The sequence below is a fragment of the Microvirga sp. HS2 genome (assembly GCF_055792805.1).
Genome location: NZ_JBVVAJ010000003.1, coordinates 113,525 through 167,823, shown reverse-complemented (window position 1 = coordinate 167,823; position 54,299 = coordinate 113,525). Strand labels below are relative to the sequence as shown.

The following is a 54,299-nucleotide window of genomic DNA, read 5'->3' as shown; positions in this document are numbered from 1 at the left end:
CCGCTGCGCCCGTCAGGGGAGCGTGATCACGTCATTGGGGTTGGGGGGCGGTTCTGCGTCGAGCCGCCTCTGCTTGGCGGCGAGGATGGTTCCGTTCAGCTCGCCGCCGAACAGAAAGATCGCCCCCAGCGTGTAGAGGAAGATCAGCGCCACCATGGCGGTGGCGAGGCCGCCATAGGTGGAGGCATAGGCGCCCGGATAATAATCGAGATACCAGCTGAAGCCGAAGCCTCCGAGGAGCCATAGAATGAGCGTGACGCAGACGCCCGGCACCACGGAGCGGAAGGTGCGTCGCCCCGCCGGGACGAGCTTGTGGGCCATCGTCAGCCCGACCACGATGATGAGGGTTGCGATCCCCAGCCGGAGGAACCCGACCAGAGCGTCGAACGGTTCGAGGGCGGGCAGCCAGTGCAGGATCCCGCGCCAGATGAAGGGCCCGAGGACCACGAGAAGAGCCATGGCCATGAGCACGAAGGCTCCGCCGATGACGAAGGCGATGGATTCGAGCCGCGTCAGCCACCAGGCGCGCGTTTCACGCACGTTGTAGGCCCGGTTCAGGCCGACCCTGAGGCTCTCCACGCCGCTCGAGGCGAAGTAGAGGGTCAGCACGACGCCCAGGGTCAGCACGTCGCTGCGTCGCCCGGTCAGGATGTTGTGAACTTCCCCCGCGATGGGACCGGCGATTTCCCGCGGCCAGGCTTCGAGGATGAGGTCCGCCACCTCGTCGGCCAGAGTGCCCGTGCCGAAGACGCTGGCCAGGGCCGTGACCAGGATCAGGAAAGGGAAGAAGGACGTGAGCACCGACAGCGCGATATGGCTCGCGATCGCCCAGGCATCGTGCAGGACGAAGCGGTTCATTGTGATCGCGAGCAGCTCGAGATAAAGGCGCAGGCGTTTCAAAGGCGGGACTCCAGAGTGCTGGAGATGGTGTGGCGGAGGGCCGGCGAGGCAAGGCTCATCTCAGGCTTCATCTCAAGCTTCATCTCTTGGACCTGGCGCAGACTTTGCCCGAACCCTCTTAAACGGCAAAGCTGCCGTTCGTTCCGTCCTGACGATTTCGAAGCACCGGCTAAAGCACGGCTGTGCTCCGGCGCGTAGCTCCGCTAGAGCATCCGTTCAAAAGATGCGCCAGGACCTTTGTCGATGCTGACCCGCCTTGCTCCCCCTCTCTTCGTGCTCATCTGGGCCACCGGCTTCATCGTCGCGCGAATCGTGGCGCCGCATGCCGAGCCGCTGACCTTTCTGCTGGTGCGTTATCTTCTGGCGCTCCTGGTGCTCGGAGGAATCGTCCTGGCGGTGCGCGCGCCGTGGCCTCGCCACCGGCGGGAATGGGGGCAGGCCATGGTAGCGGGCGTTCTCCTGCACGGGTTCTATCTCGGCGGCGTGTTCTGGTCGGTCAAACACGGCTTGCCGGCGGGCATCACCGCGCTCGTCGCGGGGCTTCAGCCCCTGGTCACGGCTGCTCTGGCCGGGCCCCTTCTCGGAGAACGGGTGTCCGTCCGCAAATGGGCGGGCATCCTCACCGGGCTTGCCGGCGCCTCTCTCGTGGTCGCGCCCAAGATCGGCGATGGAGGCGTACCGCCTCTGGCGCTCGGCGTGTGCTTCTTCGGCATGCTGTCAATCACCCTCGGCACGATCTGGCAGAAGCGCACCGGAAATACCCTGGACCTGCGGGTGAACGCCTTGGTGCAATATGTAGGCGCGGCCCTCGTCACCCTGCCTCTGGTTCTGCTGCTGGAGGAGGGGCGCATCGATTTCACGCTTCCGCTCATGGGAGCGATGGCCTGGGCCGTGCTCGGGCTGTCGGTCGGAGCGATCGGGCTTCTGCTCTTCCTGATCCGGCAGGGGGCGGTCGTGGGCGTGGCGACGCTGCTTTATCTCGTTCCGCCCGTGGCCGCTCTCATGGCCTTCGCCCTGTTCGGCGAGACTCTGAGCGTCGTGCAGATGATCGGCATGGCCCTGGCGGCATTGGGCGTCGCCGTGGCGAGCCGCAGCTGAGCAGGGCGCAAAAAAGCCCCAGGTCCCGAGGCCTGGGGCTCGTGCGTCATGCCATTACTTCGTGATCTTCACGGAAACCGGGTCGCTCGCCGGAAAGGTCTCTTCCACGCCTTCATCGAGCTTCTTGTCGAGGGACTTCTTGGAGTTCTCTGGCAGCTTCTCGTCCTTCGAAGCAGTCTTGCCGGTCGATTTGTCCTGATTGTGGATCTTCTCGTTCATGCCGTTTCTCCAGGTGTCTTGAAGGAACCTTGTCGACGGGACAACGCGGCAGAACGGGCATCGATCCCGCCAAGCGAAGGAAAAGGCGACGCTTTCGCGCCGCCTTTGCATTTTAGCGTTGGCCCTGCTGCTGGTTGACGAAGTAGTCGAAGGGCAGCTCCGCGATGCGGAACCAGGTCAGTTCCTTTTCGCGGAAGGCATTCCAGTGATCGAAGACTTTCTTGAACTTCGCGTTGGAGGCCGCAATCTCGTTGTAGACCTTGAAGGCCTCCTTGTAGCTCTGCTCCATCACGTCTTTCGGGAACGCGCGCAGCTGCGCGCCCTGCGCGACCAGGCGACGGATCGCCTCGGCGTTCTGCGCATCGTACTTGGCCATGCACAGCGCATTCGCCTCGGCACAGGCCGCTTCGAGAATTGCCTTGTAGTTGGCGGGCAGCGAATTCCACTTGTCCATGTTCACATAGAGGGAAGGCTGCGCGCTGCCTTCCCAGAAGCCGGGATAATAATAGTACTTCGCCACTTTCACGAAGCCGAGCTTCTCGTCGTCGTAGGGGCCGGAGAATTCCACCGCGTCGAGGGTGCCGCGCTCGAGCGCCGGATAGATGTCGCCGCCCGCGAGAACCTGCGGCACGACGCCGAGCCTGGCCATGATCTGGCCGCCCATGCCTGCGATGCGCATTTTCAGGCCCTGCAGGTCGGCGATGGAATTGACTTCCTTCCGGAACCAGCCGCCCATCTGCGCGCCGGTCTGGCCCGCGGGGAAGGAGATGACGTTGTAGTCCTTCAGGAACTCCCGCACCAGTTCAAGGCCGCCGCCGTAATACATCCAGCCATTGTGCTGACGCACGTTCAGGCCCCACGGCACGGAGGTGTCGAACATGAAGGTCGGATCCTTGCCGATGTAATAGCTCGACAGGGTGTATCCGCATTCCACGGTGCCGTTCTGCGTGGCATCGAGCACCTGCAGGCCGCTCACGATCTCACCGGCTGCGAAGACCTGAATCTGGAATTTGTTGTCGGTCGCGGCGGCCACGCGCTTGGCGACCATTTCGCCGGCGCCGTAGAGAGTATCGAGGCTCTTGGGATAGCTCGACGCCATGCGCCAGCGGATTTCCGGCTGCGACTGCGCGATGGCGGGCGACGCGACGGCGCCTGCGGCGGCGGCGAGACCGGCGCCTTTGAGAACTTTTCTTCTATCCATGGGAGTTTCCTCGTAACGTCATTGCATGAAAGCCAATCGGGCTGAAATGATCCATAGAGTGCCAAGCTGCCGAATGTCACTCCATCTTCCGTCTGACGCGCCGCTTTAGAGAGGATGAAGATGCAACGACATCACCCCGGAGACGCGAGCCTCCGGGGTGATCATGAAATTCGTCACGAAAGGGTCAGCGCTCTTCCGAGCCGCCCTTGGCGAGGGGACGCTGATCCTGGCCTTCGTCCGCGCGGGCGGAGCGCTTCGGAGGCTTCTCGTCGCCTGTCGAGGATTGCGAACGGCCGCCGGACTGGCTCGCCGTCGGGTGTCCGCGCACGAGGGTGCCTTTCGGCACGTCCACCGCGTTACCCGGAGCAGGCACGCGCTTGCGCGAGGCTGCGTCGCCGCTCATGCCGGATGGGCCCGTCTCGCCTTCGGTTTGCGCGGAACGAGGGGCCGGGCTCTTGTTCGCGGTGGTCGTGACGCCTTCGGCGATCTCCTCGTTCGACATCGTGAAGCCGGCATCGTCGTCTTCGTGATCCGGCACCTCCTTGAACGAGCGGATGCCCGCATTGGAGCCGCTGGTCACGCGCCCATCGTCCACATGGTCGATGTCGAGATCGGGGTCCATCTTCTTCGATGCGCCCATCACGCCGGTCGCCTTGGCCGCCGCGCGCTTGGTGTTGCCGACATCGTTGCGCTGGGTCGGGCCTGCGATGAAATCGTCGCCGCCCTCTTCCTGAACCACCTCGTTGAGCACCTCGTCGACCGGGGGCTCTGGCGGGTTTCCGCGCTTGTCTCGCGCCATCGGATATTCCTCTTCTTGGTTCTCCATCGGGCCTGGAGGCGACCCGCGCCTCTTCAGGCAACGACCTGTCGGAAGAGCGGTTCCGGCCCCGCAGCGCAAACGGGCGGGGCCGGAAGCCCTTAGCGACCAAGCTCCTTTTGAATGGTTTCGAGCAGCGCGATGTGCTCCTTGATCTGCCCGCGCGCGAGCTTGGCGATGTTGGTCATCTCGCGATTGCCGGAGTTCTGCAGATAGCTCTCCTGCAGCTTCAGCAGCTTCTGGTGACCTTGAATCTGCATGCCGACATACTCGCGGTCCAAAGCTGCGCCGGGTTGAGCTTTCGACAACCGCTCCATGGCGGCCGAATCCTCCTGCGACAGTTCCGGCGCGGTGGCTGCGGAGCCCTGTGCGCCTGCGGTCGTCGATGCTGTCGCGGCCGGGTCGGCGAAGGAGTGCAGGACATCGGTGAGGGTGTTCTGCTCGCCGATCTCGAACTCGGCGAACTGCTTCACGCGCGGATCCTGCGCCTTCGACAGGGCGAAGTTCGACTGCTGGAGCGAGACTGTGCCCAACGCGAGCAACTGCTGAATGTACTGGCGGTCCGCCTGGGATTGCTGCTGTCCCTGGGCGGCTGGTGCGCTGCTGGCTTGGCCTTGGCGCATGGGGGTCTGCGTATCCTGGGGCGCGCCGCCGGATTGGGTGCGCTGCTGACGCTGCTCGGCGCCCTGTCCGAGCCCCTGGTTGGGCTGTGTTTCGGCGGGCTGGGGCGTCACGGGATAAGGGATCGCTTGGTTCTGCTGCTGGGCAAGGGCGGGGAGGGCGAATGCAACGGCGATGCCGGCAATCATGACGTGGCGGACGGACATGCGATTCTCCTGCGGGGGTCTGCCGGGGCGAACGCGCGCGGCCGACTTTTGTTCGAGAGCGCATCGGGCGAGGAACGAACTCTGCTCAAGCGCGTCCATTGTAAGAATTGATGTGAGCCATCGAGGACAGGAACGCAGGATGCAGGATCGGATAACGCGCGTGATCATGCTGGCGATCGCGGTGCTGCTCGCGATCCTCGTCGTCCAGCCCTATGTGGATTCCTATCTCTTCTCCGCGCGCACGCCGCGTCCGGTCGCGGCTCGTGGCGATCTGTCGGAGTTCGAGCGCTCGACGATCCGCGTCTTCGAGACCGTGGCGCCCTCCGTCGTGCAGGTGGTCAGCCTCTCGCGGCGCAGTCCCATGACGCAAGCGGAGCCGTCCGAATCGGGAACGGGTTTCATCTGGGACGCCGCCGGGCATGTGGTCACCAACGAGCATGTGGTGGCGAACGGCTCGGGCTTCGTCGTGCGTCTCGCCTCGGGCGAGGTGCTGCCCGCCGAAGTGGTCGGGCAGGCGCCCAACTACGATCTCGCGGTGCTGCGCCTCAATCGCCAGAGCGGCCTGCCGCCACCGGTGTCGGTGGGGAGCTCCGCCGACCTGAAAGTCGGGCAGACGGCCTATGCCATCGGCAATCCGTTCGGCCTCGATCAGTCGCTCACGACCGGCATCATCAGCGCGCTCAAGCGGCGGTTGCCCACCAGCGGCGGGCGCGAGGTCGCAGGCGTGATCCAGACCGACGCCGCCATCAATCCCGGCAATTCCGGCGGGCCGCTGCTCGATTCCGCAGGAAGGCTGATCGGCGTCAACACCGCCATCTACTCGCCTTCGGGCACGAATGCGGGCATCGGCTTCGCCATTCCCGTGGATGTGGTGAACCGGGTGGTTCCCGAACTCATCCGCGAAGGCCGGGTTCCCACGCCCGGAATCGGCATTCTCGCCGCCGACGAAACCGTCGCGGCTCAGCTCGGCGTGACGGGAGTCATCGTGGCCGGCGTCGCGCCGGGATCGCCCGCGGAGCAGGCCGGCCTGCGCGGCGTCGACCCTGCCGTCGGAACCATCGGCGATGTCATCGTCGGTGTCGGAGACGAGCCGGTGAGGCGCTTGTCCGACCTCACGGACAGCCTGGAACGCGCCGGCGTCGGACAGACGGTGGCGTTGAAAGTGGTGCGCAACAACAGCACGCGCACCGTCGAGGTTCCCGTCGTGGATATCGGCCAGGAGACGTCGCGGCCCCTCAGGCCTTGAAGGCCGGCTGCCGAGACGTTTATCTTGGGCCGACGCGGCAACCATCGCGCTTGTGTCCCGTTAGCCCTTGAACCTTCATCCAGCGGAGGAACGAATGAGTCTTGAAGGCGCCGACAACAGCATTCTGGTGCAAAGCTCGAATGTCGATCTTGGGGATGCGTTTCCCGATTTCGCGAGGAACAATATCCGCCAGGTGGCCGGAAAGTATTTCGGACGGCTGAGCAATGCTTCCGTGTATGTGAGCCGCGAGGGCATCACCTATCGGTGCACGGTGAACATCCAGATGGGCGCGCTGAAGATGATGACCGGCGAGGCCAAGAACAAGGAGGTCTACGCCGCGTTCCGCCAGGCTTTGCAGAAGGCGGCCAAGCAGCTTCGCCGATCCAAGCGCGAGCTTCGCGAGGACAAGGCAGAGCGCCTCGACAAGGATATGGTCCTGCGTGAAGGCAATCGAGCCCCCGCGCGCGACCAGAACGAAGGACTCCACGCGGCGGCGGAATAGACCTTTCCCTGTAAGCATAAAAAGGCCGGGTTTCCCCGGCCTCTTTCGTGTCGATGGAACGTGCGGCGACTTAGTTCAGCCGCACGCCTTCCGGCGGACGTTCCGCCGTCTTGGCCACGGTGGCGTCGCCGATGGTCAGGCCCATCGGGCCCGCATGCACGGGCACGGTCTCGCCGTCCTTGATCTCGCCGGCGAGAATGGCCTCGGCCAGCGGATCCTGCACGTTCTTCTGGATCACGCGCTTCAAGGGCCGCGCGCCGTAAGCCGGGTCGTACCCTTTCTCCGCGAGCCACTCGCGAGCGTCCGCGTCGAGCTGCAGGGTGATCTTGCGATCGGTCAGCAGCTTCTGCAGGCGTCCGAGCTGGATGTCGACGATAGCCCCCATCTCCGAGCGCTTCAGGCGATGGAAGAGGATGATCTCGTCCACGCGGTTGAGGAACTCGGGCCTGAAGTGCGAGCGCACCACGCCCATGACTTCGTCGCGCACCGCATCGGTATCCTGGCCCTCGGGCTGGTTCACCAGATATTCGGAGCCCAGGTTAGAGGTCATGATGATGAGCGTGTTGCGGAAGTCCACGGTCCGGCCCTGTCCGTCCGTGAGGCGTCCGTCGTCGAGCACCTGCAGGAGGACGTTGAACACGTCCGGATGCGCCTTCTCGATCTCGTCGAACAGCACCACCTGATAGGGCCTGCGGCGCACGGCTTCCGTCAGGGCGCCGCCCTCCTCGTAGCCCACATAGCCGGGAGGCGCGCCGATGAGGCGGGCGACCGAGTGCTTCTCCATGTATTCCGACATGTCGATGCGCACGAGCGCGGTCTCGTCGTCGAACAGGAAGGCCGCGAGAGCCTTCGTGAGTTCGGTCTTGCCGACGCCTGTGGGTCCGAGGAACATGAACGAGCCGATCGGCCGGTTCGGATCCTGCAGGCCCGCGCGGGCGCGACGCACGGCGGTCGAGACCGCCTCCACCGCTTCGCGCTGACCGACGACGCGTTTCGCCAGATCCTGCTCCATGTGCAGGAGCTTCTCGCGCTCGCCTTCGAGCATCTTGTCGACGGGCACGCCTGTCCAGCGGGAGACCACCTGCGCCACGTGGTCGGGCGTCACCGCCTCTTCCATCAAGCCGCCGCCATCCGCCCTGGCTTCGACCTCGGCGAGCTGCTTCTCGAGGCCCGGAATGACGCCGTAGGAGAGTTCGCCCGCCTTGGCCCAATCGCCGTTGCGCTGCGCGGCGGCCAATTGGTTGCGGGTTTCCTCAAGCTTCTTCTTCAGGTCGGCGGCCGTGCCGAGCTTGTCCTTCTCGGCCTTCCAGCGTGCCGTGATGGCAGCTGACTGCTCTTCCAGATCCGCAAGCTCCTTCGTCAGTCGCTCGAGGCGATCCTTCGAGGCGGCATCCGTCTCTTTCTTGAGAGCCTCCTGCTCGATCTTGAGACGCACGATCTCGCGGTCGATATTGTCGAGCTCTTCCGGTTTCGAATCGACCTGCATGCGCAGGCGCGACGAGGCTTCGTCGACGAGGTCGATCGCCTTGTCCGGCAGGAACCGATCGGTGATGTAGCGGTTCGAGAGCGTCGCCGCGGCGACAAGCGCCGAGTCGGTGATGCGCACGCCGTGATGCTGTTCGTACTTCTCCTTCAGGCCGCGCAGGATCGACACCGTATCCTCAACGGTGGGCTCGCTGACGAAGACCGGCTGGAACCGGCGGGCGAGGGCGGCGTCCTTCTCGACGTGCTTGCGGTACTCGTCGAGCGTGGTCGCGCCGACGCAATGCAGCTCGCCGCGCGCCAATGCGGGCTTCAAGAGGTTCGAAGCGTCCATTGCGCCGTCGGCTTTGCCGGCGCCGACGAGGGTGTGCATCTCGTCGATGAAGAGAATAATGCCGCCTTCGGCCGCGGTGACTTCCTGCAGCACCGCCTTCAGACGCTCCTCGAACTCACCGCGATATTTCGCGCCTGCGATGAGAGCGCCCATGTCGAGGGCAAGCAGCTGCTTGTCCTTCAGGGATTCGGGCACGTCACCGTTGACGATGCGCAAAGCCAGTCCTTCGACGATGGCGGTCTTGCCGACGCCGGGTTCGCCGATGAGCACCGGGTTGTTCTTGGTGCGGCGCGAGAGAACCTGAATCGTGCGGCGGATTTCCTCGTCGCGGCCGATCACCGGATCGAGTTTGCCGTCGCGGGCCGCTTCGGTGAGATCGCGCGCGTATTTCTTGAGAGCGTCATAGGCGTTTTCCGCCGTCGCGTTGTCGGCGGTGCGGCCCTTGCGCAAGGCATTGATCGCCGTATTGAGGCCCTGAGCGGTCACGCCGGCCTGGGCCAGGATCTTGCCGGCCTCGGTATCCTTCTCGACAGCTAATGCCAGCAGCATCCGCTCGACGGTGACGTAGGAATCGCCCGCCTTCTCGGCGGCTTTCTCGGCAGTGTCGAAGAAGCGCATCAGCTCGCGCGTCGCCTGCGGCTGCGCGGCGGAGCCGGAGACCTTCGGCTGTTTGGCGAGCCATTGCTCGACGGCACCATGCGCATCGCGCGAGCGTCCGCCGGCCCGGTCGATGAGACCGGCGCACAGGCCTTCGGGATCGTCGAGAAGCACTTTCAGCACATGGCCGGGGGAGAGCTGGGGATGCCCTTCCCGCATGGCCAGGTTCTGCGCGGCCTGCACGAAACCCCGGGCGCGTTCGGTGTATTTTTCGAAATTCATAATGTCATCCCTCCTCAGGCTTGCCCGCCCTCTTCAGAGGCACAGGCCTGCCCTGCGATGTCGGACCTTCGTCAGGAAGCATCCGCTGCGCTTAAGGTGGGGGCATTGATCCGGAACAACAAGAGGGGAACCCCCTCGGTGCCCTCGCATTGACCATGCAAGCAATTCCAATGGATTGAAGGAGGCTTCCATGACGCGCGACCCGCGCTCAGATGCCGAGAAGGCCCGCGCCGATCTGGCGCGCAATGCCGAGCTGGGGCTCGCCGTGCCGGAGAGCCCTTTGGAGCAACAGCCTTCCGTGACGCCCAAGACCTTCGGCGATACCACGGAGAACGGGCGAGTGCTCCGCGATGAAGAGGGCACCGTGGCCGCCGACGAGGGTCAGGACATCGGTGATTCCACCGGTACCATGAAGACCTCCCGGGATATTCCCGAGAACCGTCAGAACGTCGACACCCCGCCCACGCATCGTAGTGACCGCAGCGATGGCGTGCTCTCGCGCGCAAAGGAGTAAAACAATATGGGACTTTCCGATCTTCTCGCCCGATTCAGCCCGAAAAAGCGCAAGGCCGAGCAGGCCCGTCAGGAGCTCGTGGCCAATGCCGAGAAAGCGTTGCGCATGAAGCAGGAGGCTGGGCCCACGGCCAACATTCCTGAGCACCAGACCTCCCACGAGGGCATGCAGAAGGACCCCAACATGGTGGAGTTCGACCGCACCAGCGGGCGCGAAGCGGGTTTTACGCCCCAGCTGAAGCGCTCGAAGGTCGCCCGGTCCGGGGACGCCTCGTAACGCGCTTTGCTCTCCATCCCCGTGTCGCCTCAGGCCGCGTCTGACGCCCTGTAGGCCCGCAGGAAGATTTCGGCGGCATGGTCGGCGATTTCGCCGACCTTTGCTTCGTCAGGAGCAGGCTCCAGGTCGAGCAGAAGGCGGTGCCAGCGGATGCCGACCAGGAGCGACATGAAATCGTCGGCCAGGCGGTCGGGCGTCTCTCCTTTGATCTCTCCGGCTTCGATCCAGCGGGCCATCAGAGCCATGAGCCGGGTCCGGGTGCGGCTGGGGCCCGCTTCCGCGTAGAGGCGCGCTGCCTCCGGAATCCGGCCCGCTTCCGCGATGAGGAGGCGCTGGAAGGCGATCGATTCGCCGCTGCAGAAGCATGAGAGGATGGCCCGGGCACAGAAGCCCAGGGTGCCCCTCAGATCCGGGCCGGAGTCGACCGCCTCGTCGATGTCGAACTTCGTCGCTTCGACGCAGGCGCGAAACAGCCCTTCCTTGTTGCCGAAATGGGCGTAGACCGTCTGCTTCGAGACACCGGCCTCGGCGGCGACCTGGTCGACGCTTGCGGCATAGCCTTCCCGGACGAAGACTTTGAGAGCAGCGGTCAGAATACTCCCGCGCTTGCCCCAGCCGATCGGGTGGTTATCAACGATATCATGTTGCATGATCACACTGTACCGTCTAGTCTAGTTCCTGGCAACTGACGGACGAGAGGCAACATGCTGGCCAACACCTCTACCCACCGATCCTTCCTCCCGATCACAACATCCGTCTTCCTGGCCCTGATAGGATTCGGGATGATGGTTCCGGCGCTGCCCCTGCGCGTGGCGGATGTTTCCGCGAACGCTGTCGCCGCGGGCTTCCTTCTCTCGGGCTTCGGCATCGCCCGCCTTCTCGTCAACCTTCCGGCCGGCCTTATCAGCGATCGCATCGGCGTGGTCCCGACAGCGCGGATAGGGCTCGTTATTCTGGCTCTCGGGGCGCTTCTCGCGGGACTTCCGGGCGGCTACGCGCTTCTTCTGACGGGGCTTGCCCTGCAGGGAGTGGGGAGCGCGGCCTTCGCGACGGCGGCCATGGCGGCTCTTGCGGAGGTGGGCGGTCCCGAACGGCGCGGCGCGGCCATGTCGGCGTTCCAGAGCGCTTTCCTGCTTGCCATTTCTGGGGGGCCCGTGATCGGCGGCTGGCTCGTCGACCTGTTCGGCTCCCGCTCGCCATTTCTCGTGCAGGCGATCCTCGTGATGGCTGCCTTCGCAGGGGTCGCGTTCTTTCCCCGATCGACGGGCCGCGTCGGGACTGGCGGTAGGGCTTGGGGACTTCTCGCCCGGCCGTTGATCCTGGGATCCTGCGCCATGGGCTTTGCGGGTTTCTTCACGCGCAGCGCCGTCGGCTGGGCTCTGGTGCCCATGTCCGCCGCGCACGACTTCCAGCTGTCGCCGTCGCAGACCGGCATCCTCGTGGGCGTTGCGACGCTCACGAGCCTCCTGGTGACGCCGACGGTCGGGCGCGTGATTGACAAAGTCGGTTCGTCCTGGGTACTCGTGGCCTCGGCGCTTTTCACGGCAGCGGCACTCATCGCCTTTGTCCTTGTGCCTCAAAGCTGGATGCTATGGGTGATGACGGCGGCGATGATGATCGGCACAACCGGCATGATGTCGGCTGCAGGGGCTCTCGTTCTGACGGAGGCCAAGGGAGCCAGCACCGGTGCGGCCCTTGGTCTGTTTCGCACCGCCGGCGATGTCGGCATCGCCCTCGGGCCGGCAGGAGCTTCCGGATTGGCAGCCGCCTTGGGACAGCCTCCCGTGCATGGGTACAGCGTGACGGCGATATCCGTGGTGATGGCGCTTGCCATTCTCGGCGTTGGCCTCGTCACGCGTCGCCGGATGCCCGCGTGGGAGGCCACGAACAGTGAGACCGCTCGATGACGATCCGCATAGCCTCCCTTCAGCGTTATCCCGTGAAGGGCCTTTCTCCCGAGGCGCTCGAAACCGCGGCTCTCGCGAAGGGTGGCTATTTCCCGGGTGACCGGGTCTTTGCGATCGAGAACGGTCCTGCCGGGTTCGAGCCCGAGAACCCGCAGCATCAGCCCAAGATCAAGTTTCTCATGCTCATGCGCAACGAGAGCCTCGCGCGGTTGAAGACCCGCTATCTCGACAGCATCACGACGCTCTTCATCGAGGAGGGCGGGCGCGAGGTGGCGCGGGGCGATCTCTCCACGCGGGAAGGGCGGCTCGCCATCGAGGCGTTCTTCCGCCGCTATATGCCGAAGGAGCTGCGCGGCCCGCCGAAGGTGCTCACGGCCCCGGAGGGCTTCCGCTTCACCGATTCACGGCGCGGGTTTGTTTCCCTCATCAATCTCGCCAGCGTCCGGCAGTTCGAGAATGTGGTCGGCGCCCCGGTCGATCCCTTGCGTTTCCGTGGCAATGTCCACATCGACGGGCTGGAGCCCTGGGCCGAGTTCGATCTCTTGGGCCAGGTACTCACCACCGCATCCGGCGTGCGCATGAAGGTGACGAAGCGCATCGAGCGGTGCGCCGCCACCAATGTGGACCCCGACAGCGGAATCCGTGACCTTCAGATTCCGAAGGCCCTCATGGAGGCTTACGGACACTTCGATTGCGGCATCTATGCCGAGGTCCTGAACGGTGGGACCATCGCTGTCGGCGATGGCCTCGGGATGGAACAGACCGCCCTGGCTCTGTAGGCGAATCGCGCGGCCCGCTGGGTCCGCACGATGCTCCCGAACCGCGGCAATGTCTCGTCCGATGCTTGCGACGCAACAAAAAAGGGAGAGCAGAGCTCTCCCTTTTTCCATGGCATTGATGAGCACGCGACGCCTTATTCGGCGGCGGGGGTCTCCACGTCCGACGTGAAGTTTGCGGCTTCGTTGTCCGTGTTCTCCACGACATCGCGGCGGGTCCGGCGGGTGCGGCGGCGCGGACGCTCCTCGGCGGGCTCGCTGCCGAAGTCCAGCGTCGGAGCCGGATTCGGCTCTTCGGCGGCCACCGGCGCGGAGCGCACCGGATTCGTCAGGAAGGCCGGCAGGGTGGTGCCTGCATCGGAGGTATCGGCCTCCTCGCGGCGGCGCTCGCGCTGGAAGCGCTCGCGGCGCTCAGGACGTTCCCCGCGCTCGGGGCGTTCACTGCGCTCGAAGCGGGCGGGACGCTCGCTCTCGCCGCTGGAGGATTGTTCGTCGCGCTGGAAATCCTGACGGGGGGCACGGTCGCGCTGGAAGCGCTCGCGACGGTCCTGACGCTCTCCGCGATCCTGACGGTCACCACGCTCCTGACGCTCGCTGCGTTCAGGGCGATCGCCTCGATCGAAGCGGGCCGGACGATCGTTCTCGCCACGCATCTCGTAGGGCTGCGGCTGGGAGCCGAAATCCCCGTCTTCGCCGTTCCCGGCGCCGTTGCGCTCGAAGTTCGGACGCTCTCCCTGGGAGAAGCCCTCCTCGTCGCCGTCTTCGTCGAAACGCTGCTGATAGCCATACTGCTCGCGCAGCTGCTCCTGGGCGGCGGCGATGATGCGGAAGTAATGCTCGGCGTGCTGGAAGTAGTTTTCCGCAGCCACCGGGTCGCCGCTCGCCTGCGCGTCACGGGCGAGCTGGCTGTATTTCTCGGCGATATGCTGAGCCGTGCCACGGATCTTCACGTCCGGGCCGTTGGACTCATAGCTCTTGGTCAGGGGATTAGGACCCTTGTTCCCGTTGTTGCGGTTACGACCGCGCATACGCCTGTTCTGTCCTGGTCTCATTTTATGCTCTACGAGCCTCGCTGGTTCTTAAGCCCACGCGATATTGCAAGCCAATGTTCACCGAACGGGCTCAACGCCCACCGTTCGCGTGGCAAACCGTCTGTTGTTCAGCCAGAGCCGATCGGGCGCCTGACTATCCTTCAGTATCGGGTTCAGATGATCGCGCCCGGCTGTTCAAGTGCCCCTGCCTGCGCGATGGATATCGTTTGGTCTTCCGGCATGTCCCCTCAGGGCCTACCGTTTTCTTTCGACCGAGGACGATCTCTACGATCGAATCTAGCGGGTTCCTCCCGGTCCAACAAGCCATTTTTCAGCTTTTACCCCTTCCTGAGGCAAGAATGCCTCACCCTGCACGGTCACGTTCGTTTCATGGCAACGCATCGGGGGGTATCAGATAGATCGTGTGCCACCTTCAGAATTTCAAGGGCATAGGAGGCGGCCAGGCTCCGCAGGGCTTCTGCCTGGTCGAATCCGATTTCGACCACCAGGAGCCCGCCGGGGACCAGGAGGCGCCTGGCTTCTGCAAGGAGGATCCGGTAGGGAGCCAGACCATCCGGGCCGCCGTCGAGGGCGAGCAGAGGGTCGTGCTCGCGCACCTCCCGGTCCAGGGTCGGGATGACCGGGGAGGCGATGTAGGGCGGGTTGGAGACGATCAGGTCGAAGCGGCCGGCGATGGCGTCCGCCCAGTAGGAGAGGGCGAAAAGGCTGCGCTTGCCCACGCCGTTCCGCCAGGCATTGCCGCGGGCGGTCCGCAGGGCCCCGAGAGACAGATCGACGCCGAGGCCGGTGGCCTGAGGCAGCTCGTGCAGGAGCGCCACCAGAAGGCAGCCCGATCCGGTGCCGAAATCCGCCAGACGCAGCGGGGCCTGCCGGTCGGGAAGCAGAGCGAGCGCGGTCTCCACCACGGTTTCCGTATCCGGGCGCGGCACCAGGGTCTCGGGGGACAAGGCGAAGGGCAGTCCCCAGAATTCCCGCTCGCCGACGATTCGCGCCACAGGCTCGTGATCGAGGCGGCGGCGGATGGCGGCTTCGAGGCGCTCGGTCTCGTCCTCGGTCAACGGGATATCGGGCTTGGTGATCAGATCGGTCGGCGGAACCGCCAGCACGGACAGAAGCAGCAGCCGGGCGTCGAGGGCAGCCGTTTCAAAGCCTGCGTCCGATAGGGTCCGGCGCAGATTCTTCAGTGCCTGGGCGCGGGTGAGGCCGGTCACGCCGCGGAACCCCGCCGATACCGCTCGAGCCGCCCCTCCAGCGTGCCGGTATGCAGTTCGAACAGGTGATTGTCGTGGTCGTAGAAATAGAGCGAGCGGCCCTCGCCCTCGACGCGTGGGCGCGACTCGCGCAGCTCCAGGCCGAGGCTTTCGACGCGGGTGCGGTAGTCGTCGATATCCGAGGCCGGGATCTTGAAGGCGATGTGATTGTAGCTGCGCGAAGGCAGGCTTGCGCCCTCCATCACGGCGATCCATTGCCCGCCGACGATGAAGAATTTTTCGCGCGTGAGGGAGAAGGTCTCCTCGCCCGAGGAGTAGATTTCCCGCCCGTCGAGAACTTGGCTCATGATCGCGCTCATCCGCGCCAGATTGCTGGTGATGAGCGTGATATGGCTCAAGCCTTCGATCATGCGGCCTGATCCTGGGCGGCGAGCTGAGCGGCCTGATGCTCGGTGATGAGCGCGTCGATGAGCTCGTCGAGCGCATTGCCCGCCATCACCTCTTCGAGCTTGTAGAGCGTGAGGTTGATCCGATGATCCGTGACGCGCCCCTGCGGGAAATTGTAGGTGCGGATGCGCTCGGAACGGTCGCCGGAGCCGACCTGCGACTTGCGGTCGGCGGCACGCGCGGCGTCCTTCGCCGTACGCTCCGCGTCGTAGAGGCGGGAGCGCAGCAGCGCCATGGCGCGGGCGCGGTTCTTGTGCTGCGAACGCTCGTCCTGCACGAACACCACCGTGCCCGTCGGAAGATGCGTGATGCGGATGGCGGATTCGGTCTTGTTCACGTGCTGACCGCCCGCTCCCTGAGCGCGCATGGTCTCGATCTTCAGATCCGCATCGTTGACGACGATGTCGACGTCCTCGGCCTCCGGAAGAACCGCGACCGTCGCGGCGGAGGTGTGAATGCGCCCTTGCGTTTCCGTGTCGGGCACGCGCTGGACGCGGTGCACGCCGCTCTCGAATTTCAGGCGCGCGAACACGCCGCGTCCTTTGATTTCGGCGACCACTTCCTTGTAGCCGCCGGCGGTGCCTTCGCTCTCGGACACGATCTCGACCTTCCAGCCTTTCAGGTCCGCGTAGCGCGTGTACATGCGCAGGAGATCGCCCGCGAAGAGAGCGGCTTCGTCGCCGCCGGTGCCGGCGCGGATTTCGAGGATCGCGCTCTTCTCGTCCGCCTCGTCCTTGGGCAGCAGCATGATGCGCAGATCCTGCGCCGCCTTTTCCAGATCCTCGCGCGCCTGCGGCAGCTCCTCCTCGGCGAGCTTGCGCATTTCCGAATCGGTCGAGGGATCGTCGATCAGCGCCGCGAGGCCGTCCAGGTTGTCTTCCATGGCGCGGTAGGCGCGGATCGCGCCCACGACTCCGTCGAGCTCCGAAAGCTCGCGCGAGAGCGCGACGAAGGTTTCCGGATCGGGGCCGGCATTGAGCGTCGCCATGATGATGTCATGGCGGGCCAGGATGGCGTTCAGGCGGTCGGAGGGGGGAGCGATCGTCATCAGACGGGAATACCACGGGTTTCCGCGAAATGGGCAAGCTTCGGGCGCAGCGTATCGCCGCTCCCGGCGTGCTCCAGCTCTTCGTGAAGAAAGGTTTCGAGTTCGCCCACATCAAGGGCGAGGAGCATGGCCTTGACCGGCCCGATCGAGGCCGGAGACATGGACAGCGAGCGGTAGCCCAGGCCCAGCAAAGTCATGGCCTCAAGGGGGCGTCCGCCGATCTCTCCGCAGAGGGTCGCGAGGCAGTTGGAGGCTTTCGCCTGCTGCGCCACGAGCCGCAAGGCCCGCAGCATGGGCGTGCTCAACGGATCGAAGCGATCCGCCACGCGCCGGTTCTCGCGGTCGATGGCGAAGAGAAACTGCATCAGGTCGTTCGAGCCGATGGAGATGAAATCGGCTCGGTCGCAGATTTCCTTGAGCTGGAAGAGGAGGGAGGGCACCTCCAGCATCACGCCGAGCTTCAGGTCGGACGGCAGGGCATGGCCGTGGTGCGAAAGATAGCCCTTCTCGCGCTCCACGATGGCGCGGGCCCGCTCGAACTCGTCGCAGGTCGCCACCATGGGGAACATGATCTTCAAGGGGCGTCCGGCCGCCGCCTTCAGGAGGGCGCGAACCTGGGCCCGCAGCAGGCCCGGCCGGTCGAGGCCGATGCGGATCGCGCGCCAGCCCAGGGCCGGGTTCTCCTCCTCGAGCGCCTGCATGTAGGGCAGGATCTTGTCGCCGCCAATGTCGAGGGTCCGGAAGGTGACGGGCCGGTCGCCGGCTTCCGCGAACACGGCGCTGTAGAGCGCCTGCTGGTCGGAGGCCGAGGGCATTCTCTCGGCGATCATGAACTGCAATTCGGTGCGGAACAGGCCGACGCCCGCGGCACCCGTCTCCGTGAGGTGCGGCAGGTCGACCAGAAGGCCCGCATTGAGCTGCAGGGCGACCTCGACCCCGTCCCTGGTGACTGCGGGCACGTTGCGCAGCTTCTGATACTGCTCCTGGCGCTTGGCGCGAAGCCGCGCCTTCTCGGCATAAGCGGCCTCTACGTCGGCGCTGGGCCGGATCTGCACCTCGCCCGCGGCGCCGTCGACGATGATCGCATCGCCCGGCTCGGTGACCGAGGTGGCGTTCTGCACCTCGCCCACGGCGGGGATGCCGAGAGCCCGCGCCACGATGGCGATGTGACTCGTGGGGCCGCCCTCCTCGAGAACGAGGCCGCGCAGGCGCGAGCGGTCGTAATCCAAGAGAGCCGCCGGGCCCATGGAGCGGGCCACGATGATGGCGTTCTCGGGCAGGGTGTCGCGCTCGGCCACCATGTCGCGCCCGACGAGCCGGAAGAGCAGCCGGTTGGCGAGATCGTCGAGATCGTGCAGGCGCTCCCGCAGATAGGGGTCTGTCTGGCGCAGCATGCGCGCCCGGTTGTCGGACTGGACCCGCTCCACGGCCGCTTCCGCCGTGAGGCCGGACGCCACAGCCTCCCGCATGCGGCGCAGCCAGCCTTGGTCGTGCGCGAACATGCGGAAGGTTTCCAGAACCTCCCGGTGCTCGCCGTGATGGGCGACGTCCCCGCGCTCGATCAGCTCGTCGATCGAGGTGCGGACCTGGGCGATGGCGTTCTCCAGGCGCTGCAGCTCCGCCTCGACGTTCTCGGCGATCAGGTTCTTGATGACGACCCGGGGCTCGTACAGCACCACGTAGCCGAGGCCCACGCCGTCGGCGAGCGCGGTCCCCTTCTGGTAGACGGGGCGGCGCAGGGCAATCCCTGTCTCGACAGGGGCGAGGGCCTGCAGCTCGCCCGTCGCCAGCATCTCGGCCACCACCATGGCGGTGGTCTGAAGGGCCTCGACCTCTTCCTCCGTATAGACGCGGTAGGTGCGGTTCTGGACGACGAGGACGCCGAGGGTATTGCCGGCCCGGAGCAGGGGGACGCCCAGAAAGGCGTGGTAGATCTCTTCGCCGGTCTCGGGCTTGTAGGAGAAGGCGGGATGGCTCTGGGCGTCGGACAGGGCCAGAGGCTCCGCCGTGGAGGCGATGAGGCCGACGAGGCCTTCGCCCGAGCGCATGATTGTCTGGTGGACGGCTTCGCGGTTCAGGCCTTCCGTGGCGAATAGCTCAAGGACGCCATCGCCGCGCAGGACATAGACGGAGCACACCTCCGCCACCATGTTGGCGGCGATCTGGATGACGATTCTGTCAAGGCGGTCCTGCGCCCCCACCGGCTCCGCCATAATCTCGCGGAGGCGGCGCAGCAGAAGGCGCGGACCGCCGGGAGCACTTGGCATGAGCGTTTAGGTTCCCGTCCTTCGGAGCCGGTGAAGCGAACCGGCGGTGGTGCCTTAAGTGTTGCAGCCCGACCGACCAGCCGTCAATCGGGCCTCTCACCGATCAGGCCTTGTCCAAGCCGTATAGCGAGTGGAGCGTGCGCACGGCAAGCTCCGTGTAGGCCGAGTCGATCAGAACGGAGAACTTGATCTCCGAGGTGGTGATCGCCCGGATGTTGATGCCCTTGTCCGCCAAGGCTTTGAAGGCCCTGGCCGCCACGCCGGCGTGGCTGCGCATGCCGACCCCGATGGCCGAGACCTTGACCACGTCGGTCGCGCCCTGGAGGTCGCGGAACTCGATCTCGCTTTTGTGAGCGTTGAGCACGGCGCAGGCCCGCTCATACTCCGCCGAGGGGACCGTGAAGGTGATGTCCGTGGTGGTGGTGTCGTCCGAGACCACCTGAATGATCATATCCACGTTGATGTTGGCGTCCGCCAGGGGCACGAAGATCGAAGCGGCAATGCCCGGCTTGTCGGCCACATTCCGCAACGTAATCTGGGCTTCGTCGCGCGAATAGGCGATGCCCGTGACAACCTGCTGTTCCATGATGTCTTCCTCGTCGCAGATGAGGGTGCCGAGCTTGGGATCGGCGGGATCGTCGAAGCTGGAGCGGACGTAGGTGGGGACCCGGTGCATCATGGCGAGCTCGACCGAGCGCACCTGGAGCACCTTGGCCCCGAGCGAGGCCATCTCCAGCATTTCTTCATAAGATACTTTATCCAGGCGCTGTGCCTTGGGCACGATGCGAGGATCGGTGGTGTAGACGCCATCCACATCCGTGTAGATGTCGCACCGCTCGGCGCCGATGGCGGCGGCCAGCGCCACGGCGCTGGTATCCGAGCCGCCCCGGCCGAGGGTCGTGATGCGGCGGGTCTCCTGGTGAACGCCCTGGAAGCCGGATACGACGGCGACTTCGCCCTTCTTCTCGAAGCTCTCGATCATGCTCGAGCCGTCGATGTCGACGATTCGCGCCGTTCCGTGGGCGTTCGAGGTCATGATCGGGATCTGCCAGCCCTGCCAGGAGCGGGCCTTGATGCCCATTTCCTGCAAGGCGATGGCGAGCAGCCCCGAGGTCACCTGCTCGCCGGAGGCGACGACCACATCGTATTCCTTGGAATCGTAAAGGGCGTTGGCGTCCTTCACCCAGCCGACCAGCTCGTTGGTCTTGCCAGCCATGGCCGAGACCACGACGGCGACGTCGTATCCGGCCTCGACCTCGCGTTTGACATGCCGCGCCACGTTACGAATGCGCTCTACATTGGCGACGGATGTACCGCCGAACTTCATGACAAGACGGGGCATGCGAAGAAGGCCGTTAGGTTAAGGGGAAAAATTTTTGCCTTCGCGAGTTCCGAAAGGCGCGTATACATGACGGTAGGGCCGCGCGCTGTCAACGCGCGGAAATCATTTCTTCGAGCGAGGAAATCATTCTTATGACTCACGGCGCCTCCACGACCATCGACCCGGCCGAAGTCGCCCGTTTCGAGAAGATCGCCGAAACATGGTGGGACCCGAACGGCCCCATGAAGGTCCTGCACAGGTTCAACCCGGTGCGGCTGGCTTATATCCGGGACGAGGCCTGCCGCCGGTTCGGGCGCGACCCGCGTTCCGCCCGTTCGCTCGATGGGCTGACGATCCTCGACGTGGGCTGTGGCGGCGGGGTCCTGTCCGAGCCGCTCGCCCGTCTCGGGGCCACGGTCACGGGGCTCGACCCGGCGCCCACCAACATCTCGGTGGCCCGCCTCCATGCGGAGCGCGCCGGGGTGCCGGTCGATTTCCGCAATGAAACCGTCGAGGCGGTCGTGGCGCGGGGCGAGAGCTTCGACGTCGTTCTCGCCATGGAGGTGGTGGAGCACGTGGCGGATGTGCAGGCCTTCGTGACGGCCTGCACCCAGGCCGTGAAGCCCGGCGGCTGCCTCGTGATGGCGACGATCAACCGGACGCTGCGCTCCTTCGCCTCCGCCATCGTCGGGGCCGAGTACATCCTGCGCTGGCTGCCCAAGGGCACCCACGAATGGGACAGGTTCGTCACCCCCGACGAGCTGTCCGACGCCCTCAGGAACGCAGGCTTTTCCGTGAACGACCTCACCGGCGTCGGCTACAATCCCCTAAGAGACAGCTGGTCCCTCTCGCAGGATCTCTCCGTCAACTACATGCTGCTGGCCTCGCGCACCTGAAGCTTCTCGCGCGGGGCGAAGCTGAGGAGCGCGTAGCCTGCCAAGGCGGAGAGGGCGGAGCCCATGAGCACGCCGATCTTGGTGGCGTCTGTGAGCTCCGGCTGGCCCGGGAAGGCGAGAGCGCCGATGAACAGGCTCATGGTGAAGCCGATGCCGCAGAGCAGCGCCACGCCGTAGCATTGCAGCCGCGAGGCGCCGGCGGGCATATCGGCGAGCCCGAGATGCACGGCAGCGAAGGCGAAGGCATAGACGCCCACCTGCTTGCCGATGAAGAGGCCCATGGCGATGCCGAGCGGCAGGGGACTGAGCAGGACATCGAGGGAGAGGCCCGAGAGCGACACGCTGGCATTGGCGAGGCCGAAGATCGGAATGATCCCGTAGGCGACGGGGCCATGGAGCGCATGCTCCAGGCGATGCAGCGGCGAATCCTCCGCGCGCGTCTTCTTGGGATTGGGCTGAAGCGGAATGGTGAGCGCCAGGGCCACGCCCGCGAGCGTGGCGTGAATGCCCGATTTCAGGACGAAGAACCACAGCACCGCGCCCACGAGCAGATAGGGCAGGAGGCTCGTGACGTTGAAACGGTTGAATGCCACCAGAACCACGAGACAGAGCGCGGCCGCGCCCAGCATCGCGAGCGAGAGGTCGCTCGTGTAGAACAGGGCGATGATGATGATCGCGCCGAGATCGTCCAGGATCGCGAGCGCCGTCAGGAAGATCTTGAGCGACGTGGGCACGCGCGACCCGAGGACCGCCAGCACGCCGAGCGCGAAGGCGATGTCGGTGGCGGCCGGGATCGCCCAGCCGTGATGGAGCTGCGGCTCGTTGCGCGTGATGGCGAGATAGACGAGGGCGGGCACGATCATGCCGCCGAGCGCCGCGATGCCGGGCAGGATGCGTCGCGGCCAGGTGGAGAGCTGGCCGTCCAGCATCTCGCGCTTGATCTCGAGGCCCACCAGCAGGAAGAACACCGCCATCAGCGCATCGTTGATCCAGTGCAGGATGCTGAGGCCGAAGACGTAGGTCTTCAGGATCCCGAAATAGGCGTCCGACAGAGGCGAGTTGGCGAGAACGAGGGCGATCACCGTCACGCCCATGAGGATCATGCCGCCGGACGCTTCGCTGTCGAAGAACTTGCGCATCAGGGAGATGCGCCGCTTCGGGGTTACAGTGCCGCTCGGCCGATCCATGCCTTCATCCTCCTTGTCCAAACCCGGTCATACGGTGAAAGGTTCGGCATGGAAGGGCAAAGGACGCGGTGTCCCATCACAAAACCAGGAGCAACTCTGCTGCTCCAGCAGGAAGGGGCAGCTTCCGTCTAGAGCCGGTTCCACTGGCATGGAACCAGCTCTTTTCTTTGCTGTGCCGCATTTTTGACGGCGAACCGGATCCACTTCGCCGAAAAATGCTCTAAGCGTGAACAGCCCGAGGCGTCCGGCGGCGCTTGGTGGTGAGGATCGTCTCCAGCGTCACGGGCCGGTAGTCCCATGCATCGACCCCCACGTCGTATTGCCGGGTCTGGGGCTTCAGCTTGCCGTGCGAGTGGCCATGGAGATCGATCCAGCCGCGACCCATGTTCTTCCAGGTGCGGAAGGCATAGTGGCACATCACCACGAAGCGGCCGCCGACATTGAGTTCCGCATAGGCCTGCACGCTGGCCCAACCCGTGGCCGCGAGCGTTGAAGGGCCGTCGTTGTTGCCGGTGATCAGGTGCTTGCGCCCTTTGAGCCGGGCGAGGAGTTCGTCGATGCGTTCCGGGCGGGCGTGCAGGGCGAAATCGCCGAGGTGCCAGACCTCGTCGTCGGGCGTGACGGTCTCGTTCCAGTTGGCGACGAGCGCCTCGTCATGTTCGGGGATGGTCTTGAACGGCCGCTTGTCGATCCGCAGCACCCGCGGGTCGCCGAAATGAGTGTCGCTGGTGAAGAATATCGCCAAGGGCTGTCCCCTGCCACGCTTCAACGGAAAATGGAGCAGCGGGCGTGAAGGTCGAGAGCCGAATAGCTCCGGGCGGAACGGCGACGACGCGTGCCGCGTCGGAATTGACGGGACAATACGTCAATAAGTCTATTTACCTAACGTAAGAACATGTTATCGCCACGGTGCATCGGGGGAAGCCGAGACAATAAAAATCGCGAACAGCGAGGCTCGCCGGAGCTCAGATGCGGACGGCAGGACCATCCTGCCGCACTCAAACTCTAGGGGCCATCTTGAAAATCATCGCAACGCTCGCCGCAGCCGGCTTCATCGCCGCTCTCGCCTCGACCGCCGCTTCCGCCGCCGACCGGAAGGTCGACATCATCAACGAGACCGGCCTGACCATGTCGGAGTTCTATGCCTCGAGCACCGGCACGGACGACTGGGAAGAGGATATCCTCGGCGCGGACATCATGGAGCCCGGCGAGACCTTCGAGATCGATATCGACGACGGCACCGGCACCTGCCGCTTCGACTTCAAGGCGGTGTTCACCAATGGATCCTCGCACGTCCGCCGCGACATCAACGTGTGCAAGATCTCCAGCTTCACCTATACACGCTGACCGTCAGTTCCGGTCGTCCGGCACATGAGGGATCGGCAGCACGTCGATCCCTTCCTCCAGCAGCGCGCGCGCCTCTTCGAGATCGGCCTCGCCGTAGATCGAGCGTTCTTCCGCTTCGCCGAAATGCATCTTGCGGGCTTCCTCGACGAAATCCTTCCCTACGTTCTCCGCGTTCCTGATCACGTGTTCGCGCAGGGCACGCAGGGCGGCGCGGATCTCGCGCTCCTTCTCGGAGAGAACGGCCATGGGTTGCGCTTCGGGCTTCGAGTCGGGCGCCCTGTCGGTCCGCGCGACCGACGGCGCCATGATCTGCTTGTCCACCTTGGGCGAGTTGCAGAGCGGGCAGGTCACGAAGCCGCGCTTGCGCTGCGTCTCGAACGCCTCGCTTGAGGGAAACCAGCTTTCGAATTCGTGGGCCTGTTCACAGGCCAGGGCGTATTTGATCATGTCCTTGGAAGTTACAACACACGCAACATTGGGAAGTCAGGCGGAAGCCGCCCGACCGAGAGGGTGAGGGATCTGCGCGACCGCCACCGTGAAGCCGCGCGCGTTCTTCAAGGTCGGAATGCGCCCGCGCACCTCCGTGACGAGGGCAGGATCGATCTCCGCCAGGATCACGCCGGGCTCCGTGCCTGCTTCCGCCAGGACGCGTCCCCACGGATCGACGATGATCGAATGGCCGAAGGTCTCGCGCCCGTCCTCGTGCAGCCCGCCCTGAGCGGCGGAAATCATGAAGGAGCCGGTCTCGATGGCGCGGGCCCGGTGCAGCACGTGCCAATGAGCCTCGCCCGTCTGCCTGGTGAAGGCGGCCGGAGCGGACAGGAACGATGCGCCATTCTCGGCGAGCGCCTTGTAGAGCGCGGCGAAGCGCACGTCGTAGCAGATCGTCATGCCGAGACGGCCCCAGGGCGTTTCCGCCAGAACCGCCGTGTCTCCACCCGTATAGGTGGCGGATTCGCGCCAGCTCTCCCCGTTCGGCAGGTCCACGTCGTAGAGATGGATCTTGTCGTAAGCGGCGACGATCTCGCCCTCGCCGTCGATGAGGAAGCCGCGGTTGGCGACCTTGTCGCCTTCCTTCACGGCGATCGAGCCGATATGGACCATGACGCCCTTCTCGCGGGCTACGTCGCGAAGGGCCGCGAGCACCGGGTCCTGCGCCTGCGGGCCGATCTTCTCGAACAGTTCCGCCCGGTCGCGGCAGAGGAGGGAGGTCATCTCCGGCGTCTGGGCGAAATGCGCGCCTTTTTCGGCGGCCTCGCGCACGAGGGCCACGGCGGTGTCGCGGTTCTTCAGCACGTCCCGGCCGGAGCGCATCTGGATGCAGGCGGCGGTGAAGCGGGTGGCGGTCATCGGGGCCGTCCTCCGTCAGGCCTGCAGAAGGGGCTGGAGCTGCCCCCGGTCGTCGAGGGCATAGAGGTCGTCGCAGCCGCCCACGTGCTTCCCGTCGATGAAAATCTGCGGCACGGTGGTGCGCCCGCCGGCCTTCTGGATCATCTCTGCCCGCGCCTCGGGGGTCTTTTCGATGTCGATCTCGGTGAAGGCTGCGCCCTTCTCTTCGAGAAGCCTCTTCGCGGCCGAGCAATAGGGGCACCAGCCCTTGGTGTAGATCGTGATGGACGGCATCCATGTCTCCGTGCGTTGGGCCTAGATATAGGGACAATCAGGCCGGGATCACAACTCCTGGACAACTCTCGCGAAGGCCAGGATGTCCACCGAGGCCGCGCCGCCCCGCAAAAGCGCCCGTGCGGCGGCGTTCGCGGTGGAGCCGGTGGTGAGCACGTCGTCGATGAGGAGCGCCCGTTTGCCTGCCAGGTAGACCTTCGCCTCGGGCGGCACGCGGAAGGCCCCCTGCAGGTTCTCCTGCCTCTGCGCCTTGGTGAGGCCCACCTGCCGCCGGGTGCGTTTGACGCGGGCGAGAGCCGAGGGATCGCAAGGCACGCCGCTTTCGGAGGCGACGACCTTCGCCAGCGCCATGGCCTGGTTGAAGCGCCGCCGCCAGAGCCGCCAGCGATGGAGCGGCACGGGGACGATCACATCCGCTTCCGCCAGCAGCTCCGCGCCGGCCCGGACCATCATGCCGCCCAGGGCGCGGGCGAGCTCCAGCCGGTCATTGTATTTGAGCCGGTGCACGAGCAGGCTCGCGGTCCCGTCGTATTCCGCCACCGCCCGGGCGCGCCCGAACACCGGAGGGTCGGCCATGGCGGCGGGGGATAGGAGGGGCTGCCCGAGATCGACCTGGAAGGGGATGCCGAGCCGCTCGCAGAACGGGCGCTCGATGAAGCGAATGCCCGACCAGCAGGCGGCGCATAGTCCGTGCGGCTCGCCCGTGGCCCCTTGGCAGGCGATGCAGCCGGGCGGGTAGAGGAGGCCGATCGCCATGCGCCCGGCTTCCCGCACCATGAGCCGCAAGCGGGAGACAGAGCGGAGCTCTCGCGTCTCGATCAGGTCATCCATCGGCAGAGCTTAGCGGATGGGAGCGTGATTGTGTATCCTTTCGCTCGGCTGCGAAAAATTCCTTGGTTCTTGGTCGGGGAAGGGCCATATCGAGCGCCTCATGAGCACACCTCTCGTCTTCGACCGCTCCCTCGTCCGCCGGCGCCTGTCGCGCGCGCTGAAGGCGGGTTATGCCGATTTCCTCTTGGCCCGGACGGTCGAAGATCTGCAGGAGCGCCTTTCGACCGTGCTGCGCTCCTTCGCGCAGGCCATCGATGTCGGGACGCCGACGCCCGCCGCTTCCGAGGCCCTGCTTCGGACAGGGCAGGCCGAGACGGTCGTGCGCCTCTCGCCGACCCCTGAGCCCGGCAGCGTACTGGGCGACGAGGAGCGGCTGCCGTTCTCCGGCGAGCGCTTCGAGTTGGCGGTGTCGCTGCTTGCCCTCCACAGCGTCAACGATCTCCCGGGCGCGCTCGTCCAGATCCGGCGGGCGCTCAAGCCCGACGGCCTGTTCATGGGGGCCCTGCTCGGCGGCGCGACCCTGACGGAGCTGCGCCAGGCCCTGACCCAGGCCGAGGCCGAGATGGAAGGCGGCGTGAGCCCGCGCGTCGCGCCTTTCGCTGACCTGCGCGACATCGGGGGCCTGCTCCAGCGGGCGGGGTTCGCCCTGCCGGTCACCGACACGGACATCGTTCGCGTGCGCTACGCCAATGCCTTCGCCCTCATGCGGGATCTTCGCGCCATGGGGCTTACGAATGCGCTGAACGACCGCCGCCGCACGCCGCTGAAGCGCGCTACCCTGATGCGCGCGGCGGAAATCTATGCCGAGCGCTTCGCAGACCCGGACGGCCGCGTCCCGGCGACCTTCGAGATCGTCTGGCTCTCCGGCTGGGCGCCGCACGAGAGCCAGCAGAAGCCGCTCCGGCCCGGCTCCGCCAAGATGCGGCTCGCGGATGCGTTGGGCGTGAAGGAGGGAGAGCCCGGGCCGCAAGGGAACGAATGATCTTTCGTAGCGGGCCCTTTGGCTCCCATCGGGCTGCTCTATCTTGGTTCTGAGAGTGTCCAAGAGTTCCCTGGAGAGCCCTGCGCCATGAAAGAGCCCGGTCCGGATCATCCGATCACGATCACCCGAAACCCGCACCGCATCCGGGTCATGCTCGGCGGCTTCATCATCGCCGAAACGACGCAGGCTTTGACCCTTCAGGAAGCCACGCTCCCGCCGGTCTTCTACATTCCGAGGCAGGACGTGCACATGGACCTGCTCGATTCCACCGATCACACCTCCCATTGCCCCTACAAAGGCGACGCCTCGTATTTCACGGTGAGCGGCGGCGGCCTCGTGCGCGAGAACGCCGCCTGGAGCTACGAGGATCCCGCGCCTGCCGTCGCCGCCATCAAGGAGCATGTGGCTTTCTATCCCGAGAAGGTCGACGCCATCGAGGAATTCCGGGACTGACCGGAAGAGGGCTGGCGAACCGGGGTTCGGAGCGAGGCTTGCCGTCGACGCTTCGCCGCGTCACTCTTCGTGAAAACGGATGATCCCATGCCGCCCTTCACGTTCAATACCGCCCCGTCCCTGGTTTTCGGCTCCGGAACGATCGCGCGCATCGGCGAGATCGCGGCGCAGCATCTCGGCCCCCGGGTCGCCCTCGTCACCGATGCCGGGCTGGTGAAGGCGGGCCTGCTCGAAAAGGCTCTTCATTCCCTCGAGGAGGCGGGCATCGCGGTCGATGTGTTCGACGGGGTCGTTGCCGATCCTCCCGAGGCGGTCGTGCTCGCCGCTGCGGAGAGGGCGAGGGCTTTCGAGGCCCGGGCGGTGATCGGATTCGGCGGCGGCTCCTCCATTGACGTCGCCAAGCTCGTCGCCCTGCTCGCCGGAAGTGACGAGAGCCTCTCCGAAATCTATGGGGTCGGGATTGCGAAAGGACCGAGGCTTCCGCTCCTCGCCGTTCCCACCACGGCGGGCACCGGGTCGGAGGTGACGCCGATCGCCATCGTCACCACCGGTGCGCACGAGAAGAAGGGCGTGGTGTCCCCCCTCATCATTCCCGATATCGCGCTGCTCGATCCGGATCTCACCTTGAACCTGCCGCCGCACGTGACGGCGGCGACGGGCATCGACGCGATGGTCCACGCCATCGAGTCCTACACCTCCACCAGCGCCAACAACAATCCGGTCTCGAAGGCGCTGGCCCGAGAGGCACTGCGTCTCCTCGGACGCAACATCGAGCGCGCCGTTCATCATGGCCAGGATGGGGAGGCGCGGGCCGCGATGCTCCTCGGGTCCATGCTGGCCGGGCAGGCTTTCGCCAACTCGCCCGTGGCCGCCGTGCACGCGCTCGCCTATCCGATCGGCGGCCATTTCGGCGTGCCGCACGGCCTCTCCAACGCGCTCGTGCTGGCGCATGTGCTGCGCTTCAATGCGGGTGCCTGCGCGGGAGCCTATGAAGAACTCGCGCCGCACGCTTTCCCGGATCTCGGGGAGCGCGGCGACGCGGATTCCTTCGTCGAGGCGCTGGCCGGGCTTTGCGTGAAGGTCGGCCTCCAGCCGCGCCTGCGCGACGTCGGCATCCCTCGGGATGCCCTGCCGATGCTGGCGGAGGATGCGATGAAGCAGACGCGTCTGCTCGTGAACAATCCGCGTCCGCTGTCTCTCGACGATGCGCGCGCCATCTACGAAGCCGCCTGGTGACACGCGCCATGTCCGAACGTCCCGCGCGGTTCTCCCGCGCCGCCTTCCGGCTCTTTCGCCCCATCGCCACGCGCTGGATGGACAACGACGCCTACGGGCACGTGAACAACGTGCATTACTATTCCTTCTTCGACAGTGCGGTGAATGCCTGGCTCGTCGAGGAGGGATTGCTCGATATCGGGGCGAGCCCGGTGATCGGGCTCGTGGTGGAATCCGGCTGCACCTATTTTGAGAGCGTGGCCTTTCCCGAGCGGCTGGAGGCCGGCATCGCCGTCGCGCATCTCGGCCGTTCGTCGGTGCGCTATCGGATCGGCATCTTCAAGGAAGGGTCCGAGCTCGTGGCGGCGCAGGGCCATTTCGTCCATGTCTACGTGGAGCGGACGACACAGCGCCCCGTCGACATTCCCGCCAAGACGCGCGAGGCGCTCACGACCCTCACCTGAGCCGGCCCGTGAAGGACACGAGGGCTACGCCCGACAGAACCACCGCGCCCCCGCACAACTCGCGCAGCCCCACGCGCTCGTTCAGGAACAGAACGGCGAGCAGGATGGTCCAGACCGGCCCGAGATAGCCCACCATGGAGGCCCGGGTCGGCCCCGTGCGGCGGATCAGATACATGAACAGCAGGATCGGCAAAGCGGTCGACATGACGCCGAGCGCCAGAAGAGGCGCCAGGTGCGACGGTACGGGCGCGAAGGCCGAGGGGCCCGCGAGCAGCAGGGCCAGCAGGGTCGCTGCCGTGCCGGAGCCGATCTGCTGGCCGAGCGCCATGCGGGCCGGGTCCACATTCCGGACGGTGCGCACATAGACGTTCGCCGCCGCATAGCTGCAGGCGACCAGCACCATGGTGGCGATCCCGACGGGGCTGATGCCGCTGTCGGGCATGGCCGCCGGGCCGATGAGGATGCCCATCCCGACGAAGCCGATGAGAACGCCGAGAAGCCGCTGCGGGCCGAGCCGCTCCTCCGCGAACAGCAGGTGGGACGCGAGCGCGACGATCAGCGGGGAGGAGGCCTGGATCATCGCGGCGGGCGCGGTGTCGATCTGCGTCAGCGCATAGGCCACGAGAACATTCGGCAGCCAGCCGTTGAACGTGCCGAGGAAGGCCCAGACCCTAAATTCATGGCGCTGGGGCAGAATGGTCTTGCCCTGGGCCAGGAACCAGGCGGCCAGTGACGTCGCCCCGATCAGGCCGCGCATGGCGGCCATCACGAAAGGGCTCAAATTCCCGCTCAGCTTCACGAACAGGAGCGCGCTTCCCCACAGGAAGGAGCAGACGAGCAGATTGGAGAGAATGAAGGCCGGGGTCGGGGCTGGCGTCGATGGAGCCGCCTCGGCGGTCTGGGACGACATAGAGGGGCCTTACGATCCGAGAAGATCGAGAAGGAAGGGAATCAGCGGCTCGTCGGCGGGCGGCATCGGGTAGCTGCGCAGCTCCTGCGGCCTCACCCATTTCAGGGCCTGGCCCTCCAGCGGCTGCACGAGGCCTTCCCAGCGGCGGCAGATGTAGAGCGGCATCAGGAGGTGAAAGCTCTCGTAAGGATGGCTCGCGAAGGTGAGCGGCGCGAGGCACGGCTCCTTCACCGTGATGCCGAGTTCTTCCTTGAGCTCGCGGATCAGCGTCTCCTCCGGCCGCTCGCCGGGCTCCACCTTGCCGCCGGGAAACTCCCACAGCCCGGCGAGCTGCTTTCCCTCGGGGCGCTGAGCCAGGAGAATGCGGTTGTCCGTGTCGACCAGCGCGACGGCGACGACGAGGGTGAGTTTGAGCGGCTGCATGGCTCCTGGGCCTCAGCTCCGGTAATCGCCGTTGATTTCCACGTAGGCCTTGGTGAGGTCGCAGGTCCATGCGGTGGCCTCGCCGCGCCCGAGGCCGAGGTCGACGCGGATCGTGATCTCGTCGCCCTTCATATAGGCCGAGGTCTTCGCCTCGCTGTATTCGGGGTCGCGCGCGCCTTTCACGGCCACGCGGATGTCGCCGAACCAGATCGCGAGCTTGTCGCGCTCCGCCGGCTCGCCTGCCTTGCCCACGGCCATGACCACGCGGCCCCAATTGGCGTCCTCGCCGGCGACCGCCGTCTTCACGAGCGGGGAATTGGCGATTGCCATGGCGATGCGCTTGGCCGAGGTCGCGCCGGTCGCGCCGGTCACCTTCACGGTCACGAACTTGCGCGCTCCCTCGCCGTCGCGGGCGACCTGCTGGGCGAGATCGCAGAGCAGGCCTTCGAGCGCCGCGCGGAACTCCTTCAGGCGGCGGTCGCTCGGCAGCGAAATCGCGGGCGCGCCGCGGCTCGCGGCGGCGCCGGTCGCGAAGAACAGCAGGGTGTCGGAGGTGGAGGTGTCGCTGTCCACCGTCACGCAGTTGAAGCTCTTGTCGGCGCCTTTCTTGAGCAGGGCCTGGAGAACGGGGGCGGCGATCGGCGCGTCGGTGAAGATGAAGGAGAGCATGGTCGCCATGTCGGGCGCAATCATGCCCGCGCCCTTGGCGATGCCGTTGATGGTCACCTCGACGCCGCCGATGGTGGCCGTGCGGGTCGCCACCTTCGGGAATGTGTCCGTGGTCATGATGGCTTTGGCGGCATCGAGCCAGGCGGTGGGCTTCGCCTTCTTCTCGCAGGATTCGAGCACACCCTGGAACTTCGACGCGTCGAGCGGCTCGCCGATCACGCCCGTGGAGGCGATGAACACCTGCGAGGCGCGGCAGCCCGCGGCCTCGGCCGCGATCTCGGCGGTGAGCTTCACCGCCTCCGCGCCCTTTTTGCCGGTGAACGCATTGGCGTTGCCGGAATTCACCACGAGGGCGCGGGCCGTGCCCTTCGCCAGGTTCTTGCGGCACCAATCGACGGGGGCCGAGGGGCATTTGGAGCGCGTGAACACCCCCGCCACGGTCGTTTCCTTGGGCAGGGTCACGTAGAGCACGTCCGTCCGGTTCTTGTACCGGATGCCTGCCTCCGCCGTGGCCAGCCGGACTCCGTCGATGGCGGGCAGGCTGGGGAACGTCTTGGGCGCGAGCGGAGACACGGTCTTGGACATGCGGGCTCTCGGATGTGAGCGGGATGGAACACTGTTAGGAACCGCGACCTGTGGTTTTTTAAGGCTTTTTGTCAAGTCAAAGCTGCACGGGGCGGTCCGCGGGCGGCACGGAACGCGGCTGCTGTGTCCTCGTTGACCCGGTCTGCAACCGATGGAGGCTTTCATGACCGGCAAGCACCCGAAGACGAAGCCCGAGGAGAGACCGCGCAGCGATCTCGACGTCGATCCGGGGATCGGACGCTCCAAGGGCACCACCATCTCCGGCGAGGACCCGCGCGACCTGGACGGCGGCTCGACCTTCCAGGGCGACGTGGAGAACCAGACCAACCGCCAGGGCGGCGTCGACCCCAACCGCATGGGCCGGACGAACAAGTGACGGCCTCACACGGTCATCCTCGGCGATGGCGAAACGAGGAATAGAGCCAAAACAAAAAGGGCGGCCCTCAGGGCCGCCCTTCGAATGGATGAGCTTGAGCCTTACTGCTTCTTTTGCTCGACGAGGTTGCCCTTGTCGTCCAGGCGCTCGATCTTGGCGTCCTTGCGCAGGCCCGTGATGAGGTCCTGCTGCGCCTTCCGGCCAAGGAAGGCCTCGACCTGATCCTTGGTCTCCTCGAAGCTCGGCGCAGGCTTGGTGCGCTTCTCCTCGACCTTGATCACGTGCCAGCCGAACTGGCTCTTCACCGGCTCGGAGATCTGGCCGGGCTCGAGCTTGAAGGCGGCCTCGGCGAAGGGCTCGACCATCCGGTCCTTGGTGAAGAAGCCGAGATCGCCGCCATCGGTCTTGGAGCCGGGATCCTTGGAGAGCTCGGCGGCGACCTTGGCGAAATCCTCGCCGCCCTTCACCCGATCATAGGCCTTCTTGGCCTCTTCCTCGCTGTCCACGAGAATGTGGCGGGCGCGCACCTCCTGCTCGGGGGCCAGGCCCTTGATCGTCTCGTCGTAGAGCTTGCGGGCGGCCTCGGGGGACACGGCCTTCTTGGCGGTCTGGTCGAGGTACTCGTCCAGCAGGGTCTTGTCCCGGTTGTAGGCGAGCTTACGGGCGAAATCCGCGCCGCTGCCGACCTTAGCGGCCTCGGCGGCCTTGGCGCCGAGCTTCAGATCGATCAGGTAGCCCGTCAAAAGCTCGCGCTTCTGCTCGTCGGGCACGTTCGGCATCTGCAGGGCCGGATCCTCGGCGGCGATGGCGAGATCGCCTTCCGTGATCTCCATGCCGTTCACGCGGGCGACCACCTTGGAGGGGTCCACGGCGGGCACGGCGGCAGGCGAGGTGGCGGGGGACGTGGCAGGAGGCGAGGCCGGAGGCGTCTGGGCAAGGGCGGCGCCCGCCATCAGGGGCAGGGCGGCTCCGAGGGCAAGTAGGCTTTTACGTACCGAGAGTGAAGACATGTCGGATCCTCTGGTGGGCTGACTGAGCCCACGGACAGCAAGTTCAGATGGCTCAACCTGTTTACGTTTGCAAGCGATGGCATAATTATGCCACAGCATCCCGCAAGGCGGGCCCTTGCTCGGGGCCCGCGTGCGGAGTCGTGGGCTGCGCTGTTCAGGCACGGTCTTTAAGATGCGCATCCGCATAATTAGGTCTATAAGGCGGTCCCAGCGCCCCCTTATCTTCTGGAATTCTGAAGGCTCTCGATGTTCGGTTCATTCGCGAAGAAAATCTTTGGCTCGGTCAACGATCGCCGGCTGAAGTCCTACCGGCCCAAGGTCGCGGCCATCAACGCGATGGAGGCCGAGCTGCAGGGGCTCTCCGATAGCGAGCTGCGTGCCCGTACGGAAGAGTTCAAGGCCCAGCTCGCCGCAGGCCAAACCCTCGACGATCTCCTGGTCCCGGCCTTCGCCACGGTCCGCGAGGCGGCCAAGCGCACCCTCGGCCAGCGCCACTTCGACGTTCAGCTCATCGGCGGCATGGTGCTCCATGAGGGCTCGATCGCCGAAATGCGCACCGGTGAGGGCAAGACCCTGGTCGCGACCCTGCCGGTCTACCTGAACGCCCTTGCGGGCAAGGGCGTCCACGTGGTGACGGTGAACGACTACCTCGCCCGCCGCGACGCCGAATGGATGGGCCAGATCTACCGCTTCCTGGGCCTCTCCGTGGGAGTCATCGTCCACGGCCTCGACGACGCCGAGCGCGCTCAGGCCTATGCGGCCGACATCACCTACGGCACCAATAACGAGTACGGCTTCGACTACCTTCGCGACAACATGAAGTACGAGATGTCGCAGATGGTCCAGCGCGGGCACAACTTCGCCATCGTCGACGAGGTGGACTCGATCCTCATCGACGAGGCCCGCACGCCGCTCATCATCTCGGGCCCGCTCGACGACCGCTCCGAGCTCTACAACGCCATCGACAAGGTCATCCCGCGCCTCGACAAGAGCGACTACGAGCTCGACGAGAAGCAGCGCTCCGTGGCCCTGACCGAGGATGGCACCGAGAAGATCGAGGAACTGCTGCGCGCCGAGGGCCTGCTCAAGGAGGGCGACCTCTACGACGCCCAGAACGCCACCCTCGTCCACCACATGAACCAGGCGCTTCGCGCCCACACCCTCTTCCAGCGCGACAAGGACTACATCGTCCGCAACGACGAGGTGGTGATCATCGACGAGTTCACCGGCCGCATGATGCCGGGCCGCCGCTATTCGGAAGGCCTGCACCAGGCGCTCGAGGCCAAGGAGCACGTGCAGGTTCAGCCCGAGAACCAGACGCTCGCCTCCATCACCTTCCAGAACTATTTCCGCCTCTACGGCAAGCTCGGCGGCATGACCGGCACGGCCGCGACCGAAGCCGACGAGTTCCTGGAGATCTACAACCTCGAAGTGGTGGAGATCCCCACCAACCGTCCCGTCTCGCGTATCGACGACGACGACGAGGTCTACCGGACGGCGGAGGAGCGCTACAGGGCCGTGATCCGCGACATCGAGGCTGCCTCGGCCAAGGGCCAGCCGATCCTGGTGGGCACCACCTCCATCGAGAAGTCGGAATATCTCGCAGACTTCCTCGTCAAGGAAGGCTACAAGCTCATCGATTTCGAGAACCCGCAGGCGCTGGAGCCCCTCTACAAGGATGCGCGCGCCGGTCGCGGCACGAAGCACTTCGCCGTGCTGAACGCCCGCTTCCACGAGCAGGAGGCCTTCATCGTCGCCCAGGCCGGCGTGCCGGGCGCGATCACCATCGCCACCAACATGGCGGGCCGCGGCACCGACATCCAGCTCGGCGGTAACGCCAAGATGCGCATCGAGCGCGAGCTCGTCGGCATCGAGGGCGAGGAGCGCGCCGCCAAAGAGAAGGAGATTCTCGACGAAGTCGCCGCCTTCAAGGAGAAGGCGCTGGCCGCCGGAGGCCTCTACGTGCTCGGCACCGAGCGCCACGAGTCGCGGCGCATCGACAACCAGCTGCGCGGCCGCTCGGGCCGCCAGGGCGATCCGGGCCGCTCCAAGTTCTACCTGTCGCTCCAGGACGACCTGATGCGCATCTTCGGCTCCGACCGCATGGACGGCATGCTGCAGAAGCTGGGTCTCAAGGAAGGCGAGGCCATCATCCATCCGTGGATCAACAAGGCCATCGAGCGCGCGCAGGCGAAGGTCGAGGCGCGCAACTTCGACATCCGCAAGAACATCCTGAAATACGACAACGTCATGAACGACCAGCGCAAGGTCGTGTTCGAGCAGCGCAAGGAGTTCATGGCGGAAGAGAGCGTGCGCGAGACCATCGACGACATGCGCCATGGCGTGATCGAGGACGTCGTGTCCCGCGCGATCCCCGAGAACGCCTACGCGGAGCAGTGGGACATCGAGGGGCTTAAAACGAACGTCGCCAACTTCCTCAATCTCGATCTGCCCGTCGAGGAATGGGCGAAGGAGGAGGGCATCGCCGACGACGAGATCCGCGAGCGCATCACCAAGGCCGCCGACGAAGCCTACGCCCAGCGCGTGGAGGCGAACTCGGCCGAGGTGATGAACTACGTGGAGAAGCAGGTTCTGCTGCAGAGCCTCGACCATCTCTGGCGCGAGCACCTCGTCACCCTCGACCATCTGCGTCAGGTCATCGGCTGGCGCGGCCTCGCCCAGCGCGACCCGCTCAACGAGTACAAGTCGGAGGCCTTCGAGCTGTTCAACACCATGATCGCGCATCTGCGCGAGCAGGTGACCGGCCAGCTCATGCGCATCCAGGTGGTGTTCCAGCAGCCCGAGGCGCAGCCGCTGCCGGCCATGTTCCCGCAGCATCTCGATCCCGCCACCGGCGAGAACGAGTTCGACATGCCGCAAGGCGCGGCCTTCGGCGAAGGCGGAGCCCAGGGCTTCGCCGCGACCTCCATCAACCCGGCCACGGGTGCTCAGCGCGACCCGAACGACCCCTCCACCTGGGGGCGCGTGAGCCGCAACGAGCCGTGCCCCTGCGGGTCCGGCAAGAAGTTCAAGCATTGCCACGGCCAGTTTGTGGCTTAAGGCGCAAGAGCCGAGAAAGCCCGCCGGATCGGCGGGCTTTTTGTTTTTCGACTTGCGCTCTGAACGCGGGCTGAGCCCCTGACACCCTCCCCGTCATCCCCGGCCTTGAGCCGGGGATCCACGTCTTCAGTGCGCTGTGTTTCCAAGACGTGGATGGCCGGCTCAAGGCCGGCCATGACGAGAGAAGGCCATGACGGTGGAGGGAATACTCCCAGCCGCCGCTCGCCCATTGACCCCTCACCCCTGTTGCGTGTTACCTCGTCACCGGAGCCGGACGCATCCGGCTCTGGGGTCTGATAGCCCCACCACTAGCGGTCGGCATCGACCGCAAACGATGCCTCCTTGCCCCTATGGCCGGGAGGTGTTGGCGCATGTCCAAGGCGAAAGCCCAAAGGCCAATGCGGCCGTCTAGTGGCGGTCTATCAGCTCCCGGCCACCAGCATCGCTGGTGGCTCCTTTTCCCCAAGGGAGTTTGCCGATGGATCCGTCCTACAGCGTCGTGGCCGATTGGCTTTCCAAGTTCCACACCTGGCCCGAACTCATCCAGGCCCTGTGGCTCGTCGCCGTTCCCGTCACCCTGCTCGGCATGACGTGGCTCGTGCTGCGCGGCCTGCGCGATCTCGTCCGCCCCGCGCGGCCCGACGAGGGCCGCCTGGTCTACGGCGTGTACCAGGACGCGCAGGGCCGCTGGATGGTCTATCGCCGCAACCGCGCACCGCAGCCGATCGATCGAGAGACGGTGCCGCCGGAGCTGATCGGACACGGGCCGAGATTGTTCAGCAGGCCGGAGGAGTGAGCCCCTCCATCGTCATCCCCGGCCTTGGGCCGGGGATCCACGTCTTTGCGGTGCAGCGGTTCCGAAGACGTGGATGGCCGTCTGATCCCCGGATCAAGTCCGGGGACGGCCATGACGAGACGAGCGGCTTTGGTGCCGTCACCGCCGATAGAGATAATCGTCGGGCAGGCCGAGGCGACGGCAGGACTGGACGGCGGGGGAGGACGGCAGGACGAGCCGGTCGCTTGCCCGGGCCATGGTACGCACGAAGGTGCGCTCGAACGGGTTGAGCCCCCAGCGCTCCTCGAGGCCGAGCCGCTCGCGCACCCAGGGCGGCAGGATATCGATGGCGGCCTTGAGCAGCACCCTTTGCAGGGGGCGCGCGGGAGCGGGCAGGATCGGCGCCCGCCTCATGATCTCCAGAAACTCGAACACGATCGGCGAGGGGACGATCCGCGCCTTCATGGCCTGGAACAGGTCGTCGAGTTCCTGCTGTGAGGAGGGGGCTCCCACAGCCCCGTAAAGCCGCGCGATCGGAGCGGATTCCGTAAACAGCGAGCGCCGTTCGCCCGGGGTCAGGCGCCTCACATAGGCCTGGTAGGCCTGGGTGAATCCGAAGCCGGCCGTGGCCTGCACCCAGGCGAGCAGGGCCGGGTCGTTCGCGTGATACGGCTCGCCCTCGCGGGTGTGTCCGACGACGCGGTCATGGCGTCTGACGACGCCCGCGATCATCGCCTCCGCCTTGCTGCGGGGGCCGTAGACGGTGATCATCGCCGCAAGGCCCGTCCGCTGCAGCCGGGTGAGGGGATCGGTGCGAAAGCGGCTGTGCTGCCAGACGCCGTCGCGGACGCGCGGCTCGCCGAATTCGAGCAGGACCGCCGTCACGCCGCCGATGAACACGGTGACCGGATTCTTGAAGACGCGCCAGGAGACGGATTCCGCGGGGATCAGGGCGGGTTCCAGGGGCGGAGCGGAGAAATCGAAAGTCTGGACAGGCTGAAGGAGTGATCGGGCGAAGCTGTCGATCTGACGCTGCAGCGGCTTGGGGACGGCGATGAGACTCTGATCGTCGGACACGGCATAGCCTCCGATCTTCAATTCGCGTGGAAACGGGAAAGTTGCCGCCGCTATCCGAAGTCGCCGGAGCGCCAACAAAAAAGCCCGCCGAAAGGGCGGGCTTTCTGCATGGGACAACAGGGGCCGCTCAGTTCCTGACCTGAGCCACCTTGAGACCGGATGCCGCGTCCGCGCGCTTCTGCGGCTTGGCCGGAGCCTTGACGGACGGGACGATCGTGGCCGGTGCGGCCTGGACCGTGTCCGTGGCGGGCTGCGCCGAGGTGCTGAAGAGGTCGGCCACGTTGCCGAACATCTTCTTGTAGAAAGGTGTCTCCTCGGAGGCCTGCGCCGGGGCGGAAGCCGCCGGCTGGGCCGCCGCCACCACCTTGGGCTGCGCAGGCTCGGCGGGCACTTCCTTCATGGAGGCGAAGGCGAGCGCCGGAGCCGGGGTCTCGATCTTCTCGCGGCCGCTGTCGTCGAGGGCGATCTGCTGCGGTCCGGAAGCGATGCCTTCGGTCCGGCTCACGAAGCCGAGCTTGCTGTCGGTGACGCCGGACGCGTTGGCGAGCGCCGTGCGGAAGGATTCGTGGGTGTCGCCGTCGTGATAGACGAGCTTGACCGGCTTCATGCCCTTGGAGACGAGCGCGGCCACTTCCTGCTCGTCCTCGCGCTGCTTCTGCGCCACGGCCGAGGCCACCTCAGAGCCGGCGTTGAAGGCATAACGGTGGTTGGCGACCGCCACCTGCACCTCGTCCTTCGTCACGTCGAAGGTGTCGGAGCCTTCCTTCAGGTTCTTCCAGAAGGCGATGTTCGTGTCGAGGCGGTGCTTGGCCAGGTTCTCGGGCGTCATCCGGAACGGATAGGACTGGAACTGGAAGGCGCGCTGGCCGCTCGCGAAGGCCTCGCGGGCGATCGCGTAGATCTCGGCGATGTTCTGGTCCGTCATGGCGAAGCAGCCGCGCGAGGAGCACGAGCCGTGAACCATGATGTCCCCACCATTGCGGCCGAAGGAGCGGTCATACGCGTTCGGGTAGCCGGTGTCGAAGGACAGGTAATAGGCGGAATTCGGGTTCATCTGCGCCGGGGTGACCGTGTAGAAGCCTTCCGGCACCTGGCGGTCGCCTTCGCGGGTCTTGGGTCCGAGCTGGCCGGACCAGCGGCACACGGGATAGGTCTTGAGCAGCGCGTATTTCCCGTTGGAGCCGCGCTTCCAGACCTCCAGCTCCGATTCCTTCTTGTAGGCCCGGATCAGGATGGGATCGTTCTTGGACATGCCCTTCGTGGACATGAGCGCCATGGTGGCCGGCGGAATCGGAGCAAGATGGCGCGTGGAGCCTCGGGCGAGATTGTCGTCCTGGCAGGCAGCAAGCGCGAGCGCCAGGCTCGCGGCCAATGCGATACGCTTCAACATGGGGGACCCCGCATTTCTGATCTGTCGGCTCTTTGCCTGACAGTTCCCCTTAACCCTTAAATCGTTAGCCTTAACTGCTGCTTACTGCAAGCGGGGCTGTGATAAAGTCATAGTTAAGGGGAGGTAAACACACCCCCTTCGGAGGACGGTCCGGCGACACGGGGCATCCCGGCGGGCCACCCCTTCGGAGGGAGAAGAGCCCTCAAGGCAGCGCGAGGGCCGCACCCGGGCGGCCCTGACGATTCGCGGGATGTTAGAGCTTCCGCCCGATGTTGAGGAACTTCTCGGCCCGGTGATCCCGGATCTCCGCCGGTCCCATGTTGCCGAGGTCGTGGAGGGCTTCCTCGATGGCGGCTCCGGCAGCCTGGATGGCGGCTTCCGGGTCGCGATGGGCGCCGCCCACCGGCTCGGTGATGATCCCGTCGATGATGCCGAGACGCAGAAGATCCTGGGCGGTGATCTTCATGTTGGTGGCGGCGTCCTGGGCGCGGGCCGCGTCGCGCCAGAGGATCGAGGCCGCGCCTTCCGGCGAGATCACGCTGTAGATGGCATGCTCCATCATCAGCACCTTGTTGGCGGTGGCGATCGCGATCGCGCCGCCCGATCCGCCCTCGCCGATGATGATGGACACGTTCGGTACGCCCAGGCCCAGCTGCGTCTCGGTCGAGCGGGCGATGGCCTCCGCCTGACCGCGCTCCTCCGCCTCGATGCCCGGATAGGCGCCGGCGGTGTCTACGAAGGAAAGAACGGGCAGGCCGAAGCGGTCGGCCATTTCCATCAGGCGCGCGGCCTTGCGGTAGCCCTCGGGACGGGCCATGCCGAAATTGTGCCGGATGCGGGTTTCCGTGTTGTGGCCCTTCTCCTGGCCGAGCACGCAGACGGGCTGGCCCCGGAAGCGGCCGAACCCGGCCAGGATGGCCTCGTCCTCGGCGAACTTGCGGTCGCCGGAGAGCGGCGTGAACTCGGTGATCAGGCCGGCGCAGTAATCGATGAAGTGAGGCCGCTGCGGATGACGCGCAACCAGGGTCTTCTGCCAGGGCGTGAGCTTGGAATAGAGATCCTTCAGGGCGTCCGCGGCCTTGGTTTCCAGGCGGGACACGTCTTCCGTGATGGAGACGGCATCCCGGTTCTCACCGAGGGCACGGAGCTCTTCGACCTTCGCCTCGAGCTCGGCGACAGGCTTTTCGAAATCGAGATAACTGCGCATCAGACTCTATAGCACCGGGCCCAAAGTGGATTTGCACTTTTGGGACAAACCCGATGCTTTCTCCTTAAACAAGAGCATCGTCCGGGCGGAAAACCGGATCCGCTTTTCCGCACGATGCTCTCTGAAAAATGAAGGTTGGCGAGGCTGAAGAGCCTCGCCAGTGGGGGCGGACACTGGCGATTCAGGGCCTTCAAGTCAAGTTGAGCCCTGCCTTACTCCCCTAAAACCAGGCAAAATCAAGGAAGCTTGCCGATCCTCGACGCGGTTGCCGGTACGAAAACCGGGGCCGGGCGGCGGGAGCGCCGCACCGCCATGACGGTGCCGGGGCGGTAAAGCTGCTTGGTGGCTTCCACGATGTGAAGCCCCGCGAAGGGCAGGGAAAAGCCCGAGCCGATGCGCTCCCAGGCTTGGGCGGTGCCGAGCACGAGGCGGTTGGCGAGAGGCGGCACGTAGAGGGTCTCCGCCCAGCCTTCGGGCGAGAACCAGGTCTGCCGCATAAGGCTCTTGAGCTGCGAACGGCTGTAGGGCTGCCCGTAGCCGAAGGGCGTGGTGTCCATCCGGGCCCACAGGCCGCGCCGGTTGGGTGCCACCATGATGATGCGCCCGCCCGGGGTCAGGATGCGCCAGATTTCGTGGAGGAGTTCGCTCGGGCTCTCCACCGTCTCGAGGGCGTGCACCAGGAGTACCCGGTCGATGGAGGCCTCGGGCAGGGGCATCATCAGCGGGTCCACGAGAGCCGAGGCCGAAACCCCCGTGCCGGGCCAGTTCACCACCCCCTGGCTCGCGGGCATGAAGGCGATCGTCCGCTCGCTGTCGGCCCTGGCCGCCGAGAGATAGGGTGGGGCATAGCCGAGGCCGAGCACCCGCAGGCCCGTCAACGGCCCCCAGAAGCGGCCGATGGCCCGGCCGACATAGCGGCGCGTCACGGCCCCGAGAGGGCTCGCGTAGAAGCTGCGCAGGTCTGTGATGTCGATGCTCATGACCTCGTCGAAACGTGTTTCAGTCCGTCCGGACAACGCATGACGGCGGACCCGGTTTTCGCCGTCGCAATCCCTCGGCTCGCGCCGGACGATGCGGTTCTTCATCCCTCAAGCATCGGATGAACCCCGAAAGTGGATTCCACTTTTGGGCCCGAGGCTCTAGTTGACTCTTCCATGACTGTTCACGACGCATCAAGACAAGGTTCGGCGATGTCGGCCCAGATTCACGCCTTTCTCTGCCTGCAGGACAATATCGGTGTTCTGATCCACGATCCCAAGACGGGCTCCTGCGCCGCCATCGACGCGCCGGAGGAGGGGCCGATCCTGGCGGCTCTCGCCGAGAAGGGGTGGACGCTCACGGATATTCTCGTCACCCATCGGCACAGCGACCACGTCCAGGCCGTCGAGGCCCTGAAAAGCCGCACCGGCTGCCGGGTGGTGGCGCCCGCCAAGGCCCGGGAAGCGGTGCCGTCCGCCGACCTGTGGGTCTGCGAAGGCGACGGGGTGCTGGTGGGAACCCTCCAGGCGCGGGTCCTCGAAACGCCGGGCCATTGCGCGGATCACGTCTCCTACTGGTTCGACGAGGACGGCGCGCTGTTCGCGGGCGACACGCTCTTCACCCTCGGCTGCGGACGCATGTTCGAGGGCACCTATGCCGATTTCTGGCATACCCTGCAGCGCCTGGCGCGGCTGCCCGACGAGACCAGGGTTTATTGCGGCCACGATTACACGCTCTCGAACGCACGGTTCGCCCTTGCGGCCGATCCGGACAACGCGGCGCTCAAGGCGCGCGCGGCTCAAGCCGAGCAGGCCAAGGCCGAGGGACGCTTCCTGGTGCCGACCACGATCGGCGAGGAAAAGGCCACCAATCCTTTCCTGCGGGCGGGGGAGCCTGCCCTTGCGAAAACCGTTCACAAGGAAGGCGCTGCGCCCGTGGAGGTCTTTCAATCGTTAAGGGAATGGAAGAACAGGTTCTGATGCGCAGCGCATGCGAGGAGCGGCAGGTTTCATGAACGATCACAGCCTTATCATCGGATTGGAAAGCCGGCTCCTGAATGCGTGGCCGTCGTTCGACTATCAGGCTTATGACGGCTGGATCCTGCGCCTCGCCAACGGCTATTCGAAGCGGGCCAATTCCGCGACGCCGTTCCTGCCGGGCGCACCCCTCGACGAGGAGCTGATCGACCACATGATCGCCCGCTTCATCGAGGCGAATGTGCGCCCCACCTTCCGGCTCAACGGGCTGCAGGCCGGGGATGCGGACGAGCATCTCAGGATGCGCGGCTTCAAGGAGATCGAGCCCACCCACGTCCTCGTGGCGCCGGTCAGGCAAGGGGATTGCGAGCCCGATCCGGAGGTGGAGCTCCAGCCTCACGTCTCGAAGAACTGGGTGCGCGAGGCATCGGCTTCCTACGGCGGCGACAAGGCCGACGACGCGACCCTGATGCAGATCGTCTCCCGGATCCGGCAGAAGACGGCCTTCGCTACTTTAAGCCTCGACGAGAAGCCGGTGGCCTGGGGCCTCGGCGTCGTGGAGCGGGGCTATGTCGGGCTCTACGACATCGTCGTCGCGCCGGACCTGCGGGGGATCGGCCTCGGACGCCGGGTCGTCGCGAGCCTCATGGCCTGGGGCTGCAAGGAAGGCGCGCACAGCGCCTATCTCCAGGTGCGCGAGGAGAACGAAGTCGCCCGCTCCCTCTACGGGGCGCTCGGTTTCGGAACGGCCTACCGCTACACCCACCGGGTCATGCCGGGACGGTCCGTTTAGGCATGAGCGTCGCCACCAGCGCCCCCGCGACGATGAGGCCGCAGGAGAGCGCGAGCGTGAGTGTCGGTTCCGCATAGCCCGCGAAGACGAGCACGAGCGTCGAGAGCACGGGCGTCGCGTAGGATGCGACGCCGAGCAGCCGGATGTCGCCGCGCTTCATCCCGACGTCCCACACATAGAAGGCGGCGCCCACGGGCCCTAAGCCCAGGGCCAGAACGGCGAGCCATTGCGTCGCCGTGTCCGGCCAGACGGTGGTCTCGAACGCGACGTGGCAGATCCAGCTCAGCAGCGACGTCAGCAGGCAGAAGCCGGCCACCGCGTCCGTGGGGACCTGGCCGAAGCGGCGCGAGAGCACGGAATAGCCGGCCCAGACGAACGCCGCCACGAAGGAGCAGGCGTAGCCGGGCAGGAATTCCGTCCGCGCGTCGAAGGCGCCGCGCCCGCCGATGAGCACGATCATGCCGGCGAAGCCGAGCAGCGCGCCCACGATATGCGCGCGCCGCAGATGCTCGCCCGGCAGAAGCGACGAGAACAGCACGATGAGAAGCGGCCAGAGATAGTTGATCAGGCCCGCCTCTGCGGGCGGCGCCAGGCGCAAAGCCGCGAAATAGAGCGCATGATAGCCGAACAGACCGCCGATCCCGAGCGCCCAGACGACGGGCTTCTGCCGCAGCGCCTTCATTCCCTGCGGGCGGATGATCCAGCTCACCATGCCCAGGAGACCGCCGATGAGGAAGGTCATGGCGTTGAGCTGGAACGGAGGGACCGTGCCCGTGGCCGCCGTGAACAGGGCCAGCAGGGACCAGAGCAGGATGGCGATAAGGCCGATGGTGGTGGCGGTGCGAGTCGTCATGATCTGCGCCACCTAGCATGCCATCCGCGTGGACGCGAAGCGGCGAAGTGGCGTTTCCGGCCGGTCGGGCCAGGAATTTCCCTCCCACTTTCGAAGGGGAGGCGTGGGGGCGTTGCGACCAGATGAGAGGGGAGGAAGGTAGGCTCCGAATACCTCTCCCGGGCGGGAGAGGTCGGCGCGCGCCAGCGCGGCGGGTGAGGGGTATGCCTCATCCGGAGATGGCGCTCCCTCACCCCTGCCCCTCTCCCGCCCGGGAGAGGGGATGCTGCAGGGGCGCCTGCATTCCCTGCATCACCCCCACAAGAGTGGGAGGGACATGAATCAAGCCATGTACTGGCCGCCGTTGATGGTCAGGGTCGAGCCGGTCATGAAACCCGCATCGTCGCCCGCGAGGAAGAGCACGCCGCGCGCGATCTCCTCCGCCTCGCCGAGACGGCCGACGGGAATGAGCGGCAGGATCTTGGATTTCAGGACTTCCTCCGGCACGGCCTTCACCATCTCGGTGGCGATGTAGCCGGGCGCGATCACGTTGACGGTGATCCCCTTGTTTGCGTTCTCCAGCGCGAGCGCCTTGGAGAAGCCGATGACGCCCGCTTTCGCGGCGGCGTAGTTCGCCTGTCCCATCTGGCCCTTCTGGCCGTTGATCGACGAGATGATGATGATGCGTCCGAAGCTGCGCTCGCGCATGCCCTCGATCACGGGTCGCGTGCAGGCGAACATCGAATCGAGATTGGTGCGGATCACGGCCGACCACTGATCGTACGTCATTTTGTGGAACATGCCGTCGCGGGTGATCCCCGCATTGTTGACCAGGATTTCGACCGGGCCGAGCTCGGACTCGACCGCACGAATGCCCGTCTCGCAGGCAACCGGATCCGAGACGTCGAACTTGTAGACGGGGATGTCCGTCTCGGCCTTGAACCGGTTGGCCGCCTCGTCGTTTCCGCCGTAATTGGCGGCAACCCGATAGCCGGCCTGTTTCAAGGCCGTCGAGATCGCGGCTCCGATGCCGCGAGTGCCTCCGGTGACCAATGCAACGCGCGCCATGCCTTTTCCTTCCCTCAAGCCGTTCCGTTGCGGATTTCTGCTGAATCCGTTGAAGAGATGAAGTCGTTTCCTCCACCGACAGCTTAATACATGGAACGCGGCCTGGCACCGTGTAGGCCTGCTCTTTCGCCTAGCCCTTTCGATATCAATGAAAACGGCTTGCGCTTCCTCGAAAGCGCAAGCCGTTCCTGGATGATGGCGCAGCGTCAGTCAGACGCCGCAATGGGAATGCGTCTCAGCGCTCCAGGCACATGGCGACGCCCATGCCGCCGCCGATGCACAGGGTGGCGAGGCCTTTCTTCGCGTTGCGGCGGCCCATCTCGTGCAGTAGGGTCACCAGCACACGCGCGCCGGATGCGCCGATGGGATGGCCGATCGCGATGGCGCCGCCGTTCACGTTCACGATGGACGGATCCCAGCCCATGTCCTTGTTGACCGCGAGCGCCTGGGCCGCGAAGGCCTCGTTGGCTTCCACGAGCTCGAGGTCGGAGACCTTCCAGCCGGCCTTTTCGAGCGCCTTGCGGGAGGCGGGGATCGGTCCCGTACCCATGATCGCCGGATCGACGCCGGCGGTGGCCCAGGAGGCGATGCGGGCGATCGGCGTGAGGCCGCGCTTCTGCGCTTCCGATTCCGTCATGAGAACGACGGCGGCCGCGCCGTCATTGATGCCCGACGCGTTGCCGGCGGTGACCGTGCCGTCCTTCGAGAAGGCGGGCCTCAGCTTGGCGAGGGCCTCGAGGGTGGTGCCGGCGCGGATGTATTCGTCGTTCTCCACCACGATGTCGCCCTTGCGGGTCGCAATGGTGACGGGCGTGATCTCGTCCTTGAAGCGGCCTTCCTTCTGCGCGGCCTCGGCCTTGTTCTGGGAGGCGGTGGCGAACTGGTCCTGCTCTTCGCGGGTCAGCTGCCAGCGCTGCGCCACGTTCTCGGCGGTGTTGCCCATGTGGTAGCCGTTGAAGGCGTCCATGAGGCCGTCCTTGAGCATGGTGTCCACGAGCTTGAAGTCGCCCATCTTGGTGCCCGAACGCATATGCGCGGCATGCGGGGCGAGCGACATGGATTCCTGTCCGCCCGCCACGATGATGCTGGCGTCGCCGTTGGCGATCTGCTGCATGCCGATGGCCACCGTCCGCAGGCCCGAGCCGCAGAGCTGGTTGAGGCCCCAGGCGGTCTTTTCCTGCGGCACGCCCGCGGCCATGGCGGCCTGGCGGGCCGGGTTCTGGCCCTGGGCTGCGGTGAGAATCTGGCCGAGGATCACCTCGTCCACCTCGGCGCCGTCGACCTTCGCGCGCTCGAGAGCGGCCTTGATGGCGATGGCGCCCAGCTCATGGGCCGGGGTGTTGGCGAAGGCGCCGTTGAAGGAGCCGACCGGCGTGCGCGCGGCGCCGACGATGACGATGCTGTCCTGGGCCATTCCTCATCTCCTATGACTGGATGTGCAAAATAGATATGGCTGGTTCGATCAAAGCCCCAGCCCCTGCGATGTCAAGGACAGGATAAAGCAACTCAGGCATGCGGCTCTTAGACTTTTGGCGCTTTGATCGTGGGGCATAAGGCTTATAATCAAGGTAGGCCGCTGAACTCTTGGCGGGAACCCGGCCACCGGTCTGCAGGAGCGTATTGGGTCCACATGGCGACGGAAAAACAGCCGACTGTCATCAAGAAATATGCCAACCGCCGCCTCTATCACACCGGCACCTCGACTTATGTGACTCTGGAAGATCTGGCCGGCATGGTCCGCCAGGGCGAGGATTTCGTCGTCTACGACGCGAAGTCGGGCGAGGACATCACCCGCACGGTTCTGGCCCAGATCATCTTCGAGCAGGAGAACAAGGAAGGGCAGAACCTTCTGCCCGTTACCGTGCTGCGCCAGCTCATCCGCTTCTACGGCGACAGCATGCAGGCCCTGGTGCCCAGCTACCTCGAATTCTCCATGAACAACCTGTCCCAGGAGCAGCAGAAGCTCCGGGACCAGATGGCCCAGGCCTTCGGCGCGGGAGCCTTCCAGGCCATGGAGGAGCAGGTGCGCAAGAACATGAGCTTCTTCACCGAGGCCATGCGCATGTTCGCGCCCTTCCCGCAGGGGACATCGGGCGTCCCCGCCCCGAAGGCCGCATCCCCGCAGGCGGACGAGGCGAGCGACCTGGACGCCCTCAAGCGCCAGATGGCCGACATGCAGGCCAAGCTCGACAAGCTGGCGAACAAGTAATCCTCTTTTCTCTCTCCCGTCATGGCCGGGCTCGACCCGGCCATCCACGTCTTCGGGCGCTGCGGCTCTCAAGACGTGGATACCCGGCTCAAGGCCGGGCCTGACGGCGGAGGTTGTCAGGATACGGGATACGCGAGGAGCTCAGCCGCTCGCTCTCTTCAGCATGCCGCGAAGGCTCTGCGGCTGCGGAAGAATATCCGGCTCCCCGAACAGGGCCCCTTCCAGGTAATCGACGCCCCAGGCGGCGAGCAGCCGCGCGGTCGTCTCATCGTCGACCCATTCGGCGGCGACCGCGAGTCCCATGTTCTGGGCCCGATCCACGAGGGCGCGCACGAAAAGCCGGTCCTCGGTCGAGCGCTTGAGGGGCTGGATGAAGACGCCGTCTATCTTCAGCAGGTCGAAGGGCATGTGGCCCAGGGACGAGGGCGAGACATGCCCCAGGCCGAAGCCCGAGAGCGACAGGCCGATTCCGATCGCCTTCATGGCATGAAGACGCCCGAGAAGAGCCCCGTCCGGGCCGAGCGCGATCTCCGGAACCTCAATCACGAGGCGCGACTCGATTCCCGGCCGCGCGCCGAGATGGGCGGCGAGCGTCGGCAGCCACTCCGCGTCCTTGAGGGTCGCGGGCGCGACAGGCAGGGCAAGGCGCTGATGCGGATGCTCGGCGAGGTAATCCGCCGCCAGCTCCAGCATGCGTCCGTCCACGAGCAGGCTGAGATTGCCCTCCTCCAGGGCGGGAAGGGAACCGAGGACGCTCGTCCGCCCGTCGGGACCGGCAATGGCCGCCGCGGCCTGCATCAGAACGGGGGCCCTGCCGTGGGCGTCCATCATGGGCCGGCAAGCTAGGGTCAGGCGCCGGTCGTTGAGGGCGGCCACCACATCGAAGGACGCGTTCTTGACTCTCGTCGAACGGGAGGTCGTGCGGGAATCATGAAGAGCGAAGGGCTGAGAGCCCGGGTGGGCCGCTTCGAGCGCCTGTTCTGCGAAGCGCAGCAGCTTGGCGGCCTTGAACGTATGATCCGGCGCGCAGGCAGCCGCAAGCGTCAGGTCGCCGGAGCAATCCTTGAGGAGGCCTGCCATCCGCTTCATGGCGCCCGGAGCCTCAGCGGCGGGGCAGCCGGTCAGAGTCAGGGTGAAGCGGCTCGGGCTCAGGGCGCCGAAATGATCCTGCCGCCGCATCATGGGACGGAGCTTGCGCGCGACGACGTCGAGGGCGTCCGCATCGTCTCCCTCCAAGGCGCCGACGATCAGGGTGCAGGTCTGCGAGACGCGAAGCGCCTCGTTGATGCCGTTCTGGATCTGCACCAGCAGACCGGAGCGGGCCTGGATCCGGGCCGGAAGGCAGGCCGGGCCCGCATCGGCCCGCAACAGGCCGCGCACGAAAGCGGGGCGGCCCTGGTCGTCCGGCTGCCAGCGGCCCGTCTCCTCGACCATCAGCACCCGGTCGGGCGCGAGGCGAAGGGCGTAGCGGGTCTCGAAGCTGCCGTTCGGGCCCGTGCCGGAGGCCATCGCCTCGCGGCGGTCGACCCCGCTGCCCGGCTCGACGAGGTGGGAGAAGGCTTTGCCCGTGCGCGGCAGGTCCCGCGCCGGGAGGCCGAGGAGCGCGGCGGCGTTCGGGCACCACACGAGGGCGTCGGTCAGGATATCCCAGGAATAGGCGGCGCCGGAACGCGAGGCAGGAGAGGTGCTCCCGCCGTGGCGCTTGCGCGGGGTCCGGGGTGTTCCTTGAAAGATCCCCGCCCGGCCCGGACGCTTCGTCGCCATCTCCCAACCCTCACCACACTCATTGCGCCTGGGGCAGGAAAGACAGTGCCCGCCCCGTTGAAACCGAAGGCTCAAGATCGGGCATCAGGCTTAATGAAGGCCTAAAAACCAGCGAAAAATCAGGAGCTTTGAGGGCAGGGGACACCGGGGAAAACGGGCATAAAAAAACCGGCGCATGACGCGCCGGCTCTTTTTCTCGCATGCCGCGTGAATTACGCGTCAGACTTCACCTTCAGCACCTGACGGCCGCGGTACATACCGGTCTTCAGGTCGACGTGGTGAGGACGGCGAAGCTCGCCCGAATCCTTGTCCTCGATGTAAGTCGGGGCCTTCAAGGCATCGGCGGAGCGGCGCATGCCACGCCGCGAGGGCGACGTTTTTCTCTTAGGAACGGCCATTTCTCGTCTCCGGTCAAAAAAGCGGAGCGCCCGCTTAAGCCGGGGAACGCTCACATCTCAAACTTGATGAGGTTGCGCCTCATACAAGGTCTTGGAGCAAATATCTAGCCCTTTCCTGCTGCGAAAGGCTTTTCATCGTCGCAGGTCACGGCTTCAGGCACGAGCTGTAGGGGGCGGCCGCCGTCATCCGGGCCTGGAGCTGGCCGGCCAGGGCGCTGAGGCGCTTGGTCGGGCGCGCCGGGTTGCGCCGGAGCGGGTTGGGCAGGGCGCGGGCGAGCAGGGCCGCCTCCCGGCGGGTCAGGTTCTTGGCGGATTTACGGAAATATTTCCGCGCCGCCGCCTCGGCCCCGAAAACCCCTTCACCCCATTCGGCGATGTTGAGATACACTTCCATCATCTGCCGCTTGGACCAGACCAGATCCAGATAGAGGGCGACGGGGATCTCCAGGCCCTTGCGGATGTAGGAGCGGCTCGGCAAGAGAAAGAGGTTCTTTGCCACCTGCATGGGGATGGTCGAAGCCCCCCGCGACGGTCCGTCCTCGTCGGCCTCCTCCACCACCTCCCGGATCGCGGCCCAATCCACCCCGCCATGTTCGCAGAACCGGCTGTCCTCCGAGGTCATGACCGCGAGCGGCAGGTGAGGCGAGATGTCGTCGAGGGGAACATAGACCCGCTCCACGCTCTGGAGGGTCAGCCAGCGGCCGAGCATCAGCGTGGAGGCAGGGGGCACGACCCAGTACAAAAGGCCTAGCCAAAGAACGGCTCCGACCCATAAGAGAATAAGACCGAGGCCGATTTGAACGAGGCGGCGAACGAATCGGGCGGCCGACATCGGCCGGTCCGGCCGCAGCGTCCATCTCCGGCCCGATCGTCCACCATCATTTTCCTCGGACGGGGCGGCTGCTCCTTCCGAATTCGGGCTCATCATGACGCCATCCACCAGCACTTTCGGCCCGCGGCTCCATGAAGCCGCAACGCTCATCGAAGCCAATCTTCAGGCCTTGCTAGCAGACAAAGCCCGCGACGGCGAGATTGCGCGGCCCGCCCGGCTGATGGCGGCCATGCGGCATGCGGTGCTGGGCGGCGGAAAACGCCTGCGGCCCTTCCTGACCATCGAGGCGGCGCGCCTCTTCGGCTTCGAGGGGCAGGGGCCCCTGCGGGCGGGCTCGGCGGTCGAGCTGCTTCACTGCTATTCCCTGGTGCACGACGATCTTCCCTCCATGGACGACGACGACCTGCGCCGCGGCCGTCCGACCGTGCACAAGGCCTATGACGAGGCGACGGCGATTCTCGTGGGCGACGCCTTGCAGACCCTTGCCTTCGAGGTGCTCGCCGATCCCGAAACCGCCGCCGATCCGGCGGTGCGGTCCGAACTCGTGCTGGGCCTTGCCCGCGCCTCGGGCCTCGGGGGCATGGTGGGCGGCCAGATGCTCGACCTCGCGGCGGAAGGCCGCTATGGCGCCGCCGCCATGGGAGAGGCCGAGGTGCGCCAGCTCCAGATGATGAAGACCGGCGCGATCCTGACCTTCTCGGTGGAGGCCGGGGCGATTCTCGGCCAGGCGGACGCGAACGCGCGCCGCAGCCTCGTGGAATACGGGCGCGCTTTAGGGGCGGCGTTCCAGGTGGCGGACGACATCCTCGACCGAGAGGCCTCCGCCGAGGCGCTCGGCAAGCGCACTGGCAAGGATCAGGAAAAGGGCAAGGCCACGCTGGTGGACCTGCTCGGAATGGACGGCGCGAAGCGCGAGTGCCGCCAGCTCGTCGACAAGGCGGATGCGGCTCTCGCCGGCTTCGGCGACAAGGCGCAGACCTTGCGCGAGGCGGTTCGTTTCGTGGTCGAGCGCGAGGTTTAAGCCCTCGCCGCCTCGCGGCGCCTGAGCCAGCGCGGCGGCTTCATCTCGCTGACGATGACGCCCGCGACGATCAGCGCGGCTCCGAGGAGGGCGGCGGCGGGCAGGCGCTCGCCGTAGACGCGTCCGACGATTCCCGCCCAGACTGGCTCGCCCGCGTAGATCACCGTCGCGCGGGTCGGGGACACCGTCCTCTGTGCCCAGTTCATCGCGAGCTGGATGCCCGCGCTCGCAAGGCCGAGCCCGACCGCGCTGAAGACGAGAAGCCATGAGGGTTCGGGCAGTGGCTCACCGAGCGGCGCCATGAAGCCGAGCGCGAGGCACGCCGTGACGGCAAGCTGAACCACGGTGACGCGGCGCGCATCCACTTTTCCGGCAAAGCCGCCGATGAGAATGATCTCGGCCGAGATCGCGATCGCGCAGAGCAGCGTGAGCAGTTCTCCGAGCCCGAGGCCGATGGCGGTTCCGTCAGGCCCTGCGAGCAGGGCGAGGCCGACGAACGCGAACGCGATGCCCGCCCACGCCATGAGGCTCGGCGGCTTCTTCAGAACGAGCCATTGCAGCAGGGGCACGATGGGCACGTAGAGCGCCGTGATAAAGGCCGATTTGCTGCTGGGGATGTATTGCAGGCCATAGGTCTGGAGCGTGTAGCCGAAGAAGATCGCGATGCCGATCATCACGCCCGCCCTGATCTCCAGCCATGTCAGACCGCGCAGCACGGGCGCCGCGACGAAGGCCATCGCGAGGGCCGCCGTGCCGAAGCGAAGCCCCACGAAGAACAGCGGGCCGCTGACGCTCAGCGCATTCTGGACCACGAGGAAGGTCGCGCCCCAGATCATCGTGACGGCCACCAGCACGGCCTCGCTGCGGCTGAGGGCGAAGGGCGACGCGGAAGGGATAGGGGCAGGGCTCAAGACAGGCTCCTCGGGGGAACCGCGTCGTTAGGGACAATCGGCGGATGGGTCAAGGCGACCCCTCGACGGGACGCCGCGCAAGGCTCGGGCGAAGGAGGGCAATGCCCGTCCTTGCGCCCTTGCCTCTTACACGGTGACCTGGGTTCCCACCTCCACCACGCGTCCGGTGGGGATCTGGAAGAAGTCCGTTGCGTCGCTCGCGGATTTCGCGAGGCTGATGAACACCTTGTCCTGCCAGAGCGGCATGCCCGACTGGCTCGCCGGACGGATCGAGCGCCGCGACAGGAAGAACGACGTGGCCATGATGTCGAATTTGAAGCCCTGCTTGCGCAGGATGGCGAGGCCGCGCGGAATGTTGGGCGTCTCCATGTAGCCGTAGCTCAGGCGGATCCGCCAAAACGAGTCGCCCACATGCTCCAGGAACACGCGGTCCTCGTCCTCCACGCGGGGGATGTCCTCGCTGCGGACGGTGAGGATCACGTTCTTCTCGTGCAGAACCTTGTTGTGCTTGAGATTGTGCAGGAGAGCCGCAGGCGCGGTGTCCGGATCGCTCGTGAGGAAGACGGCGGTGCCCTTCACCCGGTGCGGCGGGCTCTTTTCCAGCATCTGCACCAGTTCGAGGAGCGGCACGTCGATCTTGCGGGTCTTCTCGAAGAGGATGTTCGTGCCCTTCACCCACGTCCACATGAGGGTGATGAGCGCCGAAGCCAGGAGGACCGGCACATAGCCGCCGGTGAACAGCTTCAGCAGGTTGGCTCCGAAGAAGGCCAGGTCGATGAAGAGGAAGGGCAGCATCACGGCGAGCGTCAGGCCGAGCGACCAGCGCCAGCCCTTCCAGATCACGATGATGGCGAGGATCGCATCGACCGACATGGAGCCGAACACCGACACGCCATAAGCGTGGGACAGGTTGCTCGACGAGCCGAAGATCAGGACGAGCACGACCACGCCGAACAGGAGCAGCCAGTTGACCCGGGGCAGATAGATCTGACCCTGATGGGTCTCGGACGTGAAGCGGATCTCGAGGCGCGGCAGGAGGCCCAGCTGGATCGCCTGACGGGTGAGCGAGAAGGCCCCCGTGATGACCGCCTGGCTCGCGATGATCGTGGCGAGCGTCGCCAGGATGATCATGGGAACGAGTGCCCAGTCCGGCACGAGGTGGAAGAGAGGCGATTCCGCTTTCTCGGGATGCGAGAGCACAAGGGCGCCCTGCCCGAAATAGTTGATCACGAGAGCGGGGAAGATGATGTAGAGCCAGGCGCTGCGGATCGGCTTGGCGCCGAAATGGCCGAGATCCGCGTAAAGCGCCTCGGCCCCCGTGACGGCCAGGCAGACGGCGCCGAGAACGGCCAGGGACACGCCCGGGTGGTTGACGAAAAACATGAGGCCGTGGAGCGGGTTGATCGCCGTCAGGACCGTCGGATCGTCGGCGATGTGCAGGGCTCCCGCAACGGCGAGCGCAAGGAACCAGACCAGCATGATCGGGCCGAAGAAGGACGCTACCCGCCCGGTTCCGCGGCTCTGGACGACGAAGAGCGCGGCCAGGATGGTGAGCGTGATCGGCACCACGAAGGATTGGAGATCGGGCGCGACGAGTTTGAGGCCTTCGACGGCCGAGAGAACCGAGATGGCGGGGGTCAGGACGGCGTCGCCGTAGAAGAGGCCGGCTCCCATGATCCCGAGAACCAGCACGAGGCCGCCCCTTTGCCGGA

Annotated in this window: 55 protein-coding genes (1 of these 55 cut by a window edge); 20 read left to right on the top strand and 35 right to left on the bottom strand. The window is 65.9% G+C overall.

Translation table 11 applies throughout. The annotated features are described in order from the left end of the window. Positions 1-12 precede the first annotated feature (12 nt). Positions 13-900, bottom strand: a complete 888-nt coding sequence (locus ACS5Q0_RS04615; protein ID WP_473125424.1) for a YihY/virulence factor BrkB family protein — start codon at positions 898-900, stop codon at positions 13-15. Positions 901-1,143: 243 nt separating this feature from the next. On the opposite strand from ACS5Q0_RS04615, the gene ACS5Q0_RS04610 reads away from it, so the two are divergent. Further along, entirely contained in the window at positions 1,144-1,998 is an 855-nt protein-coding gene (locus tag ACS5Q0_RS04610) for a DMT family transporter (protein ID WP_473125423.1), read from the top strand. A gap of 54 nt (positions 1,999-2,052) precedes the next feature. Here the strand turns inward: ACS5Q0_RS04610 and ACS5Q0_RS04605 are convergent, their stop codons facing one another. The 4 genes from ACS5Q0_RS04605 to ACS5Q0_RS04590 form a co-directional block, all read right to left on the bottom strand. Next, complete coding sequence (locus ACS5Q0_RS04605) at positions 2,053-2,217, bottom strand: hypothetical protein (protein WP_473125422.1); 165 nt, start codon at positions 2,215-2,217, stop codon at positions 2,053-2,055. Between the two features lie 112 nt (positions 2,218-2,329). Continuing rightward, positions 2,330-3,418, bottom strand: a complete 1,089-nt coding sequence (locus ACS5Q0_RS04600) for a TRAP transporter substrate-binding protein (protein WP_473125421.1) — start codon at positions 3,416-3,418, stop codon at positions 2,330-2,332. Between the two features lie 184 nt (positions 3,419-3,602). Further along, on the bottom strand, positions 3,603-4,217 hold the full coding sequence (locus ACS5Q0_RS04595) for a hypothetical protein (RefSeq protein ID WP_473125420.1): 615 nt from the start codon (positions 4,215-4,217) through the stop codon (positions 3,603-3,605). A gap of 119 nt (positions 4,218-4,336) precedes the next feature. After that, the gene (locus ACS5Q0_RS04590) at positions 4,337-5,062 is read right to left on the bottom strand and encodes a DUF4142 domain-containing protein (protein WP_473125419.1); all 726 of its coding nucleotides are present in this window, start codon (positions 5,060-5,062) and stop codon (positions 4,337-4,339) included. 139 nt (positions 5,063-5,201) lie between these two features. Between ACS5Q0_RS04590 and ACS5Q0_RS04585 the strand changes: the two genes are divergently transcribed. Next, positions 5,202-6,308 carry a S1C family serine protease gene (locus tag ACS5Q0_RS04585; protein ID WP_473125418.1) on the top strand — a complete coding sequence of 369 codons (1,107 nt, stop codon included), beginning with the start codon at positions 5,202-5,204 and terminating at the stop codon, positions 6,306-6,308. 94 nt (positions 6,309-6,402) lie between these two features. After that, complete coding sequence (gene hpf, locus ACS5Q0_RS04580) at positions 6,403-6,810, top strand: ribosome hibernation-promoting factor, HPF/YfiA family (RefSeq protein ID WP_473125417.1); 408 nt, start codon at positions 6,403-6,405, stop codon at positions 6,808-6,810. A gap of 70 nt (positions 6,811-6,880) precedes the next feature. On the opposite strand, the gene clpB is transcribed toward hpf, so the two are convergent. Continuing rightward, positions 6,881-9,505, bottom strand: a complete 2,625-nt coding sequence (gene clpB, locus ACS5Q0_RS04575; protein WP_473125416.1) for an ATP-dependent chaperone ClpB — start codon at positions 9,503-9,505, stop codon at positions 6,881-6,883. Between the two features lie 190 nt (positions 9,506-9,695). Here clpB and ACS5Q0_RS04570 point away from each other — a divergent pair, with 190 nt between their 5' ends. Both ACS5Q0_RS04570 and ACS5Q0_RS04565 read left to right on the top strand, forming a co-directional pair. After that, on the top strand, positions 9,696-10,019 hold the full coding sequence (locus tag ACS5Q0_RS04570; RefSeq protein ID WP_473125415.1) for a hypothetical protein: 324 nt from the start codon (positions 9,696-9,698) through the stop codon (positions 10,017-10,019). Between the two features lie 6 nt (positions 10,020-10,025). Beyond that, positions 10,026-10,295 carry a hypothetical protein gene (locus ACS5Q0_RS04565; protein ID WP_473125414.1) on the top strand — a complete coding sequence of 90 codons (270 nt, stop codon included), beginning with the start codon at positions 10,026-10,028 and terminating at the stop codon, positions 10,293-10,295. 29 nt (positions 10,296-10,324) lie between these two features. Here ACS5Q0_RS04565 and ACS5Q0_RS04560 read toward each other — a convergent pair whose 3' ends face one another. Continuing rightward, complete coding sequence (locus tag ACS5Q0_RS04560; RefSeq protein WP_473125413.1) at positions 10,325-10,945, bottom strand: TetR/AcrR family transcriptional regulator; 621 nt, start codon at positions 10,943-10,945, stop codon at positions 10,325-10,327. 54 nt (positions 10,946-10,999) lie between these two features. Between ACS5Q0_RS04560 and ACS5Q0_RS04555 the strand changes: the two genes are divergently transcribed. Together ACS5Q0_RS04555 and ACS5Q0_RS04550 are read left to right on the top strand one after the other, a co-directional pair. Next, positions 11,000-12,202 carry an MFS transporter gene (locus ACS5Q0_RS04555; protein ID WP_473125412.1) on the top strand — a complete coding sequence of 401 codons (1,203 nt, stop codon included), beginning with the start codon at positions 11,000-11,002 and terminating at the stop codon, positions 12,200-12,202. Continuing rightward, positions 12,199-12,981, top strand: coding sequence for an MOSC domain-containing protein (locus ACS5Q0_RS04550; RefSeq protein WP_473125411.1), 783 nt, complete (start codon positions 12,199-12,201; stop codon positions 12,979-12,981). The genes ACS5Q0_RS04555 and ACS5Q0_RS04550 overlap by 4 nt, the downstream gene beginning before the upstream one ends. Positions 12,982-13,115: 134 nt before the next feature. Here the strand turns inward: ACS5Q0_RS04550 and ACS5Q0_RS04545 are convergent, their stop codons facing one another. The 6 genes from ACS5Q0_RS04545 to ACS5Q0_RS04520 all read right to left on the bottom strand — a co-directional run bounded on the left by ACS5Q0_RS04545 (position 13,116) and on the right by ACS5Q0_RS04520 (position 20,345). Further along, positions 13,116-14,006, bottom strand: a complete 891-nt coding sequence (locus ACS5Q0_RS04545; RefSeq protein WP_473125410.1) for a DUF4167 domain-containing protein — start codon at positions 14,004-14,006, stop codon at positions 13,116-13,118. Positions 14,007-14,386: 380 nt separating this feature from the next. Beyond that, positions 14,387-15,241, bottom strand: a complete 855-nt coding sequence (prmC, locus tag ACS5Q0_RS04540; protein ID WP_473125409.1) for a peptide chain release factor N(5)-glutamine methyltransferase — start codon at positions 15,239-15,241, stop codon at positions 14,387-14,389. Further along, positions 15,238-15,651, bottom strand: a complete 414-nt coding sequence (fosX, locus tag ACS5Q0_RS04535) for a FosX/FosE/FosI family fosfomycin resistance hydrolase (RefSeq protein WP_473125408.1) — start codon at positions 15,649-15,651, stop codon at positions 15,238-15,240. The genes prmC and fosX overlap by 4 nt, the downstream gene beginning before the upstream one ends. Then, positions 15,648-16,736, bottom strand: coding sequence for a peptide chain release factor 1 (gene prfA / locus ACS5Q0_RS04530; RefSeq protein WP_473125407.1), 1,089 nt, complete (start codon positions 16,734-16,736; stop codon positions 15,648-15,650). The genes fosX and prfA overlap by 4 nt, the downstream gene beginning before the upstream one ends. After that, positions 16,736-19,003 carry a phosphoenolpyruvate--protein phosphotransferase gene (gene ptsP, locus ACS5Q0_RS04525; RefSeq protein ID WP_473125406.1) on the bottom strand — a complete coding sequence of 756 codons (2,268 nt, stop codon included), beginning with the start codon at positions 19,001-19,003 and terminating at the stop codon, positions 16,736-16,738. Before ptsP ends, prfA begins: the two co-directional genes overlap by 1 nt. Before the next feature lie 103 nt (positions 19,004-19,106). Then, the gene (locus ACS5Q0_RS04520; protein ID WP_473125405.1) at positions 19,107-20,345 is read right to left on the bottom strand and encodes an aspartate kinase; all 1,239 of its coding nucleotides are present in this window, start codon (positions 20,343-20,345) and stop codon (positions 19,107-19,109) included. A 131-nt stretch (positions 20,346-20,476) separates the two neighbouring features. Between ACS5Q0_RS04520 and ubiG the strand changes: the two genes are divergently transcribed. Then, the gene (ubiG, locus tag ACS5Q0_RS04515) at positions 20,477-21,220 is read left to right on the top strand and encodes a bifunctional 2-polyprenyl-6-hydroxyphenol methylase/3-demethylubiquinol 3-O-methyltransferase UbiG (RefSeq protein ID WP_473125404.1); all 744 of its coding nucleotides are present in this window, start codon (positions 20,477-20,479) and stop codon (positions 21,218-21,220) included. Here ubiG and nhaA read toward each other — a convergent pair. Beyond that, entirely contained in the window at positions 21,193-22,407 is a 1,215-nt protein-coding gene (nhaA, locus tag ACS5Q0_RS04510) for a Na+/H+ antiporter NhaA (RefSeq protein WP_473125403.1), read from the bottom strand. The genes ubiG and nhaA overlap by 28 nt on opposite strands. A 220-nt stretch (positions 22,408-22,627) precedes the next feature. Continuing rightward, positions 22,628-23,152 carry a metallophosphoesterase family protein gene (locus ACS5Q0_RS04505; RefSeq protein ID WP_473125402.1) on the bottom strand — a complete coding sequence of 175 codons (525 nt, stop codon included), beginning with the start codon at positions 23,150-23,152 and terminating at the stop codon, positions 22,628-22,630. Positions 23,153-23,424: 272 nt separating this feature from the next. Between ACS5Q0_RS04505 and ACS5Q0_RS04500 the strand changes: the two genes are divergently transcribed. Beyond that, positions 23,425-23,754 (top strand): hypothetical protein, encoded by a 330-nt coding sequence (locus tag ACS5Q0_RS04500; protein WP_473125401.1) that lies wholly within the window; start codon positions 23,425-23,427, stop codon positions 23,752-23,754. Positions 23,755-23,757: 3 nt separating this feature from the next. On the opposite strand, the gene ACS5Q0_RS04495 is transcribed toward ACS5Q0_RS04500, so the two are convergent. From ACS5Q0_RS04495 to ACS5Q0_RS04480, 4 genes are read right to left on the bottom strand one after another with little or no spacing between them, the layout of a single operon-like run. Beyond that, entirely contained in the window at positions 23,758-24,201 is a 444-nt protein-coding gene (locus ACS5Q0_RS04495; protein WP_473125400.1) for a DUF1178 family protein, read from the bottom strand. A gap of 36 nt (positions 24,202-24,237) precedes the next feature. Beyond that, complete coding sequence (locus ACS5Q0_RS04490) at positions 24,238-25,104, bottom strand: carbon-nitrogen hydrolase family protein (protein ID WP_473125399.1); 867 nt, start codon at positions 25,102-25,104, stop codon at positions 24,238-24,240. Between the two features lie 15 nt (positions 25,105-25,119). Further along, the gene (gene grxC / locus ACS5Q0_RS04485) at positions 25,120-25,377 is read right to left on the bottom strand and encodes a glutaredoxin 3 (protein ID WP_473125398.1); all 258 of its coding nucleotides are present in this window, start codon (positions 25,375-25,377) and stop codon (positions 25,120-25,122) included. A gap of 48 nt (positions 25,378-25,425) precedes the next feature. Continuing rightward, on the bottom strand, positions 25,426-26,154 hold the full coding sequence (locus tag ACS5Q0_RS04480; protein WP_473125501.1) for a ComF family protein: 729 nt from the start codon (positions 26,152-26,154) through the stop codon (positions 25,426-25,428). A 154-nt stretch (positions 26,155-26,308) separates the two neighbouring features. Here ACS5Q0_RS04480 and ACS5Q0_RS04475 point away from each other — a divergent pair, with 154 nt between their 5' ends. The 4 genes from ACS5Q0_RS04475 (at position 26,309) to ACS5Q0_RS04460 (ending at position 29,322) form a co-directional block, all read left to right on the top strand. Beyond that, positions 26,309-27,190, top strand: coding sequence for a methyltransferase domain-containing protein (locus ACS5Q0_RS04475; RefSeq protein WP_473125397.1), 882 nt, complete (start codon positions 26,309-26,311; stop codon positions 27,188-27,190). Between the two features lie 87 nt (positions 27,191-27,277). Then, entirely contained in the window at positions 27,278-27,643 is a 366-nt protein-coding gene (locus ACS5Q0_RS04470; RefSeq protein ID WP_473125396.1) for a DUF427 domain-containing protein, read from the top strand. A gap of 87 nt (positions 27,644-27,730) precedes the next feature. Further along, positions 27,731-28,879 carry an iron-containing alcohol dehydrogenase gene (locus ACS5Q0_RS04465; RefSeq protein ID WP_473125395.1) on the top strand — a complete coding sequence of 383 codons (1,149 nt, stop codon included), beginning with the start codon at positions 27,731-27,733 and terminating at the stop codon, positions 28,877-28,879. Between the two features lie 8 nt (positions 28,880-28,887). Further along, complete coding sequence (locus tag ACS5Q0_RS04460) at positions 28,888-29,322, top strand: acyl-CoA thioesterase (protein ID WP_473125394.1); 435 nt, start codon at positions 28,888-28,890, stop codon at positions 29,320-29,322. On the opposite strand, the gene ACS5Q0_RS04455 is transcribed toward ACS5Q0_RS04460, so the two are convergent. From ACS5Q0_RS04455 to argJ, 3 genes are read right to left on the bottom strand one after another with little or no spacing between them, the layout of a single operon-like run. Beyond that, a complete protein-coding gene (locus ACS5Q0_RS04455; protein ID WP_473125393.1) occupies positions 29,315-30,232 on the bottom strand; it encodes a DMT family transporter in 918 nt (305 codons plus the stop codon). The two genes, ACS5Q0_RS04460 and ACS5Q0_RS04455, sit on opposite strands and share 8 nt — an antisense overlap. Before the next feature lie 9 nt (positions 30,233-30,241). Continuing rightward, a complete protein-coding gene (locus ACS5Q0_RS04450) occupies positions 30,242-30,655 on the bottom strand; it encodes a (deoxy)nucleoside triphosphate pyrophosphohydrolase (RefSeq protein ID WP_473125392.1) in 414 nt (137 codons plus the stop codon). A 12-nt stretch (positions 30,656-30,667) separates the two neighbouring features. After that, positions 30,668-31,909: a bifunctional glutamate N-acetyltransferase/amino-acid acetyltransferase ArgJ gene (gene argJ, locus ACS5Q0_RS04445; protein ID WP_473125391.1), complete on the bottom strand. Its 1,242-nt coding sequence runs from the start codon at positions 31,907-31,909 to the stop codon at positions 30,668-30,670. Between the two features lie 163 nt (positions 31,910-32,072). On the opposite strand from argJ, the gene ACS5Q0_RS04440 reads away from it, so the two are divergent. Then, positions 32,073-32,285, top strand: coding sequence for a hypothetical protein (locus tag ACS5Q0_RS04440; RefSeq protein WP_473125390.1), 213 nt, complete (start codon positions 32,073-32,075; stop codon positions 32,283-32,285). 101 nt (positions 32,286-32,386) lie between these two features. Here ACS5Q0_RS04440 and ACS5Q0_RS04435 read toward each other — a convergent pair whose 3' ends face one another. Then, a complete protein-coding gene (locus ACS5Q0_RS04435) occupies positions 32,387-33,295 on the bottom strand; it encodes a peptidylprolyl isomerase (protein ID WP_473125389.1) in 909 nt (302 codons plus the stop codon). Positions 33,296-33,541: 246 nt separating this feature from the next. Between ACS5Q0_RS04435 and secA the strand changes: the two genes are divergently transcribed. Then, positions 33,542-36,355: a preprotein translocase subunit SecA gene (gene secA / locus ACS5Q0_RS04430; RefSeq protein WP_473125388.1), complete on the top strand. Its 2,814-nt coding sequence runs from the start codon at positions 33,542-33,544 to the stop codon at positions 36,353-36,355. Positions 36,356-36,833: 478 nt separating this feature from the next. After that, positions 36,834-37,151 (top strand): hypothetical protein, encoded by a 318-nt coding sequence (locus tag ACS5Q0_RS04425; protein WP_473125387.1) that lies wholly within the window; start codon positions 36,834-36,836, stop codon positions 37,149-37,151. A 138-nt stretch (positions 37,152-37,289) separates the two neighbouring features. On the opposite strand, the gene ACS5Q0_RS04420 is transcribed toward ACS5Q0_RS04425, so the two are convergent. The 4 genes from ACS5Q0_RS04420 to ACS5Q0_RS04405 form a co-directional block, all read right to left on the bottom strand. Next, positions 37,290-38,207, bottom strand: a complete 918-nt coding sequence (locus ACS5Q0_RS04420) for an oxygenase MpaB family protein (protein WP_473125386.1) — start codon at positions 38,205-38,207, stop codon at positions 37,290-37,292. 127 nt (positions 38,208-38,334) lie between these two features. Beyond that, a complete protein-coding gene (locus ACS5Q0_RS04415; RefSeq protein ID WP_473125385.1) occupies positions 38,335-39,597 on the bottom strand; it encodes a L,D-transpeptidase family protein in 1,263 nt (420 codons plus the stop codon). Between the two features lie 253 nt (positions 39,598-39,850). Further along, positions 39,851-40,804 (bottom strand): acetyl-CoA carboxylase carboxyltransferase subunit alpha, encoded by a 954-nt coding sequence (locus ACS5Q0_RS04410; RefSeq protein ID WP_473125384.1) that lies wholly within the window; start codon positions 40,802-40,804, stop codon positions 39,851-39,853. A gap of 236 nt (positions 40,805-41,040) precedes the next feature. Beyond that, complete coding sequence (locus ACS5Q0_RS04405) at positions 41,041-41,784, bottom strand: class I SAM-dependent methyltransferase (protein WP_473125500.1); 744 nt, start codon at positions 41,782-41,784, stop codon at positions 41,041-41,043. Positions 41,785-41,994: 210 nt separating this feature from the next. Here ACS5Q0_RS04405 and gloB point away from each other — a divergent pair, with 210 nt between their 5' ends. Next, positions 41,995-42,762: a hydroxyacylglutathione hydrolase gene (gene gloB / locus ACS5Q0_RS04400; protein WP_473125383.1), complete on the top strand. Its 768-nt coding sequence runs from the start codon at positions 41,995-41,997 to the stop codon at positions 42,760-42,762. A gap of 31 nt (positions 42,763-42,793) precedes the next feature. Further along, positions 42,794-43,552, top strand: a complete 759-nt coding sequence (locus ACS5Q0_RS04395) for a GNAT family N-acetyltransferase (protein ID WP_473125382.1) — start codon at positions 42,794-42,796, stop codon at positions 43,550-43,552. Here ACS5Q0_RS04395 and yddG read toward each other — a convergent pair. The 3 genes from yddG to ACS5Q0_RS04380 all read right to left on the bottom strand — a co-directional run bounded on the left by yddG (position 43,530) and on the right by ACS5Q0_RS04380 (position 46,866). Continuing rightward, complete coding sequence (gene yddG / locus ACS5Q0_RS04390) at positions 43,530-44,405, bottom strand: aromatic amino acid exporter YddG (RefSeq protein ID WP_473125381.1); 876 nt, start codon at positions 44,403-44,405, stop codon at positions 43,530-43,532. The genes ACS5Q0_RS04395 and yddG overlap by 23 nt on opposite strands. Before the next feature lie 321 nt (positions 44,406-44,726). Next, positions 44,727-45,452, bottom strand: coding sequence for an acetoacetyl-CoA reductase (gene phbB, locus ACS5Q0_RS04385; RefSeq protein WP_473125380.1), 726 nt, complete (start codon positions 45,450-45,452; stop codon positions 44,727-44,729). Positions 45,453-45,687: 235 nt separating this feature from the next. Further along, a complete protein-coding gene (locus ACS5Q0_RS04380) occupies positions 45,688-46,866 on the bottom strand; it encodes an acetyl-CoA C-acetyltransferase (RefSeq protein ID WP_473125379.1) in 1,179 nt (392 codons plus the stop codon). A 216-nt stretch (positions 46,867-47,082) separates the two neighbouring features. On the opposite strand from ACS5Q0_RS04380, the gene phaR reads away from it, so the two are divergent. Beyond that, positions 47,083-47,661 (top strand): polyhydroxyalkanoate synthesis repressor PhaR, encoded by a 579-nt coding sequence (gene phaR / locus ACS5Q0_RS04375; RefSeq protein ID WP_473125378.1) that lies wholly within the window; start codon positions 47,083-47,085, stop codon positions 47,659-47,661. A gap of 141 nt (positions 47,662-47,802) precedes the next feature. Here phaR and ACS5Q0_RS04370 read toward each other — a convergent pair whose 3' ends face one another. The 3 genes from ACS5Q0_RS04370 to mtgA form a co-directional block, all read right to left on the bottom strand. Then, positions 47,803-49,425, bottom strand: a complete 1,623-nt coding sequence (locus ACS5Q0_RS04370) for an EAL domain-containing protein (RefSeq protein WP_473125377.1) — start codon at positions 49,423-49,425, stop codon at positions 47,803-47,805. 212 nt (positions 49,426-49,637) lie between these two features. Then, positions 49,638-49,823, bottom strand: a complete 186-nt coding sequence (gene rpmF / locus ACS5Q0_RS04365) for a 50S ribosomal protein L32 (protein WP_473125376.1) — start codon at positions 49,821-49,823, stop codon at positions 49,638-49,640. Between the two features lie 145 nt (positions 49,824-49,968). After that, positions 49,969-50,655 (bottom strand): monofunctional biosynthetic peptidoglycan transglycosylase, encoded by a 687-nt coding sequence (gene mtgA / locus ACS5Q0_RS04360; protein ID WP_473125375.1) that lies wholly within the window; start codon positions 50,653-50,655, stop codon positions 49,969-49,971. A gap of 94 nt (positions 50,656-50,749) precedes the next feature. Between mtgA and ACS5Q0_RS04355 the strand changes: the two genes are divergently transcribed. After that, positions 50,750-51,676 (top strand): polyprenyl synthetase family protein, encoded by a 927-nt coding sequence (locus tag ACS5Q0_RS04355; RefSeq protein WP_473125374.1) that lies wholly within the window; start codon positions 50,750-50,752, stop codon positions 51,674-51,676. Here the strand turns inward: ACS5Q0_RS04355 and ACS5Q0_RS04350 are convergent. Continuing rightward, entirely contained in the window at positions 51,673-52,587 is a 915-nt protein-coding gene (locus ACS5Q0_RS04350; protein WP_473125373.1) for a DMT family transporter, read from the bottom strand. The two genes, ACS5Q0_RS04355 and ACS5Q0_RS04350, sit on opposite strands and share 4 nt — an antisense overlap. Before the next feature lie 126 nt (positions 52,588-52,713). Then, a protein-coding gene (locus tag ACS5Q0_RS04345; RefSeq protein ID WP_473125372.1) for a potassium transporter Kup crosses the window boundary here: on the bottom strand, positions 52,714-54,299 show its 3' portion. 346 nt of this gene lie beyond the right edge of the window; 1,586 of the gene's 1,932 nt are visible here — the last part of the coding sequence; the start codon falls outside the window, past its right edge — the gene reads right to left on this strand; the stop codon is at positions 52,714-52,716.

What these genes read in the sequence shown, in the direction of transcription:
- ACS5Q0_RS04395 (WP_473125382.1), top strand. Translation starts at nt 42,794, where the DNA reads ATGAACGATCACAGCCTTATCATCGGATTGGAAAGCCGGCTCCTGAAT.
- prfA (WP_473125407.1), bottom strand. Translation starts at nt 16,736, where the DNA reads ATGACGATCGCTCCCCCCTCCGACCGCCTGAACGCCATCCTGGCCCGC.
- ACS5Q0_RS04405 (WP_473125500.1), bottom strand. Translation starts at nt 41,784, where the DNA reads ATGAGCATCGACATCACAGACCTGCGCAGCTTCTACGCGAGCCCTCTC.
- ACS5Q0_RS04565 (WP_473125414.1), top strand. Translation starts at nt 10,026, where the DNA reads ATGGGACTTTCCGATCTTCTCGCCCGATTCAGCCCGAAAAAGCGCAAG.
- ACS5Q0_RS04555 (WP_473125412.1), top strand. Translation starts at nt 11,000, where the DNA reads ATGCTGGCCAACACCTCTACCCACCGATCCTTCCTCCCGATCACAACA.
- ACS5Q0_RS04560 (WP_473125413.1), bottom strand. Translation starts at nt 10,945, where the DNA reads ATGCAACATGATATCGTTGATAACCACCCGATCGGCTGGGGCAAGCGC.
- ACS5Q0_RS04495 (WP_473125400.1), bottom strand. Translation starts at nt 24,201, where the DNA reads ATGATCAAATACGCCCTGGCCTGTGAACAGGCCCACGAATTCGAAAGC.
- ACS5Q0_RS04590 (WP_473125419.1), bottom strand. Translation starts at nt 5,062, where the DNA reads ATGTCCGTCCGCCACGTCATGATTGCCGGCATCGCCGTTGCATTCGCC.
- fosX (WP_473125408.1), bottom strand. Translation starts at nt 15,651, where the DNA reads ATGATCGAAGGCTTGAGCCATATCACGCTCATCACCAGCAATCTGGCG.
- ACS5Q0_RS04490 (WP_473125399.1), bottom strand. Translation starts at nt 25,104, where the DNA reads ATGACCGCCACCCGCTTCACCGCCGCCTGCATCCAGATGCGCTCCGGC.
- ACS5Q0_RS04475 (WP_473125397.1), top strand. Translation starts at nt 26,309, where the DNA reads ATGAGCACACCTCTCGTCTTCGACCGCTCCCTCGTCCGCCGGCGCCTG.
- ACS5Q0_RS04415 (WP_473125385.1), bottom strand. Translation starts at nt 39,597, where the DNA reads ATGTTGAAGCGTATCGCATTGGCCGCGAGCCTGGCGCTCGCGCTTGCT.
- ACS5Q0_RS04355 (WP_473125374.1), top strand. Translation starts at nt 50,750, where the DNA reads ATGACGCCATCCACCAGCACTTTCGGCCCGCGGCTCCATGAAGCCGCA.
- ACS5Q0_RS04595 (WP_473125420.1), bottom strand. Translation starts at nt 4,217, where the DNA reads ATGGCGCGAGACAAGCGCGGAAACCCGCCAGAGCCCCCGGTCGACGAG.
- ACS5Q0_RS04545 (WP_473125410.1), bottom strand. Translation starts at nt 14,006, where the DNA reads ATGCGCGGTCGTAACCGCAACAACGGGAACAAGGGTCCTAATCCCCTG.
- mtgA (WP_473125375.1), bottom strand. Translation starts at nt 50,655, where the DNA reads ATGTCGGCCGCCCGATTCGTTCGCCGCCTCGTTCAAATCGGCCTCGGT.
- ACS5Q0_RS04455 (WP_473125393.1), bottom strand. Translation starts at nt 30,232, where the DNA reads ATGTCGTCCCAGACCGCCGAGGCGGCTCCATCGACGCCAGCCCCGACC.
- ACS5Q0_RS04520 (WP_473125405.1), bottom strand. Translation starts at nt 20,345, where the DNA reads ATGCCCCGTCTTGTCATGAAGTTCGGCGGTACATCCGTCGCCAATGTA.
- ACS5Q0_RS04605 (WP_473125422.1), bottom strand. Translation starts at nt 2,217, where the DNA reads ATGAACGAGAAGATCCACAATCAGGACAAATCGACCGGCAAGACTGCT.
- ACS5Q0_RS04470 (WP_473125396.1), top strand. Translation starts at nt 27,278, where the DNA reads ATGAAAGAGCCCGGTCCGGATCATCCGATCACGATCACCCGAAACCCG.
- ACS5Q0_RS04370 (WP_473125377.1), bottom strand. Translation starts at nt 49,425, where the DNA reads ATGGCGACGAAGCGTCCGGGCCGGGCGGGGATCTTTCAAGGAACACCC.
- hpf (WP_473125417.1), top strand. Translation starts at nt 6,403, where the DNA reads ATGAGTCTTGAAGGCGCCGACAACAGCATTCTGGTGCAAAGCTCGAAT.
- ACS5Q0_RS04410 (WP_473125384.1), bottom strand. Translation starts at nt 40,804, where the DNA reads ATGCGCAGTTATCTCGATTTCGAAAAGCCTGTCGCCGAGCTCGAGGCG.
- ACS5Q0_RS04480 (WP_473125501.1), bottom strand. Translation starts at nt 26,154, where the DNA reads ATGGTGCGGGAAGCCGGGCGCATGGCGATCGGCCTCCTCTACCCGCCC.
- secA (WP_473125388.1), top strand. Translation starts at nt 33,542, where the DNA reads ATGTTCGGTTCATTCGCGAAGAAAATCTTTGGCTCGGTCAACGATCGC.
- rpmF (WP_473125376.1), bottom strand. Translation starts at nt 49,823, where the DNA reads ATGGCCGTTCCTAAGAGAAAAACGTCGCCCTCGCGGCGTGGCATGCGC.
- ACS5Q0_RS04465 (WP_473125395.1), top strand. Translation starts at nt 27,731, where the DNA reads ATGCCGCCCTTCACGTTCAATACCGCCCCGTCCCTGGTTTTCGGCTCC.
- ACS5Q0_RS04550 (WP_473125411.1), top strand. Translation starts at nt 12,199, where the DNA reads ATGACGATCCGCATAGCCTCCCTTCAGCGTTATCCCGTGAAGGGCCTT.
- ACS5Q0_RS04610 (WP_473125423.1), top strand. Translation starts at nt 1,144, where the DNA reads ATGCTGACCCGCCTTGCTCCCCCTCTCTTCGTGCTCATCTGGGCCACC.
- ACS5Q0_RS04570 (WP_473125415.1), top strand. Translation starts at nt 9,696, where the DNA reads ATGACGCGCGACCCGCGCTCAGATGCCGAGAAGGCCCGCGCCGATCTG.
- ACS5Q0_RS04380 (WP_473125379.1), bottom strand. Translation starts at nt 46,866, where the DNA reads ATGGCCCAGGACAGCATCGTCATCGTCGGCGCCGCGCGCACGCCGGTC.
- ACS5Q0_RS04450 (WP_473125392.1), bottom strand. Translation starts at nt 30,655, where the DNA reads ATGCAGCCGCTCAAACTCACCCTCGTCGTCGCCGTCGCGCTGGTCGAC.
- phbB (WP_473125380.1), bottom strand. Translation starts at nt 45,452, where the DNA reads ATGGCGCGCGTTGCATTGGTCACCGGAGGCACTCGCGGCATCGGAGCC.
- ACS5Q0_RS04585 (WP_473125418.1), top strand. Translation starts at nt 5,202, where the DNA reads ATGCAGGATCGGATAACGCGCGTGATCATGCTGGCGATCGCGGTGCTG.
- ACS5Q0_RS04435 (WP_473125389.1), bottom strand. Translation starts at nt 33,295, where the DNA reads ATGTCTTCACTCTCGGTACGTAAAAGCCTACTTGCCCTCGGAGCCGCC.
- argJ (WP_473125391.1), bottom strand. Translation starts at nt 31,909, where the DNA reads ATGTCCAAGACCGTGTCTCCGCTCGCGCCCAAGACGTTCCCCAGCCTG.
- ACS5Q0_RS04460 (WP_473125394.1), top strand. Translation starts at nt 28,888, where the DNA reads ATGTCCGAACGTCCCGCGCGGTTCTCCCGCGCCGCCTTCCGGCTCTTT.
- clpB (WP_473125416.1), bottom strand. Translation starts at nt 9,505, where the DNA reads ATGAATTTCGAAAAATACACCGAACGCGCCCGGGGTTTCGTGCAGGCC.
- gloB (WP_473125383.1), top strand. Translation starts at nt 41,995, where the DNA reads ATGTCGGCCCAGATTCACGCCTTTCTCTGCCTGCAGGACAATATCGGT.
- nhaA (WP_473125403.1), bottom strand. Translation starts at nt 22,407, where the DNA reads ATGGATCGGCCGAGCGGCACTGTAACCCCGAAGCGGCGCATCTCCCTG.
- grxC (WP_473125398.1), bottom strand. Translation starts at nt 25,377, where the DNA reads ATGCCGTCCATCACGATCTACACCAAGGGCTGGTGCCCCTATTGCTCG.
- ACS5Q0_RS04425 (WP_473125387.1), top strand. Translation starts at nt 36,834, where the DNA reads ATGGATCCGTCCTACAGCGTCGTGGCCGATTGGCTTTCCAAGTTCCAC.
- ptsP (WP_473125406.1), bottom strand. Translation starts at nt 19,003, where the DNA reads ATGCCAAGTGCTCCCGGCGGTCCGCGCCTTCTGCTGCGCCGCCTCCGC.
- ACS5Q0_RS04440 (WP_473125390.1), top strand. Translation starts at nt 32,073, where the DNA reads ATGACCGGCAAGCACCCGAAGACGAAGCCCGAGGAGAGACCGCGCAGC.
- phaR (WP_473125378.1), top strand. Translation starts at nt 47,083, where the DNA reads ATGGCGACGGAAAAACAGCCGACTGTCATCAAGAAATATGCCAACCGC.
- ubiG (WP_473125404.1), top strand. Translation starts at nt 20,477, where the DNA reads ATGACTCACGGCGCCTCCACGACCATCGACCCGGCCGAAGTCGCCCGT.
- yddG (WP_473125381.1), bottom strand. Translation starts at nt 44,405, where the DNA reads ATGACGACTCGCACCGCCACCACCATCGGCCTTATCGCCATCCTGCTC.
- ACS5Q0_RS04600 (WP_473125421.1), bottom strand. Translation starts at nt 3,418, where the DNA reads ATGGATAGAAGAAAAGTTCTCAAAGGCGCCGGTCTCGCCGCCGCCGCA.